Origin of the sequence: Acrocarpospora phusangensis (assembly GCF_016862995.1) — a bacterium.
GTDB classification, from domain to species: domain Bacteria; phylum Actinomycetota; class Actinomycetes; order Streptosporangiales; family Streptosporangiaceae; genus Acrocarpospora; species Acrocarpospora phusangensis.
In genome coordinates this window covers 1-56,874 of record NZ_BOOA01000005.1, presented here as the reverse complement: position 1 = coordinate 56,874, position 56,874 = coordinate 1, and the positions used below count along the sequence as shown (strand labels likewise).

Below are 56,874 nucleotides of genomic sequence, written 5' to 3'. Positions count from 1 at the left end.
GGCAGCAGGGCGGGGGCGAAGAACGGGATGCCGTTCATGCAGTCCACGACCAGGTCGAGGCGGCGGCGGTGGAGCAGGAGCCAGAGCGCGGCGAGCGGGTAGAGGGTGAAGCGGTTGCCCATGCGGTGGAGGGTGACGCCGCGCCGTACCTCGGATCTGGGCTGGTCGGGTTCGCGGGCGGTGACGAACGAGACGTGGGCGCCCCTGCTGACCAGGTGGGTGGCGACCCGCCAGGCGTACTTCTCCGCGCCGCCGGCGACGGACTGGAGGGGTTCGCGGAAGTTCAGGATGGCGACCCGAGCGCCCGATAACCCGGATCTAAAATGAGGCTTGCTCATGTTATCTGCTCCCACGGCGTCCCCTCCAGGGGCGTTCGGGCATGGCTCACGCCAAGGTCAGACCTGAAGTGGAATCTCCGGCGCGGACGGGAAGGGTCAGCGGGTGCCGTAGTTGTAGAGGGGCTTGTCCGGCGGGGCCAGGCTCGGCGAGGCGACATTGATGACGGCCACTGAGGCGACGCCGGCGAGTACAGCCCCAAGCGCCACAGCCACGAGCACCTTCAACACCGGCTTCTCCCTTCTGCAGGTACCAGCGCAGTGTGCCGAGAGTAGAACGTGATACAGGAATTAGCCAGAGATCTTCCCAAACCGTGACAAAGAAAGCTACCGCTCGGTACGCCCGGGGATTTCGGCTCTTCACTGGTCACAGACGCAGCAGGAGGAGCCTCTCACCCCGGAAAATCGGGGTGGCGTCCGGGAGCTTCCGCAGGAACTCGTTCTCGTTGCCGTCGCCGATGAGCACGTACCGTACGCCTGCGCCGGCCAGTCCGGCGCCGGCCGGTCCGGGTCCGGCGAGCAGCGCGCCCACCCGGCGCGCCAGCGGGTCCTCGGCGGTGACCCTGATCGGCCCGCGCTCCCGCGATTCGACGACCAGCGTGTCGTCCCAGACGACGCGGCGGGCGAAGAGTTTGGTCGCCGGGTCGAGGATGACCCGGCCGCCCGTCCACCGGAACACCCGGTGCGCCCGCCACGGCAACGAAACCAGCGCGCCCGGTGCGGGATCGGCGTTGACGATCCGCTGCACCTGCCGCCATTCGGCCGGATAGTCGGCTGTCGCCAGCCGTCCCAGCGCCCCGATCGCCAGCGTCGGCAGCACCAGCACGGGCACCGCGACGGCCGCGAGGCCGATCCTGCCGCGCGCGAACGACGCGAGGCCGAGCGCTTGCGCCAGCGCCAGCGGCGCGAGATACACCTGTCCGTCCCGGAGCGGCCCGAATCCCGGCCACCAGCCGATCAGGCTTTTCAGCACCTCCGGCGCGAAGGCTCCCAGGCAGGCGATCGCCAGCCCGAGCACGGCGGCCACGGCGAGCCCGGCCAGCGCGGGGTCACGCCTTTCGCGCCGCTCCTGGCGGTCGCACCGGCCGCCATGGTCGTGGCCGTCGTGGCCGTCGTGGCCGTCGTGGCCGTCGCGGTCGCGGTCGCGGTCGTGGCGGTCGCGGCCGTGGCGGTCGTGGCGGTCGTGGCGGAGCAGCCGGGCGAATCCCCAGATGGCGACGGCCGAGACGAGGAGGCGGACGGTCGCCGACGCCCAGAAGCCCTGGCCGGGCACGCCCGCTTCGGCATTCCAGATGCCGCCCAGTGAGAGCAGGCTGCCGACGGTGCCGAAGGGTCCGTCCGCACGCGGGGCGAAGGCGTCCACGCCGGCCGGATCGGTGGCCGCGTCCGAGAGCAGGGCCGGGACCAGCCACGGCAGGCTGAGGACAGCGGCGACCGCACCGGTTGTGGCCACCGCGCGCCACCGTTCGGCGCGCCGGGCGGCGACCGGAATGACGGCGAGCAGAGTGACCAGCATCGCCTGGAAGCCGCCCACGGCTGCGGGGATCAGGGAGATCGTGAATCGGCGCACCCCGCCTTGAGCTGCGGCGCGGACGGCCCACGGCAGTCCCGCGTATCCCAGGAGGAGCGCCCACTGCCCGAGCAGCAACCGCTGGGCCAGGTACAGGTTCCAGGCGTAGAAGGCGGCGGCGACCAGGCGGGCGGGTGTCCTGCCGGAGGGGACCAGCGCCGCCGCTCCCGCCGCGGCCAGCAGGAAGATCCCCAGCAGGATCAGCTTCTGCACCACCATGGCCGGAATCGGATACGACAACAGCGCCACGACGAGGTCACTGGGAACAGCCCTGGGAAATCCGCTTATATCCCGAAATATCGGTGGATCGGGGACGAAGACCATGTCGTACCGGAGGGTGAAGCCCGGGCCGAGGGCGGGGCCCAGCGCGAGCATGCCGAGCAGCGCTCCGAGCAGGGCCGGCGCGAGCCGCACGAGCAGGGAGCGCTGTCCGGGTGCCGGGCTCCGGGTCACGGGACCGGCCGGACGCGCGCACGGCTATGCGAAGCCGAACCAGCGACGACGAGCATTCGGCACCTTCCCGGCACGGATCCACTGAACTGACGCTGACGAGAATCTACTGATCGCCGCCCGCGTCGCCACCACGGGGACGGATTCAGAGCCAGGTCGTGCCGAGCCAGGCGGTGACCGCGAGGGTCACCAGAAGGGCGATGTTGAGCCCGATCAGCCGGGCCTCGCCGCGGCGCAGGTGGACGGCGATGCCGCCGACCTGGATGAGGGCGAGGCCGACCGCGGCGGCGACGGCGAGCCAGGGCGCGATCCCGGTCAGCGGCGGCAGGACCAGGCCGGCCGCGCCGAGGACCTCCAGCACTCCGATCACCCGGACGAGCGGCATCGGCACGGTGTCGACCCAGCCCATCATCGGCCGGAGCCGCTCCTGGCTCTGCACGACCTTCTTCCCTCCCGCGTAGAGGTAGAAGAGAGCCAGAAGCGCCCCGACGATCCAGTACGCGATCTCCATGACGGACACCTCGGAAGCAGATGACGTGGCGCTGGCCACGATGGTTACCGGTCGTAAGCAGCCCCATCATGCGTCACTATTGAAACCCTTACAAAAGGCACACGCGTGTGCCTTACGCACAAGGGACTGTCATGTCGGAGTACGAGCACACCTGCATGATCCGCGGCGACGGCGGCCGGACGATCCGCGCCATCCTCGACCGCATCTGCAACAAGTGGACGTTGCTGGTCGTGGCCACCCTCGACCAGGGCAGCCTGCGCTTCACCGACCTGCACCAGCAGGTTTCCGGGATCTCCCAGCGCATGCTGACCCTGACCCTGCGGAACCTCGAACGCGACGGCCTGGTCTCCCGTACGGTCCACGCCGAGGTCCCGCCCCGGGTGGAGTACGCGCTGACCCCGACCGGCAAGAGCCTCATTCCTCCCGCCCTCGCCCTCGCCGGCTGGGCGATCGAGCACATCCCGCACATCGAGGCCAGCCGGGAGGCGTACGAGACCCGGAACTGAGGCTCCGTGACGTTCATCCCCACGCCGGAACGGGTGGCCGGAAGTCGTGGGTGGTGGCCGCGACCGGCTGGTAGGTCGTTCCCGCCACACGAATGTGCCGGACGTTCTCGTGCTCGTCGAATACGAACTCGACGAGTTCGCCGGTGCCGAACGAGCCGCCGGTGCGGGGGAACGCGAACGTCTCCGGGCCGATCTGGGTGAGTTTGATCGCGCCGTCCAGCGGGTTCGACTGTCCGGGCCAGATCATGGTGAGGACTCCGTCCAGGACGGCGAGGTCGAGGACGTTCCAGATGCTGGCGAAGTGGCCGCCGAAACGGTGGAGGTCGCCGTTTTCCGGGCCCTCGGCGTCCTGGCCGGACAACAGCGCCATCACGCCCTTGCAGATCTGGACCGCGGCGACGTCGATCGCGTTGACCAGGACCGAGACGGCGAGACCCTCGGCCGGGTCCCAGAGGGTCTGGCTGGTGTGGCCGGGGTAGTTGCCGCCGTGGCCGTACAGGACGCGGCCGTGCACTTCGAGGGTCCGGACGCCGTAGCCGTACGAGACGATGTCGGAGAGGGGGTCGCGCATCGGGAGCTGGCTCGTGACCAGGAGGGCGCGGGCCTCGGGGCCGAGGAGGCGGCTGTCGTCGGAGAAGAGGGCGGCGGCGATGCGGACCAGGTCTTCGGCCGTGCTGTAGAAGCCCGTCGCCGCGGCGAGCGCCTGGGTGTGCACGTCCTGGGCGACGCGGTGGCGCCGGCGGGTGAGGTGGGCTCCGCCGTACCCGGTCGCGAGGTTGCCGACGACGTGGCCGGGTCCGACGTCCGCTCCGGTGTCGTGCAGGCCGAGCCGGTCGGCGATGTGCGTACGGACGTAGTCGGGGTAGGGCTGCCCGGCGGCGCGCGCGACGATCAGGCCGAGCAGGCCGTAACCGATGTTGCTGTACTTGTACTGGGAGTCGACCTCGGTGACGCCGAAGGCCTCGGCGGCCATGTCGATGAGCTGCGCGTCGTCGGGGAAGGACTTCATGAACTGCCAGTAGTCGGCGTCCCGGCCGTCGCGGAGCAGACCGCCCCGGTGCGTCAGGAGGTGGCGCACGTTCACCTCGTGCGCCGACGCGACGTGGCCGAGTTCGGGGATCCACCGGGTGACCGTGTCGTCGAGGCCGAGCCGGTCCCGCTCCCAGAGCTGGAGGACGGCGACCGCCGTCATCGTCTTCGAATGCGAGGCGACGCGGAACCGGTGCTTCGTGGTGAGCGGAGTCTGGGCGGCCAGGTCGGCGTGCCCGATCGCCAGCGACCTGCGCAGTTCGCCGTCACGCCAGACGGCCACCTGCATGCCGGGAAGGTTCTCCGCCCACTGCCGGTACCGCAGCCAGTGTTCGATGTGATCGAGTACCGACGACTCGCCACGCATCATCTCTGCTCCCGTCTGGGTCGAGCGCCGATGCCGAGGACGATCACTCCCAGGACGACGCCGGGAAGATCAGCTGTGACGGGTCCTCGGTCGAGAAATGCCCGCAGGATATCGACCAGAAAGATCAGAATGAGTGTCCCCGCACGTTGCGCTATGCCCGGCCTCGTCGTGATCTGCCGGGCTTCGCCGCGTCCTTCCACACGGCGACGCAGGTCGTCACGACATCCTTGATCTGGGCGCTGGTGACGTCTGCTCCGGTCAGCCTTCGGACGGCGTCGACGACGGACCCTTCGTCCAGTTCCCCCTTCTGGGCGAGGACCTTCCGGAACGTGTCCCACTCCTGCGCGTTGTTACTGCTGTACGCGCTCGCGTAGCCGCCGCCCCACATGCGGACGTAGGCGGCGACGTGCCCGCTGTTGACCTGGGTGTGCCATCTGGCCTCGCGGGGAGACCGGCCCTCGACCACGGAGCCCTGGGTGATGAGCAGATCGTCGGGAGGAGTCTCACGTCGCAGAACACCGTCCGTCCACACCCAGGGAGGGTCCTTGGACATCTCCGTCCATAACCTGTCGAACATCACGTCCGTGTCGTCTTCTATCGACTCCATCGCGAGAGCGAAACTGACGCAGTCGAGCCTGCCCCCCTCCGCCTCGTCGAAGACGGCTCGGCTCCTGGCGGCCTGCGAGGCGTTGCACAGCTCGTACAGCAGGTTGTAGAAGCAGCCCCAGTAGTGCCTCGTCGCCGGGTCATAGCCGGGTTCGCCCTCTTTCACCTGGCCGACGACGACGATGTTCAGCACCGGGTCGTGGCTGGTCAGCGCCTCGGCGTCGTCGGTCCGGTCGAGCACCACGAGGGGGATGCCGGCCTCGACCGCATCCTGCACCGCGCCGAGCTCCGTGACGCGCCCGAACGTGAGCTCCGGTTCGTCCATCTCGGCCCGGACGACGGTGTTCACCTCGTCGGACGGATTCGCCTGCGCGGCGATGTCCCGAAGCAGCCCGTCGAAGACCTGGCTGCCGAGGACATGCTCGAACGCCTGAGCGACCGGGTCCTTGCGGCGCGCCCCCTGGGCCACCCGCGTGGACCCCTTGAACAGCGCCATCGCCTGCCGTGGGGTACGCGCGGCGGGCGCCCTGCCCTCCCCCGCGACCCTCGTGGTGACGCCGGTCCGCCTGCCGGAGCCCGGCTGCCGGCCGGTCCCCCCGCCCGAGCCGAGCTCCGTGCGCTCCGCCGTGGCCGCCGACTCAAACGTCCCGCTCGTGCGCTTCTTCTTCTCCAGACGCCTGGGCCTGCCGGCCGAAGACGCACGCGAAGAACGCCGCTCTTCGGAATCCGTCTTGTTCTTATTCGTCGTTCGGGTCTTCCCGCGCCCCTTGAACATCAGAATCGGTGGCGCTTTCGCACGAATACCCTGCTGAGGCGCATACCCGGGACGCTATGCCCGCGCCGCGACCCGGTCAACAGCGCCGATTCCACAGCGATCACGGGTCCCGGCGCGGGACGCCGGCCAGGTCCTACCTGTTACGACTTGGCGCCCTGGATGCGGACCATGTTGCCCGAGGGGTCGCGGAACGCGCAGTCGCGCGGGCCCCACGGCTGGTCGATGGGCTCCTGGAGCACCTCGGCGCCGGAGGCGCGGACCTGCTCGAAGGTGGCGTCGACGTCGTCGGTGCTGAAGACGATGTTCGAGAGCACGCCCTTGGTGAGCAGTTCCTGGAGGGCGTCGCCGTCGGCCTCGGAACGGCCGGCGTGCGGCTCCGAGAGCACGATCTCGAGGTCCGGCTGGGCCGGGCTGCCGAGCGTGACCCAGCGGAACCCGCCGGAACTGACGTCGTTGCGGGCTTCGAGGCCGAGGGCGTCGCGATAGAAGGCGAGCGATTCGTCCACGTCGTTGACGGTGATGTGGCTGTATCGGAGTGCGATCGTCATGCCGCCAACGTTAGGCGGCGGTCACGGAGCCCGCTTCTCGAATCCTGCTCGCCGGATTGTTCCTGGCCGGGCGCGTGGTGACCTTCGCCACACACGCGGGCATGGCGGTCTCGGCGGGGTGCTCCCGGCCGCGGTACGCGCTCGGCGTCTCCCCCACGATCTCGGTGAACCGCGAGCTGAACGAGCCCAGCGAGGTACAGCCGACCTCCATGCAGGCGTCGGTCACGCTCATGCCCCCGCGCAGCAGCGCCATCGCCCGCTCGATCCGGCGCGTCATGAGATAGCTGTACGGCGTCTCGCCGTACGCCGCCCGGAAGCGCCGGGAGAAGTGGGCGGGCGACATGAGCGCGTGGCGGGCCATCGTCGGCACGTCGAGCGGCTGCGCGTATTCCCGGTCGATCAGGTCCCGGGCCCGGCGCAGGTGCGCGAGGTTGGCGAGCTCTTCGGGCGTCATGCCCCGACGCTACCACCCCGCCCGATGGGCAGGCCGTTCACCTGCGGAAACAGGGAAAAGGCAGGATCGGTCAGGAATCGAGAAGCGGGGGCGCGTGCCCGTGGCTAGCCTGACCCGCAGAGATCTATTCGAACGCACTAGCTGCTCGAAGCTGGTTGAATCGAGCGACGCGCCGCAGACGGAGACCGCCCAGGCGGCCCGCCCGACAGATGGAGACAGGATGAGCAAGGCCCCCCGGACGGACTCGCCCGCGCCGCACGCGGCCGACAGCCACGACCTGATCCGCGTGCACGGCGCGCGCGAGAACAACCTCAAGGACGTGAACGTCGAGCTACCCAAGCGCAGGCTGACCGTGTTCACCGGCGTCTCCGGCTCAGGCAAGAGCTCCCTGGTGTTCGACACGATCGCCGCGGAGTCGCAGCGGCTGATCAACGAGACGTACAGCGCGTTCGTGCAGGGCTTCATGCCGACGCTGTCGCGGCCGGAGGTGGACGTCCTCGACGGGCTGACGACCGCGATCATCGTGGACCAGCAGCGGCTGGGCGCCGACCCGCGCTCCACGGTCGGCACCGCCACGGACGCCAACGCGATGCTGCGCATCCTGTTCAGCCGGCTCGGGCAGCCGTACATCGGGTCGCCGAACGCCTTCTCCTTCAACGTGCCCTCGGTCCGGGCGAGCGGCGCGATCACGGTCGAGAAGGGCTCCGCCAAGACCGTGAAGGCGACCTTCACCCGCACCGGCGGCATGTGCACGAACTGCGAGGGCCGGGGCAAGGTCTCCGACATCGACCTCACCCAGCTCTTCGACGACTCCAAGTCGATCACCGAGGGCGCGATCACCGTCCCGGGCTACAAGGCCGACAACTTCTGGACCGTACGGATCTTCGCCGAGTCGGGCTTCTTCGACCCGGACAAGCCCATCCGGGACTTCACCAAGCAGGAGATGCACGACTTCCTCTACCGGGAGCCGACCAAGGTCAAGGTCGAGGGCGTCAACCTCACCTACGAGGGCCTGATCCCCAAGATCCAGAAGTCCTTCCTGTCCAAGGACAAGGAGGCGATGCAGCCGCACATCCGGGCGTTCGTGGAGCGGGCGGTGACCTTCACCGCGTGTCCCGAGTGCGGCGGCACCCGGCTCAGCGAGGGCGCCAGGTCCTCGAAGATCAAGGGGATCAGCATCGCCGACGCCTGCGCGATGCAGATCAGCGACCTGGCCGACTGGGTCCGCGACCTGGACGAGCCGACGGTGGCGCCGCTGCTCGACACGCTGCGGCGCACCCTGGACTCGTTCGTGGAGATCGGGCTGGGCTACCTCTCGCTCGAACGGCCGTCCGGCACGCTGTCGGGCGGCGAGGCGCAGCGGGTCAAGATGATCCGCCACCTCGGCTCGTCCCTCACCGACACCACCTACGTCTTCGACGAGCCCACCGCGGGCCTGCACCCCCACGACATCCAGCGGATGAACGAGCTGCTGCTGCGGCTGCGGGACAAGGGCAACACGGTGCTCGTCGTGGAGCACAAGCCGGAGACGATCGCGATCGCCGACCACGTCGTGGACCTCGGTCCCGGCGCCGGTACGGCGGGCGGCGCCGTCTGCTTCGAGGGCACCGTCGAGGGGCTGCGGGCCAGCGGCACGATCACCGGCCGCCACTTCGACGACCGCGCCGGCCTCAAGGGGTCGGTGCGCAAACCCACCGGCGCGCTGGAGATCCGCGGCGCGACCGCGAACAACCTGCAGGGCGTGGACGTCGACATCCCGCTCGGGGTGCTGACGGTCATCACCGGCGTGGCCGGCTCCGGCAAGAGCTCGCTCGTGCACGGGTCGATCCCCGCGGGCGCGGGCGTGGTGTCGGTGGACCAGGGCGCGATCCGCGGTTCGCGCCGGAGCAATCCGGCGACGTACACCGGGCTGCTGGAGCCCATCCGCAAGGCGTTCGCGAAGGCCAACGGCGTGAAGCCGGCGCTGTTCAGCGCCAACTCGGAGGGCGCCTGCCCGAGCTGCAACGGCGCCGGCGTCATCTACACCGACCTGGCGATGATGGCGGGCGTCGCCACCGTCTGCGAGGAGTGCGAGGGGAAGCGGTTCCAGGCGTCCGTGCTGGACCACCACCTAGGCGGCCGGGACATCAGCGAGGTGCTCGCGATGTCGGTGACGGAGGCGGAGGAGTTCTTCGGAGCGGGTGAGGCCCGCACGCCGGCCGCGCACGCCATCCTCGGCAGGCTCGCGGACGTCGGGCTGGGCTACCTGAGCCTCGGCCAGCCGCTCACGACGCTCTCCGGCGGGGAGCGGCAGCGGCTCAAGCTGGCCACGCACATGGCGGAGAAGGGCGGCGTCTACGTCCTGGACGAGCCGACCACCGGCCTCCATCTGGCGGATGTCGAGCATCTGCTGGGCCTGCTGGACCGGCTGGTGGAGTCGGGCAAGTCGGTCATCGTCATCGAGCATCACCAGGCGGTCATGGCACACGCCGACTGGATCATCGACCTCGGCCCCGGCGCCGGCCACGACGGCGGCCGGATCGTCTTCGAGGGCACACCCGCGGACCTCGTCGCCGCCCGTTCCACCCTCACCGGTGAGCATCTGGCGGCCTACGTGGGCGCCTGACGAGGGTTGCGTGTCCGGGCGCGGCGGAGTGACCCGCCGCGCCCGGGCGCGCGAGGAACAGAGCCAGGTCTTCTGGACGATCCGGGCCGGGGTGGCATTCCCTGGAGCCCGCCGTCTCGGCGCGACGGCGGAAGAGACCGAACCGAATCTTCCAGAAGGTAGGGGACGTGGTCATTTGCTGTTTCAGGCCCGCGAGTCGCGTTCCTTCAACGCGGATACATCGGATGTTTTGTAGGCGTAACCGCACATGTCCTACACATTTCGTGACAATAGGTAGAACTTTTGATTTTTGTCAACAGAAGTCTGCCGATTTGTGATCAGAATTGGTCTCATGTGACGTTGTACTGCACATGTAACCCAAAGTGACATGAATCTTTCCCTGTGTGCCGATCAAGCATTGTGACAGACCCATTGACCCCGTTCTGATCGCGTAGTAACAATGTGATCGCTCGGCTCAACAGCGGTGGCATGCTCGCGGGCTTGACACGAATCACAGTGACGTGATCGGCGCACGCGTCCCTCGATGGAAAGGGAGTAAGCGTGAGCGACACGCATGCCCGAGAAGACTCGCTCCGCCGTAGCCTCGGTCTCAACCGACGGCAATTCATGGCCGCCACCACCGGAATGGCCGCCGCGGCCGCCATTCCGCTCGCCCTCCCCGGCGCTGCTCAGGCCGACGAACCCGCTCCCGTACGTGACGAGCGGCACGCCCTGGTGCCCGCGTCCCAGCGGGGCATCATCCTCTACACCGTCCGTGACGCCATCAGCCGCAACCCGCTGACCAGCCCGCTCCCGTCCGGCTTCCGCCGGGTGTTCGAGGCGCTCTCCGCCATCGGGTACGCCCAGGTCGAGTTCGCCGGCTACACCCAGAACGCCAACTCCGAGGGCGGCGCCAACCTGGAAACCGTCCAGGGCGCCACGTTACTCCGGTCCTGGCTGGACGAGTACGGCCTGAAGGCGCAGGGCAACCACGGCTTCATCCCGGGCTCGTGGCCGCTCAGCCAAGCCGACCTGGACCGCTTCCAGCGGACCCTGGAGATCGCCAACATCATCGGCATGCAGCACGTCGGGACCGGCAACGACCCGACCAACAGCAACTTCAAGGCCGACTGGGACGTCGCGATCGAGAAGTGGCACACCCTCGGCCAGCTGGCCCAGGCGGCCGGGCTCAAGCTGTACACGCACAACCACGACGCCGCCTACAACTTCCTGCTGGACAGCGGCCCGCTGGACGGGCTGGGCCGGCCGACCCGCTCCTCCGGCATCCGGAAGCTGGAGTACTTCCTCAACGAGACCGACAAGCACCTCATCTTCCTGGAGATGGACCTGTACTGGGCGCACGTCGCGCAGTACAGGCACACCCTCTTCACCGCGGCGGACGGATCGGTCCAGACCGACATCTTCGACCCGTTCTCCCTCGTCCGCGACAACCAGAAGCGCTACCCGCTCTTCCACATCAAGGACGGCAAGCTCAACCCGGCCAACTCCAACGGGTACGACATGGTGCCGTTCGGCACGGGTGACATCGGCTACAAGGAGTTCTTCAACCGGGTCAAGATCCGGGACAAGCACCACCCGATGTACGAGCAGGACAATGCTCCCTCGGGCGCCGTTCCGAGCCAGTCCCTGGACTTCGCGCGCCTGAGCTACGAGAACTGGGCCGCTCTCAAGGAAGACCGCTACTACGAGTAACCGCGTAGCCGGTCACGACTGATGCCGGACCGCCATGCGCTTCCGCCGTTGCCCCGGCGGGCGTGGCGGTCCGGTCCTGATACTCCTCGCCCTAGGAGAAGTACCTTCATGCAGCGTACCCGAAAGGCGCTGGGCGTCCTGGTGACGACTCTGGCGCTGCCGTTGAGCCTGCTCGCGGTGCCGGCGCCGGCCGCCGCCGCGGAGCCCGCGACCACCTGGTCGAACTACGAGAAGATCACCCTCACCAAGAACGTCGGCGAGCCGATCGACCTGGCCGTGCTGCCGGACCGCCGGGTCCTGCACACGGCCCGGAACGGCGACATCCGCCTGACCGATCCCGCCACCGGCGTCACCAAGGTCATCAACACCATCCCCGTCTACGCCAACTCCGAGGACGGCCTGCAGACGGTCGCGATCGACCCGGACTTCGCCGAGAACAAGTGGGTCTACCTGTACTACGCGCCGCGGACGATGACCGCGCCGTACCCGGCGACCACCCCGACCGGCTCGGCGCCCAACTCGCTCCCGGCCGGTCAGACCGACAGCTACTGGGACCAGTGGAAGGGCTACAACCAGCTCTCCCGCTTCAAGTGGACCGGTGACGCGATCGACCTGTCCACCGAGCAGGTCATCATCAAGGTCGAGGTCCAGCGCGGCCAGTGCTGCCACGTCGCCGGCGACCTGGACTGGGACGCCGACGGCAACCTCTACCTCGCCACCGGCGACAACACGCCCGCCAGCACGCCGGGCGCGAACGGCTTCGCGCCCAACAACGACGCGCCCGGCATGAACCCCGGGTTCGACGACCGCCGCGGCGCGGGCAACAGCAACGACCTGCGCGGCAAGATCCTCCGGATCAAGGTGCAGGCGGACGGGTCGTACACCATCCCGGCTGGCAACCTGTGGGCGCCGGGCACGGAGAAGACCCGGCCCGAGGTCTTCGTGACCGGCGTGCGCAACCCGTTCCGGATGGACGTGGACGCCGAGACCGGCACCCTCTCGTGGGCCGACTACGGTCCCGACGCCGGCGCGCCGAGCGCCACCCGCGGGCCGATGGGCTACGTCGAGTGGAACATCACCCCGCTCACCAAGCCCATGAACAGCGGCTGGCCGTACTGCACGGGCGACAACTTCAACTACAACAACTGGGACTTCGCCACCAACCAGCCGCGTGAGTGGTTCGACTGCGCGGCGGGACCGGCGAACACCTCCCGGTACAACACCGGCATCGCGCAGCTGCCCCCGGCGGTACCCGCCGACCTGTACTACGGCGACAACGCCACCCACCAGCCCGCGGAGTGGGCGGGTCTGGTGAACTTCGACCCGCAGACCGGCCAGGGTCCGATGGGCGGCCCGATCTACCACTACGACGCGGCCAACCCCTCGACGTCGAAGTTCCCCCAGTACTGGGACGGCAAGGCGTTCTTCGCCGAGTTCTCGCAGGACTACCTGGCGGCCTTCACGTTCACCGGGGCGGACGGGCCGGTCACCGCGATCGAGCACTTCCTGCCCAACAGCGCGCTGCGCACCGCGGCCATGCCGTTCACCGACAGCCCGATGGACATCGAGTTCGGCCCGGACGGCTCGCTGTACGTGCTCGACTACGGCGACGGCTTCTTCCGCGCCAACCCCGACGCCGGTCTCTACCGGATCGACTACGCGCCCGACAACAAGTCGCCGCAGGCGAAGATCACAGTCGACAAGGCGTCGGCCAGCGCGCCGCCGCTGACCGTGCAGTTCGACGGTTCCGCGTCGACGGACGCCGAGCCGGGCGCCCTCACCTACGACTGGGACGTCGACGGTGACGGCGACTTCGACGCGAGCGGCGTGACCACCAGCCACACCTACGCCGCGCAGGGCCAGTACATCGCGCGTCTCCGGGTCACCGACGCCGGCGGCCGTACCGGCCTGACCTCGATCGAGATCACCGTGGGCAACACCGCGCCCGTGGTGACCGTGACGACGCCGCCGAACGGCGCGTTCTTCGACTGGGGCAACGCGATCCCGTACCAGATCACGGTCACGGACGCGGAGGACGGCAACTCGCCGGTCTGCTCGCGGGTGCAGTGGACCTTCGGGCTCGGGCACGACACCCACGCCCACCCGGAGACGCTGGGCAGCGGCTGCGCGGGCACCTGGCCGACCCCGGCCAACGCGCCCGAGCACGGCGAGACCGAGAACATCTTCGGCGTCGTCGTGGTGCAGTACCGCGACAACGGCGCCAACGGCATCCCGCCCGCCCTGGGCGAGGCCAGCCTCATCCTCAACCCCAAGCTCCAGCAGGCCGAGCACGCCGACCAGCTCAACGGCGTGACCGACACCGACGACGACAACGCCTCCGGCCGGGGCAAGATCACCTCGTTCGACCCGGGCGACTCGATCGTGTACGACCCGGTCAACTTCATCGGCGTGAACTCGGTCCAGACCAGGGCCTCCGGCGCGGGCACGCTCTCGCTGCGCTGGAACTCGGCCACCGCGGAGCCGTTCGCCACCGTCGCGATCCCCGCCGGATCGGGCTGGCAGACGGTCGACACCTCGCTGGCCGGCGCCCCGACGGGCAGCGGCAAGCTGTTCGTCACCTCCAGCGGCGGCGTCGAGGTGGACTCCTTCACCTTCTCCGGTGACGGGGTGGGCGACAAGACGCCGCCCACCGTGACCGCCACCACCAACCCGGCGGCGCCGACCGGCGCCAACGGCTGGTTCACCGACAACGTCACCGTGACGGTGAACGCGACCGACAACGGCGCGGTCGCCAGCCGTCAGTACTCCCTCAACGGCGGCACCACCTGGTTGAACGCCAACAACCCGGTGACGCTCAACACGGAGGGCACCCACACGGTCAGCTACCGGGCCACCGACACCGCGGGCAACGTCTCGCCGGTCGGCACCCTCACCGTGAAGATCGACAAGACCAACCCGGTCCTGACGGTCAGCGGGGTGGCCGAGACCGAATACGGCAACTCCGGCTCCATCACCCCGGTGGCGACGGCGACCGACGCGACGTCGGGCGTGGACACGGTCACGCTCGCCATCGACGGCCAGCCCGTCACCTCCGGCGAGGCGGTGCCGCTGTGGAAGCTCCCGCTCGGCGCGCACACGCTCACGGCCACGGCCAAGGACAAGGCGGGCAGGACGACCACCCAGTCGGTGGCGTTCAGCACCACCACGTCGTACGCGGACCTCACCACGCTGGTCAATGCCTTCAGGGACAGCGGAGTGATCACCGTGAACGGCGCCAAGAAGCTGGTGCGTCACCTTGAGGACGCCCAGTACAGCTTGAGCCTGAACAAGCCGAGAGCGGCCAGGGACGAGCTGGTGCGCTTCATCGAGGATCTGTACAAGCGGGACAACGTCAAGAGTGCGGAAGTTCGCGCGGCCCTGGACAGAGACGCCCAGGCGCTGATCGCCCGGCTGCAGCTCTGACACACGGGCGGGGAGGGGCCACCGCGGCCCTTCCCCGCCCTGCCCAATATGGTGGCTTGATGGCATTTGAGCCGCTGCGACTGGCACTGATCGGCTGCGGCCGGATCGCCCAGGTCGCGCACCTGCCGGCCCTGGAGAAGGCGGACGGGGTCGAGCTGGCCGCCGTCAGCGATCCGAGCCCGGAGGTCGCCGAAGCCGTCGCGCGGCGTTACGGCGTTACGGCCGCGTACACGACCCATGCCCAGGTGCTCGCGGATCCGGCCGTCGAGGCGGTCCTGGTCGCCGCGCCGGACCGGTTCCACTATCCGATCACGGCGGAGGCGCTGACCGCCGGCCGGCACGTCCTGGTCGAGAAGCCGCTGGCCGCCACGTCCGCCGAGGCCGAAGCCCTGGCAGAGCTGGTCGGCAGGACCGGGCTGGTCCTTCAGGTCGGCGCGATGAAACGGCACGACGAGGGCCTGCGGTACGCGCGGCGGTTCGTCGCGGAGCGGCTCGGCGAGATCCGGTCCTTCAACGCCTGGTACCGCATCGGCGATCTGCGCCCCGGCATCGAGGCCACCCTCTTCCCCCGTGTGTACGCCGACCGCGCGGCCCGCGAGAGCGAGGCGTCGTTCAAGGCGGACCGGCAGCGGTATCTCCTGGTCACCCACGGCGCGCACGTCTTCGACACGGTCCGGTTCCTGCTCGGCGAGGTGGAGTCCGTGGTCGCGCGGCACCGGCGGCACGGCCGGGACAGCCGGGACAGCTGGGACCAGGTGTGGCAGGTGCTGCTGACCATGGCGTCGGGCGCGATCGGCACCGTCAACATCATCGTGGACACGCCGGGCGTGCCGTCGGAGGGCGTCGAGGTCTTCGGGGCCTCCGGCTCGGTCCGGGTGGACACGCCGTTCCCGTTCTACCGGCAGGCGTCGATCGTCCGGGCGTACGCGGGCGGGGAGACCGTCACCCCGGCGCTGACCGACGGCGACGCGTACGAGCGCCAGGCCGAAGCCTTCGCGCGAACGGTCCGGACGGGCGGCGAGCCGGATCCCGGCGTCCACGACGGGCTGCAGGCCGTCCGGCTCATCGAGGCCACCGCGGCGGCCGCCGAGAGCGGCCAGGAGATCGCCCTGTGAGCTTGTCCGGCCGCCTCGGCATCTTCGCCCGCACCTTCGTCCGGGAGACCCCCGCCGAGGTGGCCGAGGCCGTGGCGGCGGCGGGCTACGCGCTGGCGCACTGGAACTCCGCCGCGATCGGCGTGCCCACCCTCAGCGCCGACGACGACCTTTTCGCCAAGGTGCGCGACGCCTTCGACGCGGCCGGTCTCGCCGTCCCGAGCGTGTCGGCCACCTACAACACGATCCACCCGGACGCCGCTCTCCGCGCGAACCAGACCGCGCGGGCGGCACGCCTGATCAGGCTGGCCCCCGCCCTGGGCGCCGGCGTGGTCACGCTGTGCACGGGCACACGCGACCCCGACGACATGTGGCGCGCCCACCCCGGCAACACCGCTCCGGGCGCGTGGGACGACCTGCGCCGGACCCTGGACCCACTGCTCGACGCGGCCCGCGCGGCTGGCGTACGCCTGGGCGTGGAGCCCGAACCCGGCAACGTCGTCCTCGACTCGCCGGCCGCCGCGCGGCTCCTCGCCGGCCTGGGTACGGACGCGCCGATCGGCATCGTGCTCGACCCGGCCAACCTGCTCACGCCGGCGACCGTCGCCCGGCAGGACGAGATCATCGGCGAGGCGATCGACCTGCTCGGCGACCGTGTCGTCGGCGTGCAGGCCAAGGACGTCGTCACCGAGGGCTACTCGGCGGCCGGGGCCGGCCTGATGGACTACCCGGCCGTGTTCAGGCAGCTGGCCCGCCTCGCGCCCGTGCCGCTGATCGTCCAGGACGCGGCGGAGGCGGATGCGGCACGCGTACGGGCCGACCTGTTGCGCTGGGCGGATCTGTCAGCGGGTCACGGCGGTCTCCCGGGCCACGCGTGACAGCTTCTCGGGATTGCGCACGTAGTAGATGCCGGTGATCAACCCGTCCGCCACCCGGAGGGTCATGACGCCGTCGATCTCCCCGTCGAGCCGGACGAGCAGGGCCGGGCAGGCGTTGACCCGCGTCGATTCGAGCGACAGCTGGGCCCAGGCGGCGGCCAGGCCGGCGGTGAACAGGCGGACCACCTTGCCGGCCCCCACGATGGGCCGCAGGATGGCCTGTTTGACCCCTCCGCCGTCGCCGACGAGGACGACGTCCGGCGCCAGGATGTCGAGCAGACCCCGCAGATCCCCCGTCTCGACGGCCCGCTGGAACGCCTCCAGCGCGTCCCGGGTCTCGGCCGGGGAGACGACCCCGCGCGGGCGGCGCGCGGCGACGTGGGCCCGGGCGCGGTGGGCGATCTGGCGGACGGCGGCCGGGCTCTTCCCGACGGCGTCCGCGAGTTCGTCGTAGCCGAGGGTGAACACCTCGCGCAGGACGAAGACCGCGCGCTCGGTCGGAGTGAGCGTCTCCAGCACGAGCATCATGGCCATCGACAGGCTCTCCGCCAGTTCGACGTCCTCGGCCACGTCGGGCGCGGTCAGCAGCGGCTCGGGCAGCCAGGGCCCGACGTACGACTCCCTGCGCCGGCCGAGCGCGCGCAGGCGGGCGAGCGCCTGCCGGGTGGCGATCCGCACCAGGTACGCGCGCCGGTCGTGCACCGTGTCCAGGTCGACGCCCGCCCACCGCAGCCAGGTCTCCTGGAGCACGTCCTCCGCGTCGGCCGCCGAGCCGAGGAGTTCGTAGGCGACCGTGAAGAGCAGATTGCGGTGGGCCGTGAACGTCTCGGTGGCGAGGTCCTCGCTCATGCCCTCACTCCTGTCTTCGCGGACGGGTGTCCCCAATAGATGCCAGGCCCGGCCGTTCTGTGACACGTCGCGACTATGACGTACGTCACCGCACGTTTCGTGTCACAAGGATCGTGCCTCCGGCATCTCATGAGCGACCAGTCATCCAGACAGGAGGCCGACATGAAGGTCATAGTGGTGGGAGCCGGCTATGCGGGCACGTACGCGGCGAACCGGCTCGCCAAGAAGGTGAAAGCCGCCGAGATCACCGTCATCAATCCGCGGCCCGACTTCGTGGAGCGCATCCGACTGCACCAGCGGGTCGCGGGCACCGCGGCCGCCGCCAAGCCCCTCACCTCGATGCTGCGGGACGGGATCACTTCGCGGGTCGCCACCGTCGACAAGATCGGCGACGGCGTCCTCACCCTCGGCGACGGCACGAGCGCCGACTTCGACTACGCCTTCCTCGCCGTGGGCAGCACGGTCACGCCCCTGCCGGAAACCGTCCCGGTCGGCACCTGGGAGGGCGCGGAACAGGGCCGCGCGGCGTTGGCCGCCCTCCCCGCCGGAAGCACGGTGACCGTGATCGGAGGCGGCCCGACGGGCATCGAGACCGCGTCGGAGGTGGCCGCCGCGCGACCCGACGTCCGGGTCCGGCTCGTCGGCCCCTCGGTCGCCGACTGCTTCTCCCACGAGGCTCTGCGCCGCGTCCGCGCCGGACTGGCCCGCCTGGCGGTCGACATCGTGGACGACGGCGTCACCTCGGTCACCGGCGGCGGCGTCCACCTCCGCTCCGGTACGGCTCTCGCCTCCGACCTGACCCTCTGGGCGATCATCTCCGGCGTCCCCGACCTCGCGGCCCGCAGCGGCCTGGAAGTGAACTCGGAAGGCCGCGCGATCGTGGACGAGTACCTGCGCAGCGTCACCGACGACCGGATCTTCGCGGTGGGCGACTGCGCGGCGGTGCCCGGGGCGCGGATGGCCTGCCAGAGCGCCGAACCGCAGGCCGCCCACGCGGCCGACAACCTGGCCCGCCTCGTCGAGGGACACAAGCCCAGGCCGTTCACGCCGCGGTATCTCGCCCTGGGCGTCAGCCTCGGGCGGAAGGACGCGGTAGCCCAGTTCACCCACCTCGACGACACCCTCCGGCGGGCCTACATCGCCGGGCGCACGGCGGCCGTGGTCAAGGAGGGAGCGTGCCGCGGCGCGACGTTCGGCGCCCGCGCGGCCATCGGCGCCTGAAGTCCGGCGCCCGGAGCCGGTCACTCCTGGCGCCGGTGCGGCGAGTAGCGTCACCTGCGTCAACGGTGCCGGATATCGGCGAGAGGCCCGTTCCTCGGGTCATCCTGTTCAGGCGCTTCTAGCCTGTTGGGCCGGCCGCGTCGGCGTAGCGTCGGGCCAGGTGCGCGAAGGCGTCCCTCAGCTCGGGCGGGCCGACGACCTCGATGGCGGCGTCGAACCGGCCGAGCGTGGCGGCGATGCCTAGCCACGACCACGAGCTGAGGACGAGTCGGCAGCGGTCGGGTCCCAGTTCCTCGGCGATGCCCTCGTTGATGAAGCGGGAGACGGTGGCGGCGGGGAGGTCGAGGATCACCTCGCCGCGGCAGGGCCAGCCGTCGGCGCCCTGGAACTTGCTGGTCACGAAGGCGGCCACGTCGCCGCCGGGCAGGGCGCGCGGGGTGAAACGGGGTCCGGTGGGGGTGCGCGGGACGATGCGGTCGGCGCGGAAGGTGCGCCAGTCGGCGCGGTCGAGGTCCCACGCGACGAGGTACCAGCGTCCGCCCCACGTGACGAGGTGGTGGGGCTGCACCCGGCGCGGTGGCGCGTCCGGGTCGTCCCCGCCGGGGCGGGTGTAGTCGAAGCGCAGCACCTCGCGGGCGTGCACGGCGGCGCCGAGCGCCATGAGCACACCGCTGCCGACCTGGGGTTTCGGCCTGCTCGTGGTCCGCTCGACGGCGGTCACCCGGAAGGTGTCGATGCGGCGGCGCAGCCGCGCGGGCATGACCTGCCGGACGGTGTTCAGCGCCCGCGCCGCCGCCTCCTCGATCCCGACGCCGCTGGTGGTGGCGATCTGGAGGGCGACGGCGAGCGCGACGGCCTGGTCGTCGTCGAACAGCAGCGGGGGCAGTTCCGTCCCGGCGGCGAGCCGGTAACCCCCGTCGGGGCCTTTCATGGCCGTGATGGGATAGCCGAGCTCGCGCAGGCGGTCGACGTCGCGCCGTACGGTGCGGGGGCTGACGTCCAGCCGTTCGGCCAGCAGCGCCCCCGGCCAGTCGCGGCGCGCCTGGAGGAGCGAGAGCAGCGACAGCAGTCGCGCGGAGGTCTTCGGCATGATTCCCATCATGCCCGGAGAAGAGGACACTTCCTGGCCGCTTCTCCTGAGACGGTAGTCGTGTGCCAGACAAGGACAACGAGAACGACCAGAAGGGCGCGACCACGGTGACTGTCACGACCATCCCCACGCTCGACGTCGAGCGGACCGAGCTGCTCGCCGAACTCGCGATCGCCCGGGCGGCCCTGATCAACACCGTCCGCGGGCTCACCGACGGGCAGGCCGGCGAGCGGCCCACGGTCAGCGCGCTCTGCCTGGGCGGGCTGATCAAGCACGTCACGTCCGTGGAGGAGGGGTGGATGCGCTTCGTGGTAGAGGGCCCGTCCTCGATGAACTTCGACCTGCCCGAGGGGGTCAGCTGGGCCGACCTGGAGGCCGGAACCGCACGGGAGATCCCGCAGTGGGCGATCGATCACCAGATGGGCTTCCAGATGCTGCCCGGCGAGACGCTGGCCGGGATCCTCGAACGCTACGAGGAGGTTGCCGCCCGGAGCGCGGAGGTCCTCGCCGCCGTCCCCGACCTGTCGGCCACGCACCGCATGCCGGACGCGCCCTGGCAGGAGCCCGGCCAGGTGCGCAGCGTACGCCGGGTGGTGCTGCACGTGATCGCCGAGACCGCCCAGCACGCCGGGCACGCGGACATCCTGCGGGAGACCCTCGACGGGCAGACGTCCACCTGATGACCGACCTCGACCAGATCGGGACGCCGCCCCGGCCCGGCGCCACGCGCCGGGTGGCGGCCGCCCGCACGACCGTGCTGGACGCCCGGGCGCTCAACCGCGCGACACTGGCCCGGCAGCTGCTGCTCGACCGCGCGAGCGTGCCGGTCCTCGACGCCGTCGCGCACGTGGGCGGCTTCCAGGCGCAGGAGCCGCAGGAGCCCTTCATCGGGCTCTGGTCGCGGCTGCGCGCGTTCGACCCGGCGGTGCTTTCGGGCCTGCTGACCGGGCGGAGCGTGGTGCGGGTCCATCTCATGCGCCGTACCGTCCACCTGGTCACGGCCGGGGACATGCTGGCCTGGCGGGAGCGGCACGGCGCCATGCTGCGCCAGCGGGTGCTCGGGGTCTACCGCCGCGACCTGGACGGGGTGGATCTCGACGAGCTCGCGGCGGCGGGCCGGGCGTTGCTGGCCGACGGCGAGGGCCGCTCGATGGCGGAGATCACGCGGGCGCTGGCGGAGCGCTGGCCGGATCCTTCGCCGCGAGCCCTGGGCGAGATGCTGATCTCCGCGCTGGTTCCGGTGGCGCAGGCGCCGCCGCGCGGGGTGTGGCGGACGAAGTCAGGGGTGCGGAACGTGCTGCTCTCCTCGTGGCTCGGCCGCGAGGTCGACCCGCCCCCTTCGGAGGGCTCCGATCCGGTCGGGCAGGCGCTGGCGCGGCGCTACCTGGCCGCGTTCGGGCCCGCGAGCGTGGCCGACCTGCGCGCCTGGTCCGGATTGGCCGGACTGCCGGCGGCGGTGGCCGCGATCCGGGAGGAGCTGGTGTCCTTCCGCGACGAGCAGGGCCGCGAGCTGCTCGACCTGCCCGGCGCGCCGCTCCCCGACCCCGACACGCCCGCTCCCGTACGGTTCCTGCCGGCGTTCGACAACGCGATCCTCGGCTACCAGAACCGCGGCCGGATCATCGACGACGAGCACCGCGGCCTGTCGGTCGCCGGTGAGCGCGTCGTCCTGGTCGACGGCCGGGTCTCCGCGACCTGGAACGTCGAGGCGGACACCGTGGTCGTCCGCCCGCTGCGAGGCTTCTCCCCCGCCGAGCGCGACGCCGTCGCCGAGGAAGGGCGAGAACTGGCGTCATTCCTCTCCGACAGCGGGAGCCACGGCGTGCGCGTCGCCTCCGGCAGAGCCTGACGCTTCTCCTTGCCGATCTCCTTGCCGAGGATGAGCAGGGCGAGATAGTCAGGGCCCGCCCGCGGACTTCGGCACGGGCGAGCGCACATGGCCCGCACCGGGATCGATGGAAACCGGCTCCATATCCCGCCTGCTCAACCTCGACGGCTCACGGCGTCCTGACCTGACCGACGGCGAACGGACCTCGAACTCGACCTCAAACCTGTTCAAACTGCAGTTCCTATGCCAGTGACGCCCATGAGGTAGGCGGTAAACCCAGACCTCACCCCGAGTAGAAAACTTCTCCACCACGAGACGACAGCAATACGTACACACTCAGATGGTTATCGTATCCTCAATCACGTGCCAGGAATCGATCACGAAATGACCATCGAGTTCATCAACAACCGCCCCACCATCGCGGTCGAACTACTCCGCGACGCCGTCGGCGTCGACCCACCCCCGTTCGCCACCGCCACCGTCGAGGCCGCGGACTGCTCCCAACTGGCCCCGGTGGAATTCCGCGCCGACTCCGTGGTCGTGCTGCGCGACACCAACGGCGGCGCCCAGTTCGCCCTCATCGTCGAAGTGCAGAACAACCACGACACACACAAACGATTCAGCTGGCCCGTCTACGCCACCACCCTGCGCGCACGACTCAAATGCCCCACCGCACTCATGGTCATCTGCCCGGACGCGACCGTGGCCCGCTGGTGCGAACGCGCCATCACCCTGGGCCCCAGCGGAACTGTCACCCCGCTGGCAGTCCACCCCGGCCGCGTCCCCCTCATCACCGACCCCGACCGGGCACGCGCCAGCCCGGAACTGGCCGTACTCTCCGCCCTGGCCCACGCCGAACGCCCCGAAGGCCGGCACGCGCTGACGACCATGCTCACGGCGCTGGACTCCGTGGACGAAGACCGGGTCAAGCTATATTTGAACTACGTGTTCAACGCACTACCAAGCGTGGCACGCAAGCACCTGGAGGAGATTGTGACGACAGCGAGCGAGCACCACGAGCGCGCTGCCCGGCAATACCTGGACCACTGGGTCGAACAAGGCCGCAAAGAAGGACTCGCGGAAGGACTCGCGGAAGGACTCGCAAAGGGCGAGGCGGATTCCATCCTGGCTGTCCTCGACGCCCGCGGCCTGGAGATCTCTTCCGGCGTACGCGACCGGATCAGCCAGTGCCAGGACCCGACACTGCTCAAGACCTGGGTCCGCCGCGCCGCGATCGTCGACACGGCCGACGAGATCTTCACCTGAACTCCAGGCGGGTGGACAGACCTCCGCCGGGACGGGCCTTCTGCGCCCGGCTAGCTGATCAGAGCTCGTAGGCGAGGATCGCGCCCGGGTTCTTCAGCACGGGTGTGGGCGAGTCATTCTCGTCGCGGGTGAGGCCCGCGCTGTCGGTGGCGATGAAGAGGGTCCCGCCGCCGGGGTCCAGGGCCGTGTCGCGGTAGCGGTTGACGGTGTCGGCGATCCTGGCGGCGGTCCCGGCCTTCTCGCCGCCGGACGTCAGCGGGATGCGGTAGACGGCGCCGTCCTTGAGGGAGGTCGCCAGGAGCGTCCCGGACGGGCCGGCCTCCAGGCTCGACAGGGCCAGCGTGGGCCAGCAGACGAACTGCGTCGCCGGGTTGACGCAGTCGGTGTCGGCCTGGAAGTCGAAGTCGTCCGCCACGGTCTCGAAGGTGACGAGCGGCGGCGTGAAATCCGGGTCGTTCCAGTCGCTCTCCTCCGCGTACGGAACGTCCGAAGGAATGGCGTAGTCGTTGAACGTTTCAGACGCGCAGCCGTTCTTCGCCTCGGCCCACTGGGCGTACACGTACGCCTTGTCGTCGCGGTAGCCGGCCACGTGCGGCCAGCCGTAGTTCTTGCCGGGGCGGAGGAGGTTGACCTCGTCGTCGGATTTGGGGCCCTGGTCGGTGCCGTACAGGAGGCCGGAAGGGGTGAAGGCCAGGCCCTGGGCGTTGCGGAAGCCCACCGCGTAGACGTGGCTGCGTACGCCGCCGAACTCCGGGTTGTCGGCCGGGACGGAGCCGTCGAGGTCGAGGCGCAGGACTTTGCCCTGGTAGGCGCTCCAGTCGCCGGCGTCCACCTGCGCGGCGGTGGGGAGCGTCTGGGCCCGGATGGTCTCGCAGTAGAGCGCGAACTGGTTGGCCCCCTGGTCGCCGATCGTGTAGTAGAGCTTGCCGTCGGGGCCGAATCTGAGCTTGCCGGACTGGTGGTCGACGCCCGCGACCAGGCCGGCGAGGATGTCGCGCGGGTTCTTCAGGACCTGTCCGGCCTGGTCGTATGTGTATCGGACGATCTTCGTGCGGTGGTCCCGGCCGTCCGCGTAGGTGTGGGCCACGTAGACCCAGTCGCGGCCCTTCCCGGTGAGCAGGTCGGGGTGGAGGGCCAGGCCGAGCACGCCGTCCTGGCCGCCCGGCGTGTGCACGGCGTCCTCGACGGTGAGCGCGACGGTCTTCCGCCCGTTCGCCGGGTCGACGCGCGTGACGCGTCCGCCGCTCTTCTCCGTGGCCCAGATGTACCCGTCGGGGCCCCAGACGATCTCGTACGGGTCGCGCAGCCCGGTGGCGATGACCCGGACCTCGCCCGGCTCCGTTCCGCCGCCCTCGGCCGTCCTGTCGCCGCCGGACGTGCACGCGGCGGCCAGCGCGAGGGTGCAGGCGATGGCGAGCGCCGGCGAGATGCCCTTCATGCGGCTAGATGGGAGCACAAACGCGGTCGGAGCACAATGCGGGAGGGCCCGGCGGGGATGCCGCCGGGCCCTCGGGTAGCGGTACTAGAAGAGGCGGTTGTCCGGCACCGGCAGTTCGATCTCGCCGGGGCCGACCCACTGGCCGCGCCGCGCCGCGACGTCGCTGTCGCTCAGCACCTCGCCCGCGCCGAGCACGAGCGGGATGCGCACCCGGCTCCGCTGCAGGTCGATGGTGACGTTCGTCCCGGTGGCCGTCTCGCCGCTGTACGTCGAGTCGGTCCCGGCGATCACCAGGCCGATCCGGTGGCCCTGCTTGAAGACGTAGTCCTGGGGCAGGGTGTCCCACTCGACCTCGCCGTACGTGCCGGCGGCCAGCGGGGAGGGCGCGCTCAGCGAGTCGCGGTTCTGCACGTCGATCCAGCCGCGGGCCACGATCTCCAGCGGCCGGGTGATCATGTTCGTCACGACCTTGCGGTAGCAGCCGTCGTCGGCGGCGGTGGCGTCGCCGTGGCAGCTCTCCTCGGTCAGGTTGGTGATGCCCTGCCCGCGCCGCCAGTCGATCCGGTTGTCGTCCCCGAAGTCCACGAGGAGCGCGGTCAGGTTGGCGGTCGGCTTGTCGAGCGCCACGCGCAGGTTGATCACGGGCGTGCCCGACAGGCGGATGTCCCGGGACAGCTCGCCGGTGGTGAAGGCCACCCGGCCCGCCTGCGGCGTGCCGACGTTGGCGACCATCGTGTTCTCCGACTGGCGGATGTCGGTGAAGGTCACCTTCTCGCCCTTCTGCGCCTGGACGAGGCCGAGCGTGCCGTCGGCGGCCGGGCGGAAGAGGTGGGGCGAGGCGGCCGGCTCGGGCCAGTCCCGCTGGGTGATCCACTGGGTGGGGCCGACCTGCACGTCGGCGCGGGGCTCCTTCATGACGTCGTTCATGACGCCCAGCAGCCAGTAGTCGAACCAGGCGTGCAGCGTGTCCACCCACTGGTCCCGGCGTCCCTCGAAGTCGAAGGGATCCACGTGCTGGTACTGGCCGACCCAGATCTTGCGGGGCACGCCGTTCTTGGCCAGCGCGTCCCACCAGGTGGAGAAGTGGTCGGGCTTGACGTTCAGGTCGTTGACCGTGTGCACGGCGAACACGCTGGCCCGCACCTGGGAGGCGTCGCCCAGGGTGCCGTCGATGTAGTCGCGCTCGGCCCAGAAGTCGTTGTAGTTGCCGGTGGCGTCGCCGTCCTGGGCGTCCAGCCCGGCCCGTACGGCGGCGCACTTGGCGATGGGGTCGGTGTCGACCGCCCTGGCTAGGAACGACATGTAGTCGTAGTTGTAGATCACGCCGTTGGAGCGCTGGTACTTGTACCAGGAGCTGATCGCGGAGATCGGGACGATGGTCGTCAGGCCGTCGACGCCGGTGGCCGCGACCGCGTTGGCCAGCGTGCCGTCGTACGACTTGCCGATCATGCCGGCCTTGCCGGTGCTCCAGTCGGCGGAGACCGGGGTGCCGTCGGCGCGGTAGGCGTTGGCGCGGCCGTTCAGCCAGTCGATGACGGCCTTGCCGCCCAGCACGTCCGCCTTGCCGCCGACGTCGGGGCAGCCGTCGGAGCGGGTGGTTCCGATCATGTCGACGTTGAGCACCGCGTACCCGCGGGGCACGAAGTAGTTGTCGTAGTACAGCGGGAACTTGGCGAGGTTCCCGGCGGAGTCGTAGACCTTCCGCTCGGCCTCGTTGCCCCGGCCGGAGTTGTCGTAGTACGGGCTCTCGTCGATGATCGACGGCACCCGGAGCCCGGGACCCGACCCGGCCGGCCTGATGATGTCGACCCGCACCCGGTCCAGCCGGCCGTCGGAGTCGCTGTCGACCGTCGACTCGACGTAGACGTGTTCGCGGATGGCGTCGGCGTAGGAGAAGACCGGCTGGGTCCGCCCTTGTACGACGGTGATGGTGGGCGTGCTGAGCGCCTGCACCGGGGTGGCTCCGATCAGAACCAGGCCCATGGCGATGACGGCTGCTCGTAACGGTGGCACAGAAGCCTCCAGAGACTTGGGAGAACATCCGCAATCTCCGGCACCGTCCGTATAGTCGGCAAGATCCCTTTATGGGTTCGACATCACCTTGGTTTTACTGTGTGACATTGCACAACCGACAGGCCCTGTCAATGAACGCCGAACGGCACCGCCCCGGTGGGCGGTGCCGTTCACGGCGTCCCGGGAATCAGCGGCGCTTGATCGCGACCACGGTGTACGGAGTGGTCGGCGTCGGGGTCGTGGTGAAGCGCGCGTTGGGCAGGTAGAGGCGGCCGCGGAAGGGCGCGATGGTGGTGGGCACGTCGAAGCGGGGGTCGGTCAGCTTGCGTACCACCTTGCCGGTCCGGGCGTGGCGGTCCAGGTGCAGCACGGTCACGGTGTTCAGCCGGTTCTGCACGACGTACAGGGTGCGGCCCTCGAGGAGCAGGCCGTCGCCGTTGGCCAGGGACTCGGTGCCGATGTCCACCAGGGTGGTTGCGCCGGTCCTGGGGTTGACGCGGAACAGCTTGCCGGTGTTCGACTGGATCACGAGCAGGGACCTGCCGTCGGGCGCCGGGGCGATGCCGTTGACGTTGATGCCGGTCGTGTAGGCGATGTCCCCGGTCAGCGGGATCTTCACCGCTTCGGCCGGCAGCGTCCCGTGCCGTCCCAGCGGCAGCTTGTAGAGCACCGGGTTGGTCGAGTCGGTGAAGTACGCCGCGTGGCGGCTGAGCGCGACGTCGTTGACGAACGCGGCGCCGGAGGCGAGCTGGTAGCTCTTCAGGACCTCGCCGCTGCGCGCGTCGAGCACGCGGGCGTTGCCGGCGGTGCCGCCGGAGACGAAGAGACGCCCGCGCCCGTCGATCTTGAGGCCGAGCGACGGGGTTCCCGGGCCCGGGTTGATGATCTTGCCTTCGCCGATGCGCAGGTCGGCCTGGTAGATCGCGCCGCTCGCGCGGGAGCCGAAGTACGCGACCGGGCCGCGCCCGATGGCGATGCCCTCCGGCTGGAACCCGTCCGGAAGGGAGAACTCGGTGGGGAACGTGCTCGCGGGGGTCGTCTCGGCCGCGACGGCCGGACCGGCGAGGAGCACGGATAAGAAGCCTGCTAGGACGACTGCCAACTTCATTGGGAAACATCCGATCTGTCAGGAGATGGACGACAAGTGCCCGCTTGGCGAGATTTAACCTACCGAGCAGGCGTCCACTTTGTGACGGTTCAGGATGTCCGGATCTCCCGCAGGGTCGTCCGCATGAGCGCGGTCGCCCGGGTGAACCAGTCGGTCAGGACGCCGATCTCGTCCGGCGTGTAGTCGGCCATCAGCTCCGCGAGCCGCCGGTAGAGGGGTTCGTAGACGGCGGCGACGCGGGCGGCCGCTGTGGGGTCGGCGACGACGCGCACCCGCCGCCGGTCGGACGGGTCGGCCTGCCGGAAGGCGTACCCGGCCTGCTCCAGGCGGTTGAGCACGCCGGTCACCGCGCCGGTGGTGAGGTCGGCCCGCTCGGCGAGCTGCCCGGCGCTGATCGGGTCGTCTCCCGCGCCCAGGATGTGGCCGAGGCAGGTCAGGTCGGTGACGTTCAGCCCGAGGCGCTGGGCGACGTCGTGCTGGCCGACGAGGCTGAGCGCGATGAGCTGGTCCATGCCCGCGATCGCCTCGGCGGCGGAGGCGGCCGGACGCGACTTGCCTGCCATGCGAAATCCTCTTAGTCTCTAAGATAATTAGTACGCGAGCTAAGTATCTCACGAGGAGAGACGATGAGCGGGTTGCACGACGACGTCGATCTGGGGCACACCGTCGCCGGATGGGCCGGCTGCGTCGTCGCCCTGGCCGGGTTCGCCCTGGTGGGGGTGAGCATGTGCACGGGCCGGCCCGCCGGGATCTGGGCCGGGCTCGGCTTGATCCCCGCCGCCGGGCTGCTCACCTGGTGGCTGCACCTGAGAGGCTGGGGCAAGCCGAGCGGGCCGCGCCCCCCGGCGCAGTGGGACTGGCGGGTGAAGGACCCCATGACCGGCCACGGGCGCTGCCTCGCGTGCCGGCTGGCGGGCCGTGGACTCCTCGGGAGCGCAGAGAACGCGGGGACGGCTCCCGGCCGTCAGACGAGTGCCGAACTGACCGCGGCCGGGCGCTGATCGGGCGAGTCCCGAGCCGACCCCGGAAGTACGCGGCAAGGCCGCGTGACCGATCGGGGTCACGCGGCCTTGCCGCCGCTTCCGGGCGCCGGCTCGCGGTCCTCAGCAGATCCGCTGGTCGGCGGCGGCCGGGAGGTAGGCGGCCCGCTCCTCCTGGGTGAGGTCGCGGCCGATCTCCTGGCAGAGCGTGCGGATCACCGGGTCGGGCTTCAGGAGCCAGTGGATGATCCTGCCGTCCTCTCCCCCGGAGATCAGTTCACCGCCGACGGTGAAGGCGAGACCTCTGATCGGGGCGGTGTGGCCGGTGAGGGTCGCAGCGGGCCGTCCGGACGGAAGGTCCCAGACCGTGATGGTGCGGTCGTCGCCCGCGGAGGCGAGCATGCGGCCGTCGCGGGAGAAGGCGAGCACCTGCACGGCGGCGGTGTGCCCGGTCAGCGTCTCGTACGGCTCGCCGGTCCCGGCGTGCCAGAGCCTGACGGTCCGGTCGGCTCCCGCGGTGGCGATCAGGCCGCCGTCCGGGCTGAAGGCGACGTCGAGGATCGACCCCTGCCCGGCCCTGAGGACGCGGACCTCACGCTCCAGCGCCAGGTCCCAGATGACGAGTTCGCCGGACGGGGTGGTGGCCGCCATGAGCGGATCGCGGGGGCTGTACGCCAGCGCCGAGGCGAGGTACCCGGGACCGCGCGCGCCGGCCGGGTGCGCCATGTCGCGGACGTCCCAGCGGAACTGGCCGAGCGCGGTCGCGGTGAGGAACCTCCCCCGCGGGTCGAAGGCGAGGTCGGTGGAGGCGCCGAGCCCCTGGTAGGCGGCCGTCGCGAGCTTCCGCCGGGTGGCCACGTCCCAGATGGTCAGCGTGTGGCTGCGCGTGATGGTCGCGAGATGGCGGCCGTCCGGGCTGAAGGCGACGGCGCGGACGTGGTCCGGATGGTCGCCGAGCGTCGCGACCAGATTGCCGCTCTCGTCCCACAACCGGACGGTACGGTCGCTGCTCGCGGAGGCGACGAGACGGCCGTCCGGGCTGATCTCGACGTCGTTCACGGCCAGGCTGTGACCGCTGAACGGGGGGACGGCGTGCTCCCGGACCACGATGGTGCGGCCGAACCCGGCCGAGGCGAGTTTCGACCCGTCGGCGCTGAACGCCAGCGACAGCGTCTCCGTGCGGCTTCTGTCCTGGTAGCTCACCAGCGACTGCCGCCGCTCGGTGTCCCAGACGGTGATCAGGCCGTCCTCGTCGGCGGCGGCGATCCGCCCGGCGGCGGGCGCGGACATGTCCCACGTGTACGGCGAACGCTCCGGCAACGTGACCACCGGCTTCACCCCGCCGGCGGCGATCCGCCAGAGCCGTACGCCGTAGTAGGCGGAGCCCGTGGCGAGCACGCCTTCCGCGGCGTCGAAGCCGAGCCGGTGGACGTGGTCGGCGGGCACCTCGGCGACCTGGGTCCCGGCGGCGGCGTCCCAGACGCGGGGCCTCTCGGAGCCGCCGGTGGCCGACACCAGGAATCTGCCGCCGGGGTCGAACGCCAGCGCCGCGATCTGCTCCCGATGTCCCTTCAGGGTCCGGCCGCTCCCGCCGCGCACATCCCACACCTGGATGTCGTTCCCGCCGCCGACCGCGACCTTCGTCCCGTCCGGGCTCAGCGCCATCGCGTCGGTGAACCTCTCCCCCGGCCGCCGGAACACCGGCAGCCGCGACTCCAGGTCCCACACGACGGCGACGCCCTCGCTGGCCTCCAGCGCGGGTTTCCTGACGACGGCCGCGAGCAGCCTGCCGTCCCGGCTGAACGCCACACCCCTGGCCGCCCCCGGTTCGGCGAACCCCGCCACGCGCGTACGGCCGCGCAGATCCCACACCCCGACCGTCCCGTCGCCGCCCGCCGAGGCCAGCCGCGAACCGTCCGGGCTGAACGCCACCCCGAAGATCTCGGGCCCTTCGGCGTTGAGCTCGATCCGGCGGCGCGCCGCGGCCGACACGCTCACCAGCGCCCCCCGCGTCTCGGCCGCCGGATCGAGCCGGTACGCGGCGATCGCCAGCAGCCCCGCCAGGTCGGGATCGGTGGCGAGCAGCGACCGCGCCTGCAGGGACAGCTGCCGGGAGACGGCGATCGACTCCTGGTGACCGGCCTCCCTGCCTTCCCGTACGGCCACTCCCCCACCGGCCAGGGCGAGCAGGAACAGCACGACCATCCCGGCCAGGAGCCGTTGCAGCAGCCGGGTACGGCGCCGGCCGGCGGCGCGTTCGCTCTCCTCCTGCTGCCGGCTGGCCCGCAGGAACGCCTCCTCGGCCTGGTTCAGCTCCTGCGGGTGGTCCTCCGCCCAGGTCCGCGCCGCGAGCAGCCGCGCGCCCCGGTACAGGGCTCCGGGGTCCCGGTCCAGTTCCCGCCAGGTCTGCGCGGCCTCGGTGAGCCGCCGGTGCGCGAACAGGCCCTCGCGGTCGTCGCTGAGCCACTCGTGCAGCCGGGGCCAGGCCCGGATCAGCGCCTCGTGCGCCACGTCCACGGTCTCCGCCGCGAGCACGACCAGCCGCGCGTCCGCCAGCCGGTCCAGCACGCCGTCGGTGACCTCGGGGCCGGCCAGCCCGGCGAGTTCCGCCCGGGAGATGGGCCGCCGGGTGTCCTCGGTGCCGTCGCCCAACGCGGTGAGCCTCAGGAAGATCCTGCGCGCGATCCGCCGCTCGGCGGGGGCGAGTTCGCCGTAGACGCGTTCCGCGCTCTGCGCGATGGCTCCCCGTACCCCTCCGGCCCGCTGGTAGGCGGCCAGCGTGAGGCTCGGGCCCGCGCGGTTGCGCCAGGTCTCCAGCAGCGCGTGCGACACCAGCGGCAGGCTGCCCGGCTCCTCCTCGGCGTCGGCGAGCACGGTGGCCAGCAGGTCGGGTTCCACGGTGACGCCCGCCTGGGCGGCCGGCCTGACGACGATCTCCTTCAGCCCGGCGGGCGAGACCGGGCCGACGAGCAGCTGCGCCTCGCCGCTGAGGGCTTCGACCAGGGCGGGGTAGCGGGTGATGTGGGCGAGGAAGTCGGCCCGTACGCCGAGGACCAGGACGGCGCGGCGGTCGAGGCTCAGCAGGATCTCGACGAACCGGCGGCGCTCCGCGTCGTCGGCGCACAGCGTGAAGATCTCCTCGAACTGGTCCACCACCAGGAGCACGCGTTCCTGCGGGACGGCCTCCAGGCCGAGGTTGACGGCGTCGGCGGTGAGCGTGGCGGGCTCCCCGGGCACGTCCCCGCCGGACGCCTTCGCCACCAGGTCGGCCAGCGTGTCCAGCGGATGCTCGCCCGGCGTCATGATCATGGCCGCCGTGCCGGGGTCCCGGGAGGCGCCGCCCAGCAGGCCGGCCCGCAGGAGGGAGGACTTCCCGCTGCCCGAGGCGCCCAGCACGCCGACCACGGGCAGCCGGCCGGCGAGTTCGCGGAGCCGCTCGATCAGCGCGGACCGCCCGAAGAACCACCCTTCGTCCTCCGGCTGGAACGCCATCAGCCCCCGGTACGGCGACTCGTCGGGCGGCGGAGCCGGATCGGGGACGAGGTCGCCTTCGCCGCGGAGCATCGACTCGTGCAGCCGCTGGAGCGTCGGGCCCGGTTCGATGCCGAGCTGGGCGCTGAGCAGGTCACGGGTGAGGCGGAAGACCTCCAGCGCCTCGGCCTGGCGGCCGGACCGGTACAGCGCGAGCATGAGGTGGCCGCGCAGGCTCTCGCGGTAGGGATGCTCCCGGGTCAGCTCGGCCAGTTCGGCGGCCACCTCCGCGTGCCGGCCGAGGCCGAGTTCGGCCTCCGCCAGCCGCTCGTGGGCGATGAGCCGCGCCTCCTCCAGCCGCCTGGCCTCCTCGGCGATGGGCGGGCAGTCGCCGAACTCCGCGAACGCCGGTCCCCGCCACAGGTCCAGCGCCGCGCGCAGCCGTTCCCGGGCGGCTTCGAGGTCTCCGCGGTCCAGGGCTTCGCTTCCCCGCGCGGCGAGGTCGCGGAACCGGGTCGCGTCGAGCCCGCCGGTGACGATCGTGTACCCGCCGGGCGTGCCGGGCACGACATGCGTCCCGTAGGCCCGCCGCAGCTGGTGGATGTAGAGGTGGATGTTGCGCCGCGCGGACGCGGGCGGCTGGTCGCCCCACACGGCGGCGACCAGCCAGTCGGTGGACACCGGGCTGCCCGCCCGGGACAGCAGCGCGGCCAGGGTGAGCTGGAGTTTGGGTGCCCCGCCGGCAGGGACGAGCCGGCCGTCGCGGGTGACCCCGAGCGTCCCGAGAACGTGGAATTCCACTCCGCCCCCATCGGATTCCAGGACTGGAAGGATCTTGGATCTCCGGCCGCCCTGTCAAATGCCCTGTCAGGGTCGTTTCAGGGGCGTCTATACCGTTTCTATACCGGCGAATCCCACGATCAGCCCGTTGCTCCAACGACGAGGAGGCAAGATGAGAACACGTGGGCTGAAGCTGGCGGGCGCCATGCTGACGGCACTCCTGGGGGTGTCCCTGGCGGCCGGCCCGGCCGCGGCGGAGCCGTACGGCACCCGCACCTGCAGCACGCCCCCGGTGATTTCGTGCGGCACGGGAGGTCTGGAGCCGCACAGCTCGGAGGGGTGGCTCGAAGTCAGGCTCAACCCCACCGGCTCGGCGGTCTGTCACGTGCGCTGGGACCTGTACGACCTCAACAACAACTGGTCCTGGGAGGGCGGCGGCACCAAGTACCTCCTGAGCAGCTCCACCACGTTCAAGGTGTACGACCTCGCGATCGGCCACAACCACCGGCTGGAGGCGAACTCCAACAACTGCGTGCTGTCGATCCGCCTGCGCAACTTCACCTGATGCCGTGACGGCGCGGACGGCGTCCCGGACGGGGTCCGGGACGCCGTCCGGGCGTCAGAGCTCGGTGGCGGTGATCTCGTCGGCGGCGGCGATCAGGCGGCTGGCCGTACGCTCCACGTCGAGGTCGATCATGGAGACGATGCCCAGGCTGGCGTCCATCGCGTCGCCCTCGGAGGCGTAGAGCGGGACGGCGATGCCGACCGCGCCCGGGGTCAGGGTGCCGCGGGAGACGGCGTAGCCGCGGGACCTGGCCTCGATCACGGCCTCGGAGTCCCTCGGCTGTGGATCGCGGGACATCATGATGGCGATGCCGCTCGCGCCCTGGGCCAGCGCGTGGCGGGCGCCGCTGCGCTGGGAGAGGTGGAAGACCGCGTCGGAGGGCTCGACCACGGCGAGCACCACCGCGTCGTCGCCCTCGGCGACCACGCACTGGGCGGTGACGCCGAGCTCCTCCGCCAGGGTGCGCAGGTGGGGCAGGACCGCGCGGCGCAGGTGGGGATTGGCCTGGCGGGCCAGCTGGATCACGCCCAGGCCCAGCCGGTAGCGGCCCGAGCTGCCCTCGGCGGCCAGGCGGTGGGAGCGCAGGGTGGTCAGCAGCCGGTAGACGGCCTGCCGGTGCATGCCCAGGGAGGCGGCCAGTTCGGCCACCGTCATGTCCCGGTCCTCGGAGGCGAGCAGTTCGAGCAGTTTCAGACCCCGGTCCAGAGTCTGCGAACCGCTGACCGGCGCCGCGCCCTCGGTGGCGTGATCACCTGCGCCCAAACGAAGTCACCCCAACCGCTGTCGGTGTCCACCTGCGCGCCCCGATTCGCCGCATCCGGATCATCCCCCGATGATCCTGCCGGCCGCGGCGTTGCGCCCCGCGATCCGGCCGAACGCGAGGCATTCCGCGATGCTTCCTCCACCGGCCGGATAGAGCAATCCGTGCAAAGATCCTAGCTCACCGGCGGAGTAGAGGTTTTCCACGAAACCCCCGCGCACGGAGATCACCCGGCTCCGGGCGTCCCGGCGCGGGCCGCCCACCGTGTGGGAGCCGCCCGGCCACAGGGGCAGCGCGTAGTAGCGCGGCCCGTCGATCGGGGTCAGGGTGGCCGGGTCGCGGCCGAACTCGGCGTCCGTCCCGGCCGCGCAGCAGGCGTTGTACCCGGCGATCGTGCTCTCCAGGGTCTCCGGGTCCAGGCCGCAGAGCTTCGCCAGCTCGCCCGCCGAGTCCGCGAACAGGATCCAGCCGCGGCTCAGCTCCTCGGTGTTGTCCGCGCTCCAGGCGAGGTCGCCGACCGGTCCCGCGGGACCGGAGTAGGTCGGGACGAGCGTGGCCGCGTCGAACCTCTCCTGGTCGAAGATCCACCAGGTGGGTACGCGGGGACGGGTCAGCCGGGCCGCGTCCATGCCGAGCAGTTCCAGGTGGGCCGCGTGCTGCGGGCCCGGCTCGGCGAGGAACCGGCGCGCGGAGCCGTCCACGAAGATCGAACCCGGTGGGCGCCGGTCGGCCGGCGGGGCGAACCTGCCGGAGCCCCACAGGTCGATGGCGACGCCCCCGTCGTACCCGCTGCCGGGGAAGTGGGCCACGAAGTGGCCCGGCCAGACGTTCATGTGCCAGAGTTCGGCGCCCGCCTCCACGGCCATGGCGACGCCGTCGCCGGTGTTGTGCCGGGTGCCGTAGAAGTGCACGGGGGTGAGCGGCAGGTGCTGCGTCTTCAGGCGTGCGCTCGCCTCGAAGCCGCCCACGGCGAGCACCACGCCCCGCCGCACGCCGACGTCTTCGGTGCGGCCGTCGCGTTCGACGCGGACGCCCGTGACCGCGCCGCGTTCGTCGGTGAGGAGCCAGCGGGCGGCGGTGCCGTACTGGACCTCGAGGCCGCGGTCGTCGACGAGGGTGCGCAGGAAGCCGTGCATGGGGCAGCCGGTGTAGCCGTCCGGATGGGGGCCCGGTTTGGCCTTGTAGACGGTGATGGCGTCGTGGGCGGGCACGGTGTGGTGTTCGCCGAGGATGCCCGTGTCGGTGTAGCCGCAGCCGTGGCGGTCCAGCCAGGCCGGGTTGGCGGCGGTCTCGGCGGCCCACGCGCGGATCAGGCCGGGGTCGACGGTCTCGCCGTTGACGGCGTAGAGCGCGGTCAGGTACTCGATGGCGCGCTCGACGTCCGTGGGCACCAGGAAGAAGCCCGCGGCGTACCTGCTGTTGGGCCGGTGGCCGCGGGCCTGCTGCTTCTCGATGACGAGGACCTCGGCGCCCTCGTCGTGCGCGGTGACGGCGGCGACCGCGCCGGCGTCGCCGAACCCGAGCACGACGACGTCGACGATCCGGTCGTACGGCCCCGCGTGGTACATGTGAACTCCTGGGAATCAGAGGCCGAGCAGGCGGGCCGCGTTCTCTTTGAGGATCTTCGGGCGGACCTCGTCGCGGATCTCCAGCTTGCCGAAGTCGGCCAGCCACCGCTCCGGCGTGATCATCGGGAAGTCGGAGCCGAACAGCACCTTGTCCTTCAGCAGCGTGTTGGCGTACTGCACCAGCAGCGGCGGGAAGTACTTGGGCGACCAGCCGGACAGGTCGATGTGCACCTTCGGCTTGTGCAGGGCGACCGCCAGCGCCTCGTCCTGCCAGGGGAAGGACGGGTGGGCCAGGATGATCTGCAGGTCGGGGAAGTCGGCCGCCACGTCGTCCACGTGCATCGGGTTGGAGTACTTCAGGCGCAGCCCGCCGCCGCCCGGGGTGCCCGCGCCCGCGCCGGTCTGGCCGGTGTGGAACAGCGCCGTCAGGCCGTGCTCGGCGATCACCTCGTACAGCGGGTACGCCATGCGGTCGTTCGGGTAGAACGCCTGCGACGTGGGGTGGAACTTGAAGCCGCGCACGCCGTACCGCTCGATCAGGCGGCGGGCGGCCCTGGCGCCGGCCGCGCCCCGGTGGGGGTCGATGCTGGCGAACGGGATCAGCACGTCGGCATGGAGGGCCGCCTGCTCGGCGATCTCCTCGTTGGACGGCTTCTGCTCGCGCCCGCTGACGTGCATGGTGTCCACGGTGAAGACCACCGCGGCCATGCGCCGCTGCCGGTAGTAGTCGGCCATCATCGGGATCGTGAACCGGGTGACCTGGCCCGCCTTGAAGTAGTCGGCCATGGCGGCGAAGCCGTCGCCGTCGCCGCCCGGCTCGTCCAGGACCGACGCGTGCACGTGGGTGTGCACGTCGATCGCCTCCAGCGCGGCCACGTCCATGGGCACGCCCACAGCCTCGCCGCTCATCCGGCCGCTCCGTCCGGGACGCGGGCGGTGGCGGTGCCGCTGAGCACCTCGGCGCCGACCGCGTTGACCGCCGACAGGGTCAGCTCGGCGTGCCGCGCGCCGTCCACCTCGGCCAGGCCGGTCACCTTGGCGGTCACCGTGATGGTGTCGCCCGGCCAGACCGGGGCCTTGAACCTGGCCCGGTAGCGGAGGATGTTCTCGTGCCCGAACCAGTCGGTCAGCACCCGCCCGGCCAGGCCCATGGTGATCATGCCGTGCGCCATCACCGTGGGGTTGCCGGCGATCTTCGTCGCGTACGGCTCGTCGGTGTGCAGGGGGTTGTAGTCGCCGGAGGCGCCGGCGTACATGACGATCTGGGTGCGCTTCAGGTCGGTGACCATGACCCGGGTGATCTCGGTTCCCACCTGGGTCATGACGCCGCCTCCACCCGCACCGACACGGTCGTCGAGCGGGCGACCAGCTTCCCGTCCTCGTCGTAGAACTCGATGTGCCGTTCGGCGAAGTGCAGCACACCCCGGCTGCCCGCCTTCTCCCACGTACGGCCGTCGCTGCGCCGCGCGGACAGCGTCTCCCCCACCCGGATGGGCCGGAAGTACTCGAACTCCTGCTCCGCGTGGAGCCCGCCCGAGCCCTGCCCGGCCGCGCCCGGTTCCGCGCCGGAGCCGTGCCACGGCCGCCCCGGCTCCATGCGCAGCGGCCAGTCCGGGTCGAACTGGGCGAACGCGATGGGGAAGGTGGGCGGCACGGCGTCCGTGTCCTCGCCCAGCGCCCGGGCGAACGCCAGCACGTGGCCTCGCTCGATCGGGAACGGTGTCACGCTGTCTCCTCTGTCGGGGTGTGGTCGGTGACCAACTGCCGGGCGAGCGCGCGGTTGGCCTTGCCCGCCGGCGTACGGGGGACCACGTCCACCCGGATGATCCGGCGCGGGCTCTTGTACGCGGCCAGCCGATCCCGTACGTGCTGGATCAGCTCGTCGTCCGGCACCTCGTCCAGCGCGCCCTCCGGGGAGACCACGGCGGTCACGATCTGGCCCCAGCGCGGGTCGGGGATGCCGACCACGATCGCGTCGTCCACGGCCGGGTGCGTGATCAGCGCCTGCTCGACCTCCTCGGGGAAGACCTTCTCCCCGCCGGTGTTGACGACGCCGTCGCCGCGCCCCAGCAGGATGAGCCGCCCGTCCGCGTCCAGCGAGGCCAGGTCGCCCGGCACGGCGTAGCGCACGCCGTCGATGGTCCGCCAGATCCTGGCCGTGCGCTCCGGGTCGTGCAGGTAGCCGACCGGCTGCGGTCCCGCGCTGGCCAGCACGCCCACCTGGCCGGTGCCCGGCTCGATGTCCTGGTCGTGCTCGTCCAGCACCCGGGCCACCGAGGCCAGCGAGAAGCGCCCGTCGGCCACGTCGGCCACGGAACGCACCTCCGCCAGGCCGAACGGCCCGCCCTCCGACGCGGAGATGTTGTCGACCAGCGTCAGCTCCCGGCCCCGGCGCAGGAGCTCCCGTTTCACCTCCGCGCTCCACAGCACCCCTGAGCTGGTCATCCGCCGCAGGCTCCGCAGGTCGTACGGGCGTTCCGCGCGCTCGGCCGCCTCCAGCGCCGCCACCAGCGGGCGGCCGAAGGCGTCGCCGACGATGACCATCTCGGTCACCGCGTGGCGTTCCACGGTCTGCCACACCTCGTCGGCGTCCAGCGAGCGGGAGGCGCAGAAGCAGAGCGTGCCCCCGCCCATCAGGGTGCGCATCGAGTTGAAGAAGCCCGTCCCGTGCATCAGGGGCGACATCGGCAGCACCACGGGGACCTGGTCGTTCTCCTGCAGCGCGCGGACGGCCTTGTCGACCTCCGCCGGAGTGCGGGGAGTGGGCAGGTCGTGCTGGCGGAAGATCGACGTGAAGATCCCGAGCAGCCCGTCACGGTCCCAGATCACTCCCTTGGGCGTGCCGGTCGTGCCGCCGGTGAGCAGGATGATCCCGTGCGGGGAGTCCTCGCCGTCCCGGGGAACCCCGGCGCCGGTCTCGGTGGCGGCCGGCTCGAAGGGCAGCGCCTCCGGTAACGACGCCTCCGCGTCGCCGCCCACCTCGAACAGGGCGACCGGCGCGGCCAGGTCGGGCAGGACGCCGCGGATCCGGTCGGCCAGGCTCACGTCGTAGACGAGCGCCGCCGCGTCCGTGTACTCCAGCACGTACCGCAGTTCCCGCTCGCGGTAGCGGTAGTTGACGTTGACCGGCTGGGCGCCGAGCTTGAACGCGGCGTAGACGGTCTCCACGTACTCGAAGGAGTTGAAGAGGGCGATGGCCACGGTCGAGCCGGGGCCTACGCCCCGCGCGGCGAGCGCCGCGGCGAGCCGCTCGGCGCGGGCCTCCAGCTCGCGGTACCCCCGCCGCAGGTCGCCCTGGATCATGGCGGGGCGGTCGCTGGCCGCCAGCGCCGCCGCGCGCAACGCGGCGGCCACGCTCATCTGTGGTTCGGTCATCAGTGGCTCCACGTTCTCAGGCAAGGTGAGCTCCTATCCGGGTGAACCCACGCAACAGGTCTCGCGAGAGGATGAGCCTCTGGACCTCATCCGTCCCCTCGTAGATCCGCATCGCGCGGACGGCGCGATACCACCCCTCCAGCGGGAGTTCCTTCGTGTAACCCATGCCACCGTGGATCTGGAGGGCCCGGTCGACAACCCGGCCTACCATCTGGCAGCAGAAGAGTTTGGCCATCGCGACGGAGTGCCGCGCGTCGGCGCCGCGGTCGACGTCCCACGCAGCGCGCAGGGCGAGCCAGCGGGCCGCCTCCAGCTCGGTCTCCGAGTCGGCGATCATCCACTGCACGGCCTGGTTCTCGCCGATCCTGCGGCCGAAGGTCTCGCGCAGGTTGGCGTAGTCGACCGCCAGCCGCAGGCAGCGTTCCGCGATGCCGACGCAGTTCGCGGAGATCACGTGCCGGCCCCTGCCGATCCAGCGCTTGGCCAGGTCGAACCCGGCGCCCACGTCGCCGAGCACCTTGGCGGCCGGCACCCTGACCTGGTCGAAGAAGAGCGTGGCCGGCTGGTGCCAGCTGCCCATGGTCCTGATCGGGGCGGACGTCCACCCGGCGTCGCGGTCCACCAGGAACGCGGTCGAGCCCTTGCGGGCGTCGTTTCCTGGGTCGGTGACCGCGATGACGATCGCGTAGTCGGCCTCGTCGCCGTTGCTGATGAAGGTCTTCTGGCCGTTGATCACCCACTCGGCGCCGTCCCGCCGGGCGGTGGTGCGGATCGCCGAGACGTCGGAGCCCGCGCCGGGTTCGGTCAGCGCGAAGCAGCCGAGCCGGCGGCCCTCGATGGTCGGTTTCAGGTATTCGTCCTGCTGGGCGGCGTCCGCGCCGTACAGGATGTTGTCGGCCTCGCCGCCGAAGCGGAAGGGCAGGCAGGTCCTGGCCAGTTCGATGTGGATGAGGGACTGGGTGAGGGCGGGCAGCGCCATGCCGCCGTACTCCTCCGGGGTGCTCATCCCCCAGAAGCCGAACGAGCGGGCCTTGTCCTGGAGGGCGCGTTCCTGGGCGCGGGGCAGCCGGGCCGCCCCGGACCGCAGGAACGCCTCCTCCAGCGGCATCAGTTCCTTGGTGACGAAAGCGCGGGCGGTGTCGCGGATGTCGCGCTGCTCGTCGGTGAGCTGGAAGTCCATCAGTTCGCTCCGGCTCCGGGCCCGCGCCCGGCCGGGCGGGGCGGCAGGCCGTGGGCGCGCACGTTGGAGATCATCGCGGCGTCCAGCATCCACGCCTTGGCCAGCGCCGGGTCGCCCGCGATCTCCGACATGCGCCGCCGGTAGCCGAGCCGCTCGGCCTCGTCCTGCTCGGCCATCTCGGTGGTGGTGCGGTGGGTGAGCTCCTGCACCGCCTCGATCGCGGCCTTGCGGCGGCGGTGCGCCCAGGCGTCCAGCACCTCCGGCCCCGCCCCGTCCAGCAGCACCTTGCCGAGCTGGACGGACAGGTCGAACGCGTCGTGGATGCCGCCGTTGAGGCCCATGCCGCCCATCGGGCTGTTGACGTGCGCGGCGTCGCCGAGCAACAGCACCCGGTCCTGCCGGAAGTTGCCGGCCACCCGCTGGTGCACGGAGTAGATCTTCCGTTCCCGCAGTGGCAGCTCCGGGTGGTCGCCGAACAGGCCGCGCAGCCGCCCGGCCACGTACGCGTCGGTGAGCACCTCGTCCGCGCGCAGCTCGGGCCGTACGGCGACGACGACCCGCCAGACGTCCGGGGTCCGCAGGATGAGCAGGTGCTCGTCGGGGTCGGCGATGTAATTGACGGCGCAGATGCCCGGCAGCAGGGTCTCAACCGGGTAGTCGATGCTCAGCACCAGGTAGCGGTGGTCGTAGGTGAGGCCGTCGAAGCTGGTGCCCAGGGCCTTCCTGACGGTGCTGCGCGCGCCGTCGGCGGCCAGCACCCAGCGGGCCTCGACCCGCTCCCCGGAGGCGGTGGTGAGCACCGCGGCGTCGGCGTGCTGGGCGACGCCCGTGATGCCCTCGCCCATCCGCACCCCGACCTCCGGGTGCCTGCCGCCCAGCATGTCGCTGATGATCTGGGTGTACTTGTACTGCTCCAGCTGGAGCCGGAACGGGTAGTCGGTCTCGTCGGCCAGCAGGCCGAAGTCGAACTCGGCGATCAGCCCGTCCCGCCGGTCCCTGATCTGGTACGTCCGCGCGATCAGCCCCTCGGCCAGCATGGCGTCGGCGATGCCGAGGTCGCAGGCGATCTCCAGGGTCGGCGGGTGGAAGGTGGAGGCCCGCCACTCGGTGCTGAGCAGCGCGTCCTCCTCGAAGACGGTGACCGCGATCCCCCGCCCGGCCAGCGCCAGCGCGGCGGTGAGCCCGACCGGCCCGGCGCCCACCACGGCGACGTCGAGCACGCCCATCACCCGGCCCATTCGACGATGTGGTCGCACATGGCGGCGGCCAGGTCGGGGCGGCCCTGGAAGTAGTGGTCCGCGCCCTTGATCTCGACCAGTTCGCGCTGGTCGTGGGTGACGGCGTCGTACATGCCGCGGGCGTGGCTGGGGAAGGCGGCGCAGTCGGCGGAGCCGTACACGACCATGACGGGGGCCTTCACGCCGGGCAGCTCCCGGTAGGCGTTGGCCCGGCTGTGGTCGTAGCTCCACTGGCTGAGCCAGGAGCGCAGGCTGGTCAGGTGGCCGAGCGAGGCGGGCTGGAAGTTGGCCACCCACGGGCTGCCCCACAGGGTGCCGGCGACCCGGTCGGAGGGGTCCAGGGCCAGGTCCAGGAAGCGCGGGTCGGCGGCGGTGCCGTGCACGACGAAGGGCAGGTCGTCGGGGCCCGCTCCCCCGGCCGCGCGGTCGCGCAGCTCCCCGATCGTCGTCAGGGCCCAGTCGGTGATGCGGCGGTTGCGGTCGAGCTGGCCGTGCCGGTAGCGGGCCACGAACTCGGGGCTGTACGCCGGCCCGTTGGCGGGGTCGAACATGTCGAGTTCCGGGTCCCGGTCGAACGGCCGGTGCTCGTCCTTGACGGCCGGGTCGAGCCCTTCGGTGTAGACCACCGCGCGGCCCGGGTGGGCCATGGCCATGACGACCCGGTCGGCGGGGATCAGGCCGGCGGCGGTCAGGTCCAGCGGATCGCCGGCGGGCGTGTGGGTGATGGTGGGCGTCTCGGCCTGCGCCTGGTACAGCGCGGCCAGGCCGCCGCCGCCGGAGTTGCCCACCAGGACGATCCGGTCGTATCCCAGTTCACGCAGGTGGCGGATTGTCGCGCCCACGTCCAGGACGCAGTTCTCCATGATCAGCGCGGAGTCGTTGCCGACGTACCGGGTGGCCAGGCCGACGGCGGCCACCCCCCGGGACGCCAGCTCCTCCAGCGCGTAGTGGCCGATGAAGTTGGAGGACGGGTGCACGATCAGCACCGCGGTGCCGGCCGGGCGCCGGTCGTCCTTCCAGAGGGTGGCCCAGATCTTCCCGCTCAGCCGGGCGACGCCCGAGTTGATGTCGAGGCGCCCGCCCGGCGTCATCGGTACGGGAAGTAGTTCGCGGGTCAGCACGGGCGGCTCCTGAAGGTCGGTACACGAACGGGACGGGGTCCGGGCGCTACTCGCGCGCGTTCCACTTCCGCAGGGTTTCCACGCCCTCGCGGGCGTCGTCCTCGGTGAGCGGGCGGGCCTGGAAGGTCAGCTCGATCCGCACGCCGTTGGGGTCGAAGATGTAGAGCGACTCCCACACCCCGTCGTGGTCGACGACGCCGACGCTCTCCACGCCCTTGGCGGTGAAGTGCGCCTGCCAGGCGTGGAGCTCCTCCATCGAGTCCACGTTGAGCGCGATGTGCCGGATCCACGACGGCACCGCGTCCGGCCCCGGGTTCGGCAGCCCCTCCACCTCGAAGAAGGCGATGGCGCTCCCGTCGCTCAGGCCGAAGAACGTGTGCAGGTACGGCGTGCGCGCACCGCTGGACGGCACCACGTCCAGCTGGATCGCGGTCAGGAACTCGCACTTCAGCACCTCGGTGTAGAAGTCGTGCGTGACCTGCGAGTTCCAGGTCGGGTAGGCGATGTGGTTGAGCGAGCGCGGGGCGCGCAGAGCGGCTGTCGCCATCATCACTCCTCGATCTTGTTCATTTATCGGACAAGTCGTCCGAAATATGTTTTTGATTGTGTGGTGGTTCGTACCGATCTGTCAACCGCGTCACAGCACCACGACGCCGCGCAGGGCGTCCCCGGCGATCAGCCGGTCGTAGCCCGCCTGGGCGTCGTCGAGCGGGTAGGCGCCGCTCACGTACTCCTCCAGCGGGAGCTTCCCGGCCAGGAACAGCTCGGCCAGCAGGGGCAGGTCGCGGGCGGCCACGCAGTCGCCCCAGATCGAGACGCGGATGGAGCCGCCGGTCAGGAAGAGGCGGCGCAGGGGCAGTTCGACGGAGTCGCCCTGCCGGGGCGCGCCCACCACCACCAGCCGGGAGCCGGGTCCGCGCAGCTCGTCGGCGGTGCCGAAGGAGCCGGGGCCGCCGACCGCGTCGAGCACCACGTCGGCGCCCCGGCCGTCGGTCAGCTCCTTCACCCGGGCCACGGTCTCCTCCCGGGAGGCGTCCACCACGTGGGTGGCGCCGAACCGCAGGGCCGCTTCGAGCTTGGCCGGGTTGACGTCCACGCCGATGATGCGCCGCGCGCCCGCGTAGGCCGCCCCGGCGACGGCCGCGACGCCCACCCCGCCGCAGCCGATCACCACCACGTCGTCGGCCGGGCCGACCGCCGCGGTGTTCACGGCGGCCCCGAACCCGCTCGGCACGCCGCACCCGAGCAGCGCCGCGACCCGCGAGGGAACCCGGGGGTCGATCGCCACGGCCTGCCGGGCCGGCACGACGACCCGCTCGGCGAGCCCGCCCACCCCCAGCACGGCGGTCGCCTCCACGCCGTCGCCCAGGGGCACCTTCGGCCGTCTCGGCAGCCGGTCGGGGCATCCCTGGGGGCGGCCCGCCGCGCACTGCCGGCACCGCCCGCACGCCACCATCGGCGCGACCACCACGCTGTCGCCGACGCGCAGGCCCGTGGCGTCCGGCCCGAGCCCCGCCACCCGCCCGGCCACCTCGTGCCCCACCAGGTACGGAAAGTCGGTGCCCGACGTGCCGTGCATGAAGTGCACGTCGCTGTGGCACAGGCCGCAGGCGGTCACCTCGATCAGCACCTCGTCGCCCGCCGGATCGCGGGCCGGGATGTCCTCGATGCGCAGGGGCCCGTGCGCGGTCCTGGCGACGGCGCCTCGGTAGTAGGCGGGCATGGCGTCTCCTGTTCATGGGTCAGAACCAGCGCGGCGCGGCGGCCGAGGCGGTGTCGATGATCACGGACTTGGTCTCGGTGTAGGCCTCGTGGCCGACGCGGCCCAGCTCCCGGCCGACGCCGGACAGGCCGACGCCGCCGATGGGCGCGTCCAGCGCCAGCGCGCCGTAGGAGTTGATCCAGAAATATCCGGACCTGACCTGCCGGGCGGTGGTCAGCGCCCGGTCCAGGTCGCGCGTCCAGCAGCCCCCGACCAGGCCGAACGGCGAGTCGTTGGCCAGCGCGACCGCCTGTTCCGCGCCGCCGAACCGCTGGACCGTCAGGACCGGGCCGAACACCTCCTGGTAGACGATGTCGGGCGGGCTCCCCGGGATCTCCAGCACGGTGGGGGCGTAGAACGCGCCGTCCGGGTGCAGCCCCGGCGGGCGGTCGCCGCCGGTCAGCACCTTGGCGCCCTGGCCGACGGCCTCCTCGACCATCACGTGCACGCGTTCGGCCTCGGCGGCCGAGATGAGCGTGCCGAGCTGGCTGCCGGGGTCGAACGGCGGGCCCACCCTGATCGAGCGGGCCAGCTCCACCACCCGGGCGGTGAACTCCTCCGCGATCGGCTCCTCGACCAGCAGCCGGGAGCCGGAGAAGCAGCGCTGCCCGGCGTTGCGGAAGATGCCGCCGACCGTGGCGTGCAGGGCGGCGTCCAGGTCGGCGTCGGCGTACACGATGTTGGCGGACTTGCCGCCCAGTTCGAGCAGGACCCGTTTCATGCCGTCGGCGGCCGAGCGCATGACCTGGCGGCCGACGGCGGTGCTGCCGGTGAAGGAGACCATGGTGACCGCGGGATGCCCGGCCAGCCGCCGGCCGGTGTCGCCGGTGCCCTGGAGCACCTGGAGCAGCCCTGCCGGTAAGCCCGCCTCGGTGAGCAGCCCGGCGAACACGGGGGCGGCCAGCGGGCTCAGCTCGGGCGCCTTGAGCAGGACGGCGTTGCCGGCGGCCAGCGCGGGCCCGGCCTTCTGCGCGGCGAACACGAGTGTGGTGTTGAACGGGATGATGGCGGCGACCACGCCGACCGGCTCCCGGAAGACCATCCGGAGCGTGCCGCCGTCCATGGGCAGCGTGCTCCCCTCCAGGGTGGCTGCCCAGCCGGCCGCGGCGCGCAGGTGGGCCGCGGCCACCGCCACCTCGCCGTGGGCCTCGGCCAGGGTCTTGCCGTTGTCCAGGGTGACCAGGTGCGCCAGCCGTACGGACTGGGCCTCGACGAGGTCGGCGGCGGCGCGCAGGACGCGGGCCCGCTGGTGCGGCGAGGTGGCGGCCCAGGCCGGCTGGGCGGCGGCGGCCTCGCGCACCGCCAGGTCCACCAGTTCGGGGGTGGCCTCCTGGACGACGGCCAGCGGGGAGCCGTCGCCGGGATGGCCGGTGGTGAACTCGCGTCCGCCGCCGTGGCGGAGCGTGCCCGAGACGAAACTGTGGGCCGCCGGGAGGGCGGCGGTGGCGATGTGCGCGGCGAGGTTTGTGCTCAACGACTGCTCTCCTCAGGCGGATTCTGTGCCAGGGCCCAAGAGCGTCCGCTGCCTGTTCCGCTACGAAAGGAGCGCAGCGTGCTTTGCCTCGGCTCCCCGCCAACGTTACCATCGGACTCTTACATATAGGACTTATCGTCCGATAAATGAAACTGATCAGGGAGCCTCCGTGGAGTACGCGAACCTCGGCCGCAGCGGTCTGACGATCAGCCGGCTGGTCCTCGGCACCGACAACTTCGGCACCCAGACCACCGAGGAGGAGGCCTTCGCGATCATGGATCGGGCCCACGAGCTGGGCATCAACGTGATCGACACGTCCAACGTGTACGGCTGGCGGTTCGGCGAGGGCCTGACCGAGCAGATCATCGGCCGCTGGCTGGCCACCGGCGGCGGCCGCAGGGACAAGACCGTGCTCGCCACCAAGCTGTACGGCCGGATGGCCGAGTGGCCCAACAACTCCGGCCTGTCCGCGCTGCACATCCGGCGCGCCTGCGAGGACTCGCTCCGCCGGCTCGGCACCGACCACATCGACCTCTACCAGCCGCACCACATCGACCGGAGCGTGCCCTGGGAGGAGATCTGGGAGGCGATGGAGATCCTTAAGGCCCAGGGCAAGATCGTCTACGTGGGCTCCTCCAACCATCCCGCCTGGCACATCGCCGGCGGCCAGGAGATCGCGGCCCGGCGCGGCCACCTCGGCCTGGTCAGCGAGCAGACCGTCTACAACCTGCTGGAACGCACCGCCGAACTGGAGGTGCTGCCCGCCTGCCGGCACTACGGCGTGGGCATGATGCCGTGGTCCCCGCTGGACGCCGGCCTGCTCGGCGGCATCCTGCGCAAGGAACGCGAGAACCGGCTGGGCGCGCCACTGCCCGGAGCCGGCATGGCGCCCCACCGGAGCCGCCGCATGGTCAAGCTGGACCGGCACCGCGCCGAGATCCAGGCGTACGAGGACCTGTGCGCGGAGCTGGGCGAGGACCCCGCGGACGTGGCCATGGCCTGGCTGCTGGGACGGCCGGGCGTGACCGCGCCCATCATCGGCCCCCGCACGACGGCGCAGCTCGACGCCGCCGTGCGGGCCTTCAAGGTGACGCTGGACGACGCGACGCTGGCCAGGCTCGACGAGATCTTCCCCGGGCCCGGCCCGGCGCCGGAGGCCTACGCCTGGTGACTCACCGGAAGGTCTGGCGCAGGGCGAGCAGCCGCCTCACGCCGACCTTCTCCAGGAACTCCTGATGGTCGGCGACGGAGTGCACGTACGTCTCCAGATACTCCTTGGTGCGGTCCTGGGCGGCCAGGTCGCGGTACTCCACCAGGCGGTCCCGGTCGTAGCCGTAGTGGCCCGGGGAGGAGAGCGGGTACGCGCCGAAGGGGGCGTGCGCGACCTGGTCCACGATCGCTCCGGGGATGGAGACCAGGCGGGGGTCGGGCGCGGGGGCGTACTCGTCCAGGATCTCGTCCGAGCTGATGATGACGTGGTCGCAGGCCTTGGCCATGACGTCCTCGAAGCGGCGCTGGCCGAAGATCTGCGCGTTGCCCTTCCGGTCGGTGACCTGGGCGTGGAACAGGCCGTAGTCCGCGCGCAGCGCGGGCACCGTGGTGACCGTACGGCCGGTGTAGGGGTCGGTCACGGTACGGATGTCCGGGTTGACCTTGGGCAGGTCGGTGCCCTCGTACAGCGGGGGCAGGGGCAGGAAGGGCAGGCGGCTGGCGCCGGCGCGGAAGCCGTACACGATGTAGGCCTCGTCGCCTTCGACGATCTCGATGGTCTGGTTCTCGGCGGCCCTGCGGTAGTTGGGGGCCAGGCCGAGGAACTCCAGGCCGACGTAGGACACGTGCAGCCGCCGTACGCAGCCGGCCGCGATGAGCATGTCCACCGGCGCGCCCGCGCTCGGGGTCGGGATCAGCTCCAGGTCCCGCACGCCGCGCCGGATCAGCGCGTTGACCAGGGCCATCGGGCTGTTGTGCGAGTGCACCCCGCCGAGCGCGAGCACGGCGCCGTCGGGGATGCCGGCGACCGCCTCCTCCGGGGTCGTCACCTTGTTCGCGGTCATCGCGCCTCCTCGGTCGCCTCGCCGAGCAGCGCGCCGGTCAGGCGCTTCAGCTCGGATCGTCTGATCTTTCCGCCCTCGTCCACCGGCAGGTCGGCGACGAACTCCACGTCGCGGGGGCGTTTGTAGCCGGCCAGCCGGTCGGCGCAGTAGGCGAGCACCTGCTCCTCGGTCAGGTCGCCGCCCGGCACGCGCTGCACCAGCGCCCGGACCGACTCGCCGAACCGTTCGTGCGGCACGCCGACCACCGCCGCCCTGGCGACGCCGGGGCAGGCCTGGAGCACCGCCTCCACCTCGCCGGCGTACACGTTCTGGGCGCCGGACCTGATCACGCCCTGGGCCCGGTCGGCCAGGTAGATGTAGCCGCGCTCGTCCCGCCAGGCGATGTCGCCCAGGCGCAGCCAGCCGTCCTTGAGCACCTGGCCGGTCAGCTCGGGCTGGCTCCAGTAGCCGGAGAAGACGCTGGCCGCCCTGATCCGCATCTCCCCCGTCTCCCGGACGGGCACCTCGCGGTCGTCCTGGTCGAAGATCTTGACGTCGGCGTACGCGGCCGGGCGGCCGACCGGGACGATGGAGGTGGCCCCGGCGTCCAGGAAGTTGCGGTGGTCGTCGGGGGTGAGCAGCGCCGTGAAGCCGCCCGCCTCGGTGGCGCCGAAGGCGTGGTAGAAGTCCAGGCCGAGCGCCTCGGTGAGGGATCGGATGAGGCTCCAGGAGATGGACGCGCCGCCGTACCCGATCATCTTGAGGCTCCGGGCGGCGGGCAGGTCCAGGCCGGGGAGCGCCCGGACCAGGTCCACCAGCATGGTCGGGACCAGGAAGGCGTGCTCGACGCCGTACGTGGCGATGTCCTGGACGAACGCCGCGGGGTCGAAGCGCCGCCGCAGCAGCAGCGGGACGCCCAGGTAGGCGGTGGTGGTCACGTAGGACGCGCCGACGCCCAGGGTGAGCGGCACCGAGAGCCAGGTCGGGCCGCCGCGCGGCACGTCGATCTCGGCCAGGTAGTTGGCGGTGTGGGCGAGCTGCTGGTCGTGGGTGGCCATGCAGCCCTTCGGCGAGCCGGTGGTGCCGCTGGTGTAGCGCAGCGAGCGCAGGTCGCCGCCACTGCCGGTCTCCGGGGTGGGCGTGGGATCGCCGGAGGCGATCAGCTGGTCCAGCGTCGGGTGACCGCCGCCCTCGGGGCCGTCCAGGCCGACGGTGAACACCTCGCGTACGGCGGGCAGCGCGGCGGCCGCCTCGACGGCGGCGGGGGTGTCGCAGATGACCGCGGACGCGCCCGAGTGGGCCAGGATGCGGGTGATCTCCGGCGCGGTCATCTTGGGGTTGATGCCGACCACGACCAGGTTGATCTTCCACAGGCCGTAGCAGGCGGTCACGATGGGATGGCTGTTGCCCAGCACGAGCGCCACCCGCTCCTGGGGGCGGTACCCCAGCGCGGTCAGCGCGTTGGCCAGGCGGTCGCTCTCGTGGTCGAGTTCGGCCCAGGTCAGCCGCCGCTCGTCGCAGATGACGGCGAGCCGGTCGCCGCGCCTGACCGCGTTCTGCCGCAGCAGGGTCTCGATTCGCATGAGGATTTCCGTTCTCGTCGGCTCGCGTCAGCGGAGCGCCTGTTCCACCAGCTCGGCGACCAGGTCGGGGTGCTCGATGTGCGCGTTGTGCGCGGTGTCGGGCAGGACGGTGACGGGGCGGCCGAGGGTGTCGGCCAGGTCTCCGTACCGGATGCCGGGGTCGCGGTCGCCGCAGGCCAGCCGTACGGGGCAGATGGCGCGGGCGGCCAGGGCGGCCAGTTCCGCGGCGGTGGCCGGGGGCGCGGCGGTGATCCGGGGGTCGCCGGAGAGCCGGTATCCGCCCTCGGTGACGGCGATCCCGCTGTCCAGGTCGTCCTCGGTGAAGCCCGCGCCCATCCCGGAGATGCGCCCGAACAGCTCGCGGGCCTGCTCCGGGGCGGGGAGGACGCGGATCGGCCGGGTCGCGGCCGCGGCGCGGCGGGTCAGCTCCGTCTCGGTCCAGCTCACCTTCATGGCCAGGACCAGGACGGACGCCGGGACGACCCCCCGGGTGCCGTCCGCGAGGGCGAGCGCGACCATCGCGCCGAGGGAGTGGCCGACGAGATGCACCGGACGTCCGTCGGCGTGCTCGCGGATGGCGGCGGCCACCGCGTCGGCGTAGCCGTCCGGGGAGTAGTCCAGCTGCCAGCGGGAGCGGCCGTGACCGGGCAGGTCGGCGAGGAGCCAGCCGGCGTCGGGACGCCGCCGGGCGAGCGCGCGGGTGACCGGTTTCCAGACCGCGCCCGAGGCGGCGGAACCGTGCAGGAACACCACCGCCGGGCCCTGGCCGCCGCCGCACTCCAGGTGCACGCCCGATCCGGCCTGCGCCGGGCGGGGAGAACGCGCCACTGTCATGATCCCTCCGAATCGGGCGAGTCGAGGAAGTCCAGCACCGCGGCGGTGAACGCGTCGGGGCGCTCGATCTGCGGGTAGTGTCCGCTGCCGGCGACGGTGACCGTGCGCGCGCCGGGGATCTGCGCGGCCAGCTCCCGCCAGGTGCCGTCGGGCACCAGCCGGTCGTGCTCCCCCCGGATCAGGCAGGTGGGTACGGCGATGCCGCCGTAGTCCCGGGCGGGCGGGCGCACGTGCGTGCGGTTGTCGCCGCGCCGGATCGGGGAGCGCAGGTTCGCCGCGGCGGCGGTCTCCCACGCGCCGGGGATGGCGGCGAAGCCGTACCGGCGGCGCAGGTAGTCCTCGCTGTCGCGCCGGCTCGGGTCGTGGAAGAGCACCTCCATGGACGGGCGCAGCCCTTCCAGGGTGCCGTCGAAGTCCTCCAGCGCCTTGCGGGCCTCGGCGGCGGGGGCGGCCAGGCCGATCCCGGCCACGACCATGCGCCGGATCGGCCAGACCGGCGCGGGGCCGTTGGCCACGTCGAGCAGCATGCGGCCACTGAGCGAGGTGCCGACGAAGGACGCGGAGTCGATGCCGAGGGTGCGCAGCACGCCGGTGACCTGGCGGAGCATCAGGCGCCGCTGGCCGCCGAAGTCGCGGAGCTTGGCGCTGTGGCCGTAGCCGACGAAGTCCAGGGCGAGCACCCGGTGGCGCGCGGCCAGGGCCGGGAGGCAGTGTTCCCAGGTGATCTCGGCGGCGGCGCCGTACTCGCCGCCGTGGAGCAGGATGAGCGGGGGGCCGTCTCCTGCCTCCAAATAGTGGGTGGTGCAGCCGTCCACCACGACGCGGCGGCTCCGCACGCCGTTCATGCGGTGGCTCATGCGGTGGCGGGGTAGCGGCGCAGCACGCCGTCGGTGTCGACCTCGGTGCGCAGCAGGCGCAGCTCCTCGTCGGTCGGCGGCTCGACGGTCGTCACGTCGTCGGCGATGAGCAGCTCGAATCCGGTGGCCGCCTTGATCTGCTCGATGCTGCTCCACGGGTGCACCTTGATGAGGCGCATCCGGCGGCTCTCCGGCTCGAAGTCGAACACCCCCAGCGGGGTGAACACCCGGCGGGGCCCGTCGGACTCGGGGCGGAAGACCTTGCCGCGGGAGTCGCCGCCGTCCAGCCAGCCCGCGCCGCTGACGAAGTCCACCTTGTCGACGAAGATCCTCGGCGAGTGGTGCTCGGTGTAGATGTAGCTGGTCTTGAAGCCGCCCAGGAAGATGAGCCCGATCGTGCCAGGTCCGCGCACTTTGGGCTTCTCCCACGGGCCGATCACTGCCATGTTGAGATTGCCGTGTTTGTCGATCTGCATGCCGCCCAGGAACGCGAAGTCGAACTTGATCGCGGTCTCGAAGTCCACCACGTCGTCGAGGCTGAACTGGTACTCGCTGGTCACCAGGTTGCGGTAGTCGGCGGAGGACTCGGTGAGCCGCCGCATCTTCGGGTTCATCGCGCCGCTGCCGCCACAGAAGAAGGACAGGTTCGGCGCGTGGGTGAGCTGCGCGAGCCGCAGCCCGGCGACGGGGATGTGCGAGGCGGCGCCCACGGAACCGAAGTCGCCGTCGGCCATCTCGTGCGCGATGGAGATCGCCATCATCTCGGCCCAGGTGTAAGTCGTGTCCGGCACGTGACCCCCACAGAAGCTTGCCATGATGAAATTTCGCATTTATCGTACATCAAGTCCGCAATGTGTTACACACCCTGCAAAGTGTCGGGTGCCGCTGTCAAGAGGAACGAGATGACCCGACCCACCGCGATCGAGCGCGCCCTGCACGGGCTCGTCGATCTGCACTGCCACTCCGGGCCCAACCCCCTCCCGCGCCGGTTCGACCACGTGGCCGCCGCCCGGGACGGCGAGCGGCTGGGCATGCGGGCGCTGCTGGCCAAGTCCCACCACCACAACACGGTGATGGACCTGCTGGCCATGCGGGACCAGCTGGCCCCGCTCAGCACCCGGGTGTACGGCGGCATCGCCCTCAACAACCAGGTCGGCGGCATCAACCCGTACGCGGTGGAGATGTGCCTGCGGATGGGCGGCCGCTGCGTCTGGTTCCCCACCATCTCCTCCAGCGCGCACATCGACCACCACAACTCGGGCGGCGGCTTCCCCAAGCCGACCATCCCGCTCTCGGTGCGGCAGGTGGACGTGCGCGATTCCAGTGGAGCGCTGATCCCCGAGGTCGGCCGGGTGCTGGACGTGGTCGCCGAGGCGGGGGCGCTGCTCTCCGCCGGGCACATGGCCCCCGCCGACATCCTGGAGGTCTTCGCCGCCGCGCGGGACCGGGGCATCCGCCGGCTCATCGTGAGCCACCCGAACTTCGTGATCGGCTCGGATCCGGCGCAGTGCCGCGAGTTCCTGGCGCTCGGCGCGTACATCGAGCACGAGACCAGCATGTACGACCCCGAGGTGAAGAACGCGAGGTGGACGCCCGAGCAGCTGCTCGACTGGATCGAGCAGGTCGGGCCCGAGCGCACGGTGCTCGCCTCCGACCTCGGCCAGGAGGGGCGGCCGATGCCCGTGGACTCCTTCCTCCGGGTCGGCTCCGCGCTGCTGGACCTCGGGCTGCCGGAGAAGGACCTGCGGCGGATCGTACGGACCAATCCCTCCTATCTCCTCGGTCTCGACGACTGACGAAAGGACCCGGCATGTACAGTGCGACCGACCCGCGCTCGGCGCTCAACACGGGAAGCCCGGCCGGCGACCCGAACGCGCCGATCGCCGAGCTGGCCACCTTCGAGTTCCTGACCCTGCCGCCCCAGGAGACCACCGCGAACGGCGGCAGCACCTGGTACGCGCGCGGCCAGAACCTGGCGATCGTCTACAGCCGCCTGGCCGACGGCGACGTGCTCGGCCGCGCCGCCGCCGAGCAGCGCGAGGAGTACGTCGTGATCGTGCCCGACGACACGACCACCATCGAGGTCACGGATGCCGTGGAGACAGTCACGTTGTCCGGCAGCGGCCTGGTCGTCGTGCCTCCGGGCGACAGCACGATCACCGCGCGCGGCGAGGGGCAGCTGTTCCGGCTGTTCGACGCCCGCGCCACGGACGTGCTGGCGCGCTGCGTCAACGCCGCGTCGTACGCCGAGCCGCACCCCCGGGTGGCGCTGCTGGAGCCGTGGCCGGACCCGCCCGCCGGGCACCGGCTGCGCGTGTACCGCAACGCCGACCACCCCCGGGAGCCGGGCCGGTTCGGCCGGATCTTCCGTACCAGCTCGTTCATGGTCAACTTCGGCGACCCCGCCGACGGGCCGCGCGACCCCGACCGGCTCTCCCCGCACCACCACGACGACTTCGAGCAGTGCTCGCTGACCGTGGACGGCGACTACATCCACCACGTGCGCACGCCGTGGACGTCCCGGCTGTCCCAGTGGCGCGACGACGACCACGCGCGGGTCGGGAGCCCGTCGGCCGCGATCATCCCGCCGCCGGCCGTGCACACCAGTCAGGCCATGGGACCGGGACGGCACCTGCTCATCGACGTGTTCAGCCCGCCGCGCGCGGACTTCTCGGCCAAGGCCGGGTGGGTGCTGAACGCCGCCGAGTACCCGGCGCCCGGGGAGCCCGCGTGACGTTCTTCATGACCTCCCCCCGGGTGGGCACCTGGATCAAGCTGGCCACCGTCGAGAGCGTCGAGATCATGGCGTACGCGGGGTTCGACTTCGTGGTCATCGACCTGGAGCACTCGCCGCTGGACCTGGGCCTGACCGCCCAGATGATCGCCATGGCCGCCGCGTCCGGGGTGGATCCCCTGGTCCGGGTGCCCGACCACCAGCCGTCCACCATCCAGCGGGTGCTGGACGCGGGGGCCAAGGGCATCCTCGCGCCCCATGTGGACTCGGCCGAGGAGGCCAGGCGGGTGGTCTCGGCCGTGCGTTTCCCGCCGTTCGGGAGCCGGGGCGCCGGGAGCACCAGCCGGGCCGGGCGGTGGGGGCTCACGCCCCGGGCCGAATACCTGCGCACCGGCAACGAGGACGCGATCTGCGTCCTGCAGCTGGAGAGCCCGGCCGCGGTGGCGGCGGCGGACGAGATCCTCGCCGTGCCCGGCGTGGACGCGGTCTTCCTGGGCGCGGGCGACCTGTCGGTCGCGCTCGGCGTGGAGACGAACGACCCCGACCTGCTGGCCCTGCTCGGGCGGGCCAGGGCGGCGGCCGCGCGGGCGGGCAAACCCTGCGGCGCGGCCTGCGTGGACGGGCCCTCCGCCGCGCGCGCGGTCGCCCTCGGCCACCAGTTCGTGATCATGGGCAACGACGCCACCATGCTGGCCCGTACGGCCCGGACGATGGTCTACGCCTTCCGCGAGGAGAAACGGTGACCCCGATCACCGGAACCTGGCGCCTGGACGACTACTACCTGGAGAGCGACGGAACCGAGGGCCCCGACGGCGGCAACGGCGCCCGCCCCCTCGGCGACGTCCCGCTCGGCCGCCTCCTGTACGGCCCCGACGGCTACATGGCCGTCCAGTACATGCCGGGCGACCGGCCGCCGCTGGACTCCCCCAACTGGCGCTGGGCGACCGACGCGGAACGCCTCGGCGCGGTCCGCGGCTACGGCGCCTACAGCGGCCGGTACGAATGGCACGGCGACCTGGTCCTGCACCACATCGAAGCCTGCCTCTACCCCAACTGGATCGGCGTCACCCTGGTCCGCAAGGCCGTCCTCACGGAATCCTGGCTGGTCCTGCGCGCGGAACGCCGTCTGGGCGATCCCCCCACACCCGTCCTCGTCTGGGAACGTCTCCGGTGAAACCCCCCATGCTGATCGACGCCCACGCCCACCTGACCGTCAACGACCCCGCCTACCCCGTCTCCCCGCCGTTCCGCGAGGTCCGCGACCCGATGACCGCGGAACGACTGCTGGCCGCGCTGGACGAGCACGGCCTCGCCGCCGCGGTCGCGGTGCAGCGGGCGCACGTGTTCGGCTACGACAACAGCTACGTCGTGGACTCGGCCGCCCGCCATCCGGACCGGCTGGCCGCCATGTGCGTCGTCGACGCCCAGGCCCCCGACGCCGAGGCGACGGTACGCCGCTGGGCCGGACGCGGCGCGGTCGCGATGCGCCTCACCGCTCCCGGCGGCAACCAGCACGGCGGCCCCGGCGGCGCCGACTGGTTCGCGTCCCCTTCTTCCCGTCGCATCTGGCGCCTGGCCGCCGACCTCGGCCTGTCGATGTGCCTGCACCTCTACCGCTGGAACCGCGACGAGTGCCTCCGCGCCCTGCCCGGCGTCGTACGCGCCTTCCCCGGCACGCCCGTCGTCCTCGACCACGTCGCCAGCGTGGAAGCCGACCGCCCGGAACCCTACCCGGGAGCCTCCGAACTGCTCCCCCTGACCGACCTGGCCGACGTCTACATCAAGGTCACCACCCTCAACTACGCCCGCATGCCGGCCGCCGGCGTGAACCCGGCCGACGTGGTCACCTGGCTGGTCTCCCGCTTCGGAGCCGCACGAGTCCTCTGGGGCTCAGACGTCACCCAAACCCCGGTCAGCTACCCCGACATGATCAGAATCGCCCACGAATCGGTGTCCACCCTCACCCCCCAGGACGCCGCCCTCGTCCTCGGCGGCACCGCCGCCCGCCTGTACGGCCTGGCCCCCGCATGACGACCCCCTTGGTCGACACCCACGTCCACCTCTTCGACCGCACCCTCCCCCTGTCCCCCGGCGCCTGGACCCACCCGGACCACGACCTCACCACCGAGACATTCCTCCCGATGATGACCGCCCACGGCGTAGGCCACGCGGTCATCTCGGCCATGAGCCTCCTGGCCGACCAAAACACCTACACCCTCACGGCCCTCCGCTCCGACCCCCGCCTACGCGCCACCATCGACCTCGAACCGCCCCCCGACCTGACCGGCCGCTCAAAGCCGCGTCTTGGCGACGCCATCCACGGCACTGACCCCATCGAATGCTCAAACCCGCGGCTGGACCCCGACCTGACCGCGCTCCGAGCCGCTGGCGTCGTCGGCCTACGGTTCCAGTGGCGCCGGCGCACCGACCTCCCCGACCTGACCGGCCCCGGCTATCGCTCGCTGCTGCGCCAGGTCGCCGAACTGGGCTGGCACGTCGAATTGAACATCGAGTCGGCGCGCCTCCCGCCGGTCCTGGACGCGCTCCTGGCCTCCCGCGTGAACGTGGTCGTCGACCATTTCGGCGACCCTCACCCCGAGACCGGCTACGCCAACCCCGGCGGCACCGCGCTCCTGCGCGCCCTGGCCACCGGCCGCGTCTGGACAAAGCTGTCAGCCGGCTACCGGTTCCGCGTCTCCTCCGCCTCTCTGGCCGGGTACGCGGAAACACTCCTGGACGCCGCAGGCCCGGAGCATCTGTTCTGGGGCAGCGACGCTCCTTTCATCGGCGCGCGACAGCCGGTCACCTACCGGGACGCCGTGGACTCCTTCACGACCACCGTCCCAGACCCGCAGATCCGCGACCGCATCACGCGCGCGTCGTTCGCGTTCTACTTCGATCAG

General features: G+C 71.4%; 50 protein-coding genes (1 of these 50 only partly in view). 19 read left to right on the top strand and 31 right to left on the bottom strand.

From position 1 onward, the window contains the following. The 3 genes from Aph01nite_RS04375 to Aph01nite_RS04365 form a co-directional block, all read right to left on the bottom strand. Window positions 1-338 carry the 5' portion of a glycosyltransferase family 4 protein gene (locus tag Aph01nite_RS04375; RefSeq protein ID WP_204039420.1) on the bottom strand. 862 nt of this gene lie to the left of the window's left edge, so 338 of the gene's 1,200 nt are visible here — the first part of the coding sequence; its start codon is at window positions 336-338; its stop codon lies beyond the left edge, outside the window. Window positions 339-702: 364 nt separating this feature from the next. Continuing rightward, window positions 703-2,358 carry an MmpA family trehalose lipid delivery protein gene (locus Aph01nite_RS04370; RefSeq protein WP_204039419.1) on the bottom strand — a complete coding sequence of 552 codons (1,656 nt, stop codon included), beginning with the start codon at window positions 2,356-2,358 and terminating at the stop codon, window positions 703-705. Window positions 2,359-2,500: 142 nt separating this feature from the next. After that, window positions 2,501-2,866, bottom strand: a complete 366-nt coding sequence (locus tag Aph01nite_RS04365; RefSeq protein WP_204039418.1) for a DoxX family protein — start codon at window positions 2,864-2,866, stop codon at window positions 2,501-2,503. Between the two features lie 131 nt (window positions 2,867-2,997). Here Aph01nite_RS04365 and Aph01nite_RS04360 point away from each other — a divergent pair, with 131 nt between their 5' ends. Next, window positions 2,998-3,372, top strand: a complete 375-nt coding sequence (locus tag Aph01nite_RS04360) for a winged helix-turn-helix transcriptional regulator (RefSeq protein ID WP_204039417.1) — start codon at window positions 2,998-3,000, stop codon at window positions 3,370-3,372. A 13-nt stretch (window positions 3,373-3,385) separates the two neighbouring features. Here the strand turns inward: Aph01nite_RS04360 and Aph01nite_RS04355 are convergent, their stop codons facing one another. From Aph01nite_RS04355 to Aph01nite_RS04340, 4 genes are all read right to left on the bottom strand, one after another. Continuing rightward, complete coding sequence (locus Aph01nite_RS04355) at window positions 3,386-4,771, bottom strand: serine hydrolase domain-containing protein (RefSeq protein ID WP_204039416.1); 1,386 nt, start codon at window positions 4,769-4,771, stop codon at window positions 3,386-3,388. A 148-nt stretch (window positions 4,772-4,919) separates the two neighbouring features. Beyond that, on the bottom strand, window positions 4,920-5,870 hold the full coding sequence (locus Aph01nite_RS04350) for a hypothetical protein (protein ID WP_204039415.1): 951 nt from the start codon (window positions 5,868-5,870) through the stop codon (window positions 4,920-4,922). Between the two features lie 419 nt (window positions 5,871-6,289). Further along, complete coding sequence (locus Aph01nite_RS04345; RefSeq protein ID WP_204039414.1) at window positions 6,290-6,697, bottom strand: VOC family protein; 408 nt, start codon at window positions 6,695-6,697, stop codon at window positions 6,290-6,292. Between the two features lie 10 nt (window positions 6,698-6,707). Then, window positions 6,708-7,151, bottom strand: a complete 444-nt coding sequence (locus Aph01nite_RS04340) for a helix-turn-helix transcriptional regulator (protein WP_204039413.1) — start codon at window positions 7,149-7,151, stop codon at window positions 6,708-6,710. 220 nt (window positions 7,152-7,371) lie between these two features. Between Aph01nite_RS04340 and Aph01nite_RS04335 the strand changes: the two genes are divergently transcribed. The 5 genes from Aph01nite_RS04335 (at window position 7,372) to Aph01nite_RS04315 (ending at window position 16,843) form a co-directional block, all read left to right on the top strand. After that, entirely contained in the window at window positions 7,372-9,756 is a 2,385-nt protein-coding gene (locus tag Aph01nite_RS04335; RefSeq protein ID WP_204039412.1) for an ATP-binding cassette domain-containing protein, read from the top strand. A gap of 540 nt (window positions 9,757-10,296) precedes the next feature. After that, the gene (locus Aph01nite_RS04330) at window positions 10,297-11,448 is read left to right on the top strand and encodes a sugar phosphate isomerase/epimerase family protein (RefSeq protein ID WP_204039411.1); all 1,152 of its coding nucleotides are present in this window, start codon (window positions 10,297-10,299) and stop codon (window positions 11,446-11,448) included. A 108-nt stretch (window positions 11,449-11,556) separates the two neighbouring features. Beyond that, window positions 11,557-14,871: a PQQ-dependent sugar dehydrogenase gene (locus Aph01nite_RS04325; RefSeq protein WP_204039410.1), complete on the top strand. Its 3,315-nt coding sequence runs from the start codon at window positions 11,557-11,559 to the stop codon at window positions 14,869-14,871. 59 nt (window positions 14,872-14,930) lie between these two features. Beyond that, complete coding sequence (locus Aph01nite_RS04320) at window positions 14,931-15,986, top strand: Gfo/Idh/MocA family protein (protein WP_204039409.1); 1,056 nt, start codon at window positions 14,931-14,933, stop codon at window positions 15,984-15,986. Then, a complete protein-coding gene (locus Aph01nite_RS04315; RefSeq protein ID WP_204039408.1) occupies window positions 15,983-16,843 on the top strand; it encodes a sugar phosphate isomerase/epimerase family protein in 861 nt (286 codons plus the stop codon). Before Aph01nite_RS04320 ends, Aph01nite_RS04315 begins: the two co-directional genes overlap by 4 nt. Here the strand turns inward: Aph01nite_RS04315 and Aph01nite_RS04310 are convergent. Further along, complete coding sequence (locus Aph01nite_RS04310) at window positions 16,808-17,692, bottom strand: RNA polymerase sigma-70 factor (protein WP_204039407.1); 885 nt, start codon at window positions 17,690-17,692, stop codon at window positions 16,808-16,810. The two genes, Aph01nite_RS04315 and Aph01nite_RS04310, sit on opposite strands and share 36 nt — an antisense overlap. A gap of 162 nt (window positions 17,693-17,854) precedes the next feature. Here Aph01nite_RS04310 and Aph01nite_RS04305 point away from each other — a divergent pair, with 162 nt between their 5' ends. Further along, a complete protein-coding gene (locus tag Aph01nite_RS04305; protein WP_204039406.1) occupies window positions 17,855-18,913 on the top strand; it encodes an NAD(P)/FAD-dependent oxidoreductase in 1,059 nt (352 codons plus the stop codon). A 118-nt stretch (window positions 18,914-19,031) separates the two neighbouring features. On the opposite strand, the gene Aph01nite_RS04300 is transcribed toward Aph01nite_RS04305, so the two are convergent. Next, entirely contained in the window at window positions 19,032-20,003 is a 972-nt protein-coding gene (locus tag Aph01nite_RS04300; RefSeq protein WP_204039405.1) for a helix-turn-helix transcriptional regulator, read from the bottom strand. Window positions 20,004-20,065: 62 nt separating this feature from the next. Between Aph01nite_RS04300 and Aph01nite_RS04295 the strand changes: the two genes are divergently transcribed. The 3 genes from Aph01nite_RS04295 to Aph01nite_RS04285 all read left to right on the top strand — a co-directional run bounded on the left by Aph01nite_RS04295 (window position 20,066) and on the right by Aph01nite_RS04285 (window position 23,097). Next, complete coding sequence (locus Aph01nite_RS04295; protein ID WP_204039404.1) at window positions 20,066-20,683, top strand: DinB family protein; 618 nt, start codon at window positions 20,066-20,068, stop codon at window positions 20,681-20,683. Beyond that, window positions 20,683-21,852, top strand: coding sequence for a winged helix DNA-binding domain-containing protein (locus Aph01nite_RS04290; protein ID WP_204039403.1), 1,170 nt, complete (start codon window positions 20,683-20,685; stop codon window positions 21,850-21,852). The genes Aph01nite_RS04295 and Aph01nite_RS04290 overlap by 1 nt, the downstream gene beginning before the upstream one ends. Window positions 21,853-22,194: 342 nt before the next feature. Beyond that, complete coding sequence (locus Aph01nite_RS04285) at window positions 22,195-23,097, top strand: RpnC/YadD family protein (RefSeq protein ID WP_204039402.1); 903 nt, start codon at window positions 22,195-22,197, stop codon at window positions 23,095-23,097. Between the two features lie 58 nt (window positions 23,098-23,155). On the opposite strand, the gene Aph01nite_RS04280 is transcribed toward Aph01nite_RS04285, so the two are convergent. The 4 genes from Aph01nite_RS04280 to Aph01nite_RS04265 form a co-directional block, all read right to left on the bottom strand. Beyond that, window positions 23,156-24,535, bottom strand: coding sequence for a glucose/sorbosone family PQQ-dependent dehydrogenase (locus Aph01nite_RS04280; RefSeq protein ID WP_204039401.1), 1,380 nt, complete (start codon window positions 24,533-24,535; stop codon window positions 23,156-23,158). Between the two features lie 84 nt (window positions 24,536-24,619). Further along, window positions 24,620-26,548 (bottom strand): Xaa-Pro dipeptidyl-peptidase, encoded by a 1,929-nt coding sequence (locus Aph01nite_RS04275; protein ID WP_204039400.1) that lies wholly within the window; start codon window positions 26,546-26,548, stop codon window positions 24,620-24,622. 187 nt (window positions 26,549-26,735) lie between these two features. Further along, window positions 26,736-27,656 (bottom strand): NHL repeat-containing protein, encoded by a 921-nt coding sequence (locus Aph01nite_RS04270; RefSeq protein ID WP_204039399.1) that lies wholly within the window; start codon window positions 27,654-27,656, stop codon window positions 26,736-26,738. 89 nt (window positions 27,657-27,745) lie between these two features. Then, complete coding sequence (locus Aph01nite_RS04265) at window positions 27,746-28,219, bottom strand: MarR family transcriptional regulator (protein WP_204039398.1); 474 nt, start codon at window positions 28,217-28,219, stop codon at window positions 27,746-27,748. A gap of 63 nt (window positions 28,220-28,282) precedes the next feature. On the opposite strand from Aph01nite_RS04265, the gene Aph01nite_RS04260 reads away from it, so the two are divergent. Next, window positions 28,283-28,657, top strand: a complete 375-nt coding sequence (locus tag Aph01nite_RS04260; RefSeq protein WP_204039397.1) for an HGxxPAAW family protein — start codon at window positions 28,283-28,285, stop codon at window positions 28,655-28,657. 102 nt (window positions 28,658-28,759) lie between these two features. Here the strand turns inward: Aph01nite_RS04260 and Aph01nite_RS04255 are convergent, their stop codons facing one another. Next, a complete protein-coding gene (locus Aph01nite_RS04255; RefSeq protein WP_204039396.1) occupies window positions 28,760-32,908 on the bottom strand; it encodes an nSTAND1 domain-containing NTPase in 4,149 nt (1,382 codons plus the stop codon). A gap of 151 nt (window positions 32,909-33,059) precedes the next feature. Here Aph01nite_RS04255 and Aph01nite_RS04250 point away from each other — a divergent pair, with 151 nt between their 5' ends. Continuing rightward, window positions 33,060-33,452 carry a hypothetical protein gene (locus Aph01nite_RS04250; protein ID WP_204039395.1) on the top strand — a complete coding sequence of 131 codons (393 nt, stop codon included), beginning with the start codon at window positions 33,060-33,062 and terminating at the stop codon, window positions 33,450-33,452. Window positions 33,453-33,506: 54 nt separating this feature from the next. On the opposite strand, the gene Aph01nite_RS04245 is transcribed toward Aph01nite_RS04250, so the two are convergent. From Aph01nite_RS04245 to Aph01nite_RS04190, 12 genes are all read right to left on the bottom strand, one after another. Continuing rightward, window positions 33,507-34,214 (bottom strand): IclR family transcriptional regulator, encoded by a 708-nt coding sequence (locus Aph01nite_RS04245; protein ID WP_204039394.1) that lies wholly within the window; start codon window positions 34,212-34,214, stop codon window positions 33,507-33,509. A gap of 60 nt (window positions 34,215-34,274) precedes the next feature. Further along, a complete protein-coding gene (locus Aph01nite_RS04240; protein WP_204039393.1) occupies window positions 34,275-35,780 on the bottom strand; it encodes an FAD-dependent oxidoreductase in 1,506 nt (501 codons plus the stop codon). A 15-nt stretch (window positions 35,781-35,795) separates the two neighbouring features. After that, a complete protein-coding gene (locus Aph01nite_RS04235; RefSeq protein WP_275418469.1) occupies window positions 35,796-36,689 on the bottom strand; it encodes an amidohydrolase family protein in 894 nt (297 codons plus the stop codon). Then, window positions 36,686-37,102 carry a MaoC/PaaZ C-terminal domain-containing protein gene (locus Aph01nite_RS04230; RefSeq protein ID WP_204039392.1) on the bottom strand — a complete coding sequence of 139 codons (417 nt, stop codon included), beginning with the start codon at window positions 37,100-37,102 and terminating at the stop codon, window positions 36,686-36,688. The genes Aph01nite_RS04235 and Aph01nite_RS04230 overlap by 4 nt, the downstream gene beginning before the upstream one ends. Next, window positions 37,099-37,506, bottom strand: a complete 408-nt coding sequence (locus Aph01nite_RS04225; RefSeq protein WP_204039391.1) for an FAS1-like dehydratase domain-containing protein — start codon at window positions 37,504-37,506, stop codon at window positions 37,099-37,101. The genes Aph01nite_RS04230 and Aph01nite_RS04225 overlap by 4 nt, the downstream gene beginning before the upstream one ends. Next, entirely contained in the window at window positions 37,503-39,155 is a 1,653-nt protein-coding gene (locus Aph01nite_RS04220; RefSeq protein WP_204039390.1) for an AMP-binding protein, read from the bottom strand. The genes Aph01nite_RS04225 and Aph01nite_RS04220 overlap by 4 nt, the downstream gene beginning before the upstream one ends. A 16-nt stretch (window positions 39,156-39,171) precedes the next feature. After that, the gene (locus Aph01nite_RS04215; RefSeq protein WP_204039535.1) at window positions 39,172-40,338 is read right to left on the bottom strand and encodes an acyl-CoA dehydrogenase family protein; all 1,167 of its coding nucleotides are present in this window, start codon (window positions 40,336-40,338) and stop codon (window positions 39,172-39,174) included. After that, window positions 40,335-41,573 carry an FAD-dependent oxidoreductase gene (locus tag Aph01nite_RS04210; RefSeq protein WP_204039389.1) on the bottom strand — a complete coding sequence of 413 codons (1,239 nt, stop codon included), beginning with the start codon at window positions 41,571-41,573 and terminating at the stop codon, window positions 40,335-40,337. The genes Aph01nite_RS04215 and Aph01nite_RS04210 overlap by 4 nt, the downstream gene beginning before the upstream one ends. Continuing rightward, the gene (locus tag Aph01nite_RS04205; protein WP_204039388.1) at window positions 41,561-42,694 is read right to left on the bottom strand and encodes an alpha/beta hydrolase; all 1,134 of its coding nucleotides are present in this window, start codon (window positions 42,692-42,694) and stop codon (window positions 41,561-41,563) included. Before Aph01nite_RS04205 ends, Aph01nite_RS04210 begins: the two co-directional genes overlap by 13 nt. Window positions 42,695-42,740: 46 nt before the next feature. Beyond that, entirely contained in the window at window positions 42,741-43,241 is a 501-nt protein-coding gene (locus Aph01nite_RS04200) for a VOC family protein (RefSeq protein WP_204039387.1), read from the bottom strand. 90 nt (window positions 43,242-43,331) lie between these two features. Next, complete coding sequence (locus tag Aph01nite_RS04195) at window positions 43,332-44,417, bottom strand: zinc-binding dehydrogenase (RefSeq protein WP_204039386.1); 1,086 nt, start codon at window positions 44,415-44,417, stop codon at window positions 43,332-43,334. Window positions 44,418-44,436: 19 nt separating this feature from the next. Next, on the bottom strand, window positions 44,437-45,930 hold the full coding sequence (locus tag Aph01nite_RS04190) for an aldehyde dehydrogenase family protein (protein ID WP_204039385.1): 1,494 nt from the start codon (window positions 45,928-45,930) through the stop codon (window positions 44,437-44,439). 169 nt (window positions 45,931-46,099) lie between these two features. Between Aph01nite_RS04190 and Aph01nite_RS04185 the strand changes: the two genes are divergently transcribed. After that, on the top strand, window positions 46,100-47,101 hold the full coding sequence (locus tag Aph01nite_RS04185; RefSeq protein ID WP_204039384.1) for an aldo/keto reductase: 1,002 nt from the start codon (window positions 46,100-46,102) through the stop codon (window positions 47,099-47,101). A gap of 1 nt (window position 47,102) precedes the next feature. Here the strand turns inward: Aph01nite_RS04185 and Aph01nite_RS04180 are convergent, their stop codons facing one another. Genes Aph01nite_RS04180 through Aph01nite_RS04160 form a run of 5 tightly spaced genes read right to left on the bottom strand, consistent with a single transcriptional unit; the run spans window position 47,103 to window position 52,028 of the window. Further along, window positions 47,103-47,984 carry a CoA transferase subunit A gene (locus tag Aph01nite_RS04180; RefSeq protein ID WP_204039383.1) on the bottom strand — a complete coding sequence of 294 codons (882 nt, stop codon included), beginning with the start codon at window positions 47,982-47,984 and terminating at the stop codon, window positions 47,103-47,105. Continuing rightward, on the bottom strand, window positions 47,981-49,546 hold the full coding sequence (locus tag Aph01nite_RS04175) for a class I adenylate-forming enzyme family protein (RefSeq protein ID WP_204039382.1): 1,566 nt from the start codon (window positions 49,544-49,546) through the stop codon (window positions 47,981-47,983). The genes Aph01nite_RS04180 and Aph01nite_RS04175 overlap by 4 nt, the downstream gene beginning before the upstream one ends. 27 nt (window positions 49,547-49,573) lie before the next feature. Then, window positions 49,574-50,380, bottom strand: a complete 807-nt coding sequence (locus Aph01nite_RS04170) for an alpha/beta fold hydrolase (RefSeq protein ID WP_204039381.1) — start codon at window positions 50,378-50,380, stop codon at window positions 49,574-49,576. Further along, on the bottom strand, window positions 50,377-51,237 hold the full coding sequence (locus Aph01nite_RS04165) for an alpha/beta fold hydrolase (protein WP_204039380.1): 861 nt from the start codon (window positions 51,235-51,237) through the stop codon (window positions 50,377-50,379). Before Aph01nite_RS04165 ends, Aph01nite_RS04170 begins: the two co-directional genes overlap by 4 nt. After that, entirely contained in the window at window positions 51,234-52,028 is a 795-nt protein-coding gene (locus tag Aph01nite_RS04160) for a CoA-transferase subunit beta (RefSeq protein ID WP_204039379.1), read from the bottom strand. The genes Aph01nite_RS04165 and Aph01nite_RS04160 overlap by 4 nt, the downstream gene beginning before the upstream one ends. 111 nt (window positions 52,029-52,139) lie before the next feature. Between Aph01nite_RS04160 and Aph01nite_RS04155 the strand changes: the two genes are divergently transcribed. The 6 genes from Aph01nite_RS04155 to Aph01nite_RS04130 all read left to right on the top strand — a co-directional run. Then, window positions 52,140-53,033, top strand: a complete 894-nt coding sequence (locus Aph01nite_RS04155) for a DUF6282 family protein (protein WP_204039378.1) — start codon at window positions 52,140-52,142, stop codon at window positions 53,031-53,033. Between the two features lie 14 nt (window positions 53,034-53,047). After that, entirely contained in the window at window positions 53,048-53,971 is a 924-nt protein-coding gene (locus Aph01nite_RS04150; RefSeq protein ID WP_204039377.1) for a cupin domain-containing protein, read from the top strand. Beyond that, a complete protein-coding gene (locus Aph01nite_RS04145; protein ID WP_204039376.1) occupies window positions 53,968-54,714 on the top strand; it encodes an HpcH/HpaI aldolase family protein in 747 nt (248 codons plus the stop codon). The genes Aph01nite_RS04150 and Aph01nite_RS04145 overlap by 4 nt, the downstream gene beginning before the upstream one ends. Then, the gene (locus Aph01nite_RS04140; protein WP_204039375.1) at window positions 54,711-55,145 is read left to right on the top strand and encodes a lipocalin-like domain-containing protein; all 435 of its coding nucleotides are present in this window, start codon (window positions 54,711-54,713) and stop codon (window positions 55,143-55,145) included. The genes Aph01nite_RS04145 and Aph01nite_RS04140 overlap by 4 nt, the downstream gene beginning before the upstream one ends. Then, a complete protein-coding gene (locus Aph01nite_RS04135) occupies window positions 55,142-56,002 on the top strand; it encodes an amidohydrolase family protein (RefSeq protein WP_204039374.1) in 861 nt (286 codons plus the stop codon). The genes Aph01nite_RS04140 and Aph01nite_RS04135 overlap by 4 nt, the downstream gene beginning before the upstream one ends. Then, a partial coding sequence (locus Aph01nite_RS04130) for an amidohydrolase family protein (protein ID WP_204039373.1) occupies window positions 55,999-56,874 on the top strand: 876 nt, incomplete at its 3' end. The genes Aph01nite_RS04135 and Aph01nite_RS04130, both read left to right, overlap by 4 nt.

Excerpts from the sequence above, each read along its gene's own strand:
- Aph01nite_RS04175 (WP_204039382.1), bottom strand. The coding sequence starts at position 49,546 with ATGCGAATCGAGACCCTGCTGCGGCAGAACGCGGTCAGGCGCGGCGAC.
- Aph01nite_RS04265 (WP_204039398.1), bottom strand. The coding sequence starts at position 28,219 with ATGGCAGGCAAGTCGCGTCCGGCCGCCTCCGCCGCCGAGGCGATCGCG.
- Aph01nite_RS04345 (WP_204039414.1), bottom strand. The coding sequence starts at position 6,697 with ATGACGATCGCACTCCGATACAGCCACATCACCGTCAACGACGTGGAC.
- Aph01nite_RS04310 (WP_204039407.1), bottom strand. The coding sequence starts at position 17,692 with ATGAGCGAGGACCTCGCCACCGAGACGTTCACGGCCCACCGCAATCTG.
- Aph01nite_RS04325 (WP_204039410.1), top strand. The coding sequence starts at position 11,557 with ATGCAGCGTACCCGAAAGGCGCTGGGCGTCCTGGTGACGACTCTGGCG.
- Aph01nite_RS04270 (WP_204039399.1), bottom strand. The coding sequence starts at position 27,656 with ATGAAGTTGGCAGTCGTCCTAGCAGGCTTCTTATCCGTGCTCCTCGCC.
- Aph01nite_RS04290 (WP_204039403.1), top strand. The coding sequence starts at position 20,683 with ATGACCGACCTCGACCAGATCGGGACGCCGCCCCGGCCCGGCGCCACG.
- Aph01nite_RS04220 (WP_204039390.1), bottom strand. The coding sequence starts at position 39,155 with ATGACCGAACCACAGATGAGCGTGGCCGCCGCGTTGCGCGCGGCGGCG.
- Aph01nite_RS04300 (WP_204039405.1), bottom strand. The coding sequence starts at position 20,003 with ATGCCGAAGACCTCCGCGCGACTGCTGTCGCTGCTCTCGCTCCTCCAG.
- Aph01nite_RS04210 (WP_204039389.1), bottom strand. The coding sequence starts at position 41,573 with ATGGGCCGGGTGATGGGCGTGCTCGACGTCGCCGTGGTGGGCGCCGGG.
- Aph01nite_RS04155 (WP_204039378.1), top strand. The coding sequence starts at position 52,140 with ATGACCCGACCCACCGCGATCGAGCGCGCCCTGCACGGGCTCGTCGAT.
- Aph01nite_RS04335 (WP_204039412.1), top strand. The coding sequence starts at position 7,372 with ATGAGCAAGGCCCCCCGGACGGACTCGCCCGCGCCGCACGCGGCCGAC.
- Aph01nite_RS04355 (WP_204039416.1), bottom strand. The coding sequence starts at position 4,771 with ATGATGCGTGGCGAGTCGTCGGTACTCGATCACATCGAACACTGGCTG.
- Aph01nite_RS04305 (WP_204039406.1), top strand. The coding sequence starts at position 17,855 with ATGAAGGTCATAGTGGTGGGAGCCGGCTATGCGGGCACGTACGCGGCG.
- Aph01nite_RS04150 (WP_204039377.1), top strand. The coding sequence starts at position 53,048 with ATGTACAGTGCGACCGACCCGCGCTCGGCGCTCAACACGGGAAGCCCG.
- Aph01nite_RS04195 (WP_204039386.1), bottom strand. The coding sequence starts at position 44,417 with ATGCCCGCCTACTACCGAGGCGCCGTCGCCAGGACCGCGCACGGGCCC.
- Aph01nite_RS04320 (WP_204039409.1), top strand. The coding sequence starts at position 14,931 with ATGGCATTTGAGCCGCTGCGACTGGCACTGATCGGCTGCGGCCGGATC.
- Aph01nite_RS04350 (WP_204039415.1), bottom strand. The coding sequence starts at position 5,870 with ATGGCGCTGTTCAAGGGGTCCACGCGGGTGGCCCAGGGGGCGCGCCGC.
- Aph01nite_RS04170 (WP_204039381.1), bottom strand. The coding sequence starts at position 50,380 with ATGACAGTGGCGCGTTCTCCCCGCCCGGCGCAGGCCGGATCGGGCGTG.
- Aph01nite_RS04200 (WP_204039387.1), bottom strand. The coding sequence starts at position 43,241 with ATGGCGACAGCCGCTCTGCGCGCCCCGCGCTCGCTCAACCACATCGCC.
- Aph01nite_RS04365 (WP_204039418.1), bottom strand. The coding sequence starts at position 2,866 with ATGGAGATCGCGTACTGGATCGTCGGGGCGCTTCTGGCTCTCTTCTAC.
- Aph01nite_RS04360 (WP_204039417.1), top strand. The coding sequence starts at position 2,998 with ATGTCGGAGTACGAGCACACCTGCATGATCCGCGGCGACGGCGGCCGG.
- Aph01nite_RS04165 (WP_204039380.1), bottom strand. The coding sequence starts at position 51,237 with ATGAGCCACCGCATGAACGGCGTGCGGAGCCGCCGCGTCGTGGTGGAC.
- Aph01nite_RS04240 (WP_204039393.1), bottom strand. The coding sequence starts at position 35,780 with ATGTACCACGCGGGGCCGTACGACCGGATCGTCGACGTCGTCGTGCTC.
- Aph01nite_RS04250 (WP_204039395.1), top strand. The coding sequence starts at position 33,060 with ATGAGAACACGTGGGCTGAAGCTGGCGGGCGCCATGCTGACGGCACTC.
- Aph01nite_RS04235 (WP_275418469.1), bottom strand. The coding sequence starts at position 36,689 with ATGAGCGGCGAGGCTGTGGGCGTGCCCATGGACGTGGCCGCGCTGGAG.
- Aph01nite_RS04280 (WP_204039401.1), bottom strand. The coding sequence starts at position 24,535 with ATGAAGGGCATCTCGCCGGCGCTCGCCATCGCCTGCACCCTCGCGCTG.
- Aph01nite_RS04230 (WP_204039392.1), bottom strand. The coding sequence starts at position 37,102 with ATGACCCAGGTGGGAACCGAGATCACCCGGGTCATGGTCACCGACCTG.
- Aph01nite_RS04180 (WP_204039383.1), bottom strand. The coding sequence starts at position 47,984 with ATGACCGCGAACAAGGTGACGACCCCGGAGGAGGCGGTCGCCGGCATC.
- Aph01nite_RS04340 (WP_204039413.1), bottom strand. The coding sequence starts at position 7,151 with ATGACGCCCGAAGAGCTCGCCAACCTCGCGCACCTGCGCCGGGCCCGG.
- Aph01nite_RS04260 (WP_204039397.1), top strand. The coding sequence starts at position 28,283 with ATGAGCGGGTTGCACGACGACGTCGATCTGGGGCACACCGTCGCCGGA.